This window comes from Acidaminobacter sp. QWL-03, assembly GCF_058683855.1.
In genome coordinates, this window is sequence record NZ_CM178752.1 from 2,533,035 (window position 1) to 2,590,705 (window position 57,671).

Consider the following 57,671-nt stretch of genomic DNA (forward strand, 5'->3'; position numbering starts at 1 on the left):
GCTTCAACTCAATAAAGTGGTCGGACGAAAAGAGGTAGAGCTTGAGGTTGGCATTTCTCAAGCTACAGCGGTAGTAACATTGAGAAATATGCTGAAAAAAGGGTTAATCGAAAAAGTTGGATCAGGCAAGAATATAAAGTACAAAATCAGTCACTGAACTCCCTGTACCTATCCCCTTCCCTGGTATACCCTGCAAAGTTGATGCAGGCGGAAGCGATGCCTGGCACAATTTCGAGACCGCAAACGTTCACGCCCCCGTACCCACGCCCCCGCACGCCCCCGTACCTGGCACGTTTTTCGGAACGACGACGTTCAAATGATTTGAAAAGATTCATGCTGCTGTTTTTCAGCAAAAACATCTTCTTCAACTTCGTTTGCGGTGCCAGGTACAGAAAAAGAAATAAGTGAAATTGATTCACAATTTGATGGCAACTCACACCAAGCGCCTCCGGAGTTCTCTCCAGGGGCGCTTTTCATGTCCCTGGATTTTCTCTTGAAATATTCCATCCATCTGCCATTTCATCATTTCCAATGATACTATCATGCGCCCTTTCACACTCGATAAACGCCTCCTGGTCCTTTGATGTTCATCACCACCATTGCTCTTATAGTTACTTTGTGAGGGTTGGTGGTGAGGTGACCATCGGCGGAATGTCTTAAAAACGGACGGTAAAAAGCCATCACAGCAACTGTGATGGCTATACATAATGATCCCAATCAAAGAAGTTCATCATAATTTCTCTGACTGTATAAAATTCGTCGAATTTCAACTATTTTCTCTGAAATGGAAGATTCGCATTCACCATTAACAGACTCATCTATGACTACATAAAAATCAGTGAATATTTAATATAATCCAGGATCTCAACAAAGTCTTGGTAAAATAACGGTAAATATTGAACAGTATATTTATTTGCCATTAACACGCCTCCGAAGTTGTTTGAAGACGTCATCATGTGAATATCGCTTATCATCCAGAGCAGCTTGTTTATCTGCCTCATCCAGTTTCATTTCAATATCATTTGTTAAATCCGCAAAGGTTTCCAGACTCATCACGACCATGCTGCCATAGCCGTTTTTAGTCAAATAGACCGGTTCACCTTCTTTAACAATTTTCTCTAATTCAGTGAATTTATTTCTCAAATCTGAAATTGGTCTAATTTGAATCATAGGAACCTTCCTCCTATTCGGTGTTGTTTGTCTATCATAATTTTATCTCAACTTTATCATTTGATCAACGATTATCTTTATACATCCACGTACCGCACCCCCGTACCTGGCACGTTTTTCGGAACGATGACGTTAAAGTATTTTGAAAAGATTGATGCTGCTAGTTTTCAGCAAAAACATCTTCTTCAACTTCGTTCGTGGTATCAGGTACAGGTAAAGAAATAAGTGACATTGGTTCACAATTTGATGGCAACTCACACCAAGCGCCTCCGGATCTCACTCCGAGGGGCGCTTTTCCATGCATCTGACGCGAATGAAAAACCATCGGCTAGTACCCTTTTAAAAGCATTTTAAAGCTTTTAGAAAGCTCTGCCGATGGTCTCAAAACACATCATCTCACACAAATTTTACCGTCTACTTCCCACAGCACTTCTTATATTTCTTACCGCTCCCGCATGGGCACGGATCATTCCGTCCAATTTTTGGTTTTTTAGGTGCGATTTCTTGAATCTTAGATGGCTCTGACTTGCTGTCAAAATATTTTCTGAAATTTTCAGTGAAACAGAACCAGTCGTCCATCTCCAAGATCGTGTCATCAATAAATTGTAAATGAATTTTCTGTTTTGAAGCTTCAAGCCTGGCACTTTTTCCAACAAACATGTCCTCTTCAACTGAATCGATGTCAATAATTTGTCTATCATTCAATTTCAGTTTGAAAATTTCCTTAATGTCCTCATACACGTCTTCCGGATAGAGATCACAGCACGTAATGATTAGAAGAGAAAGCAATTCCGGCCTTTTTCGAACACCTGGGTCCAGAAGCAGCTGACGGTAATAAGCCATAACGGACGACCGTTCGAGCTCGCCTTGCAGCACCAGTACAGCTAAGGCCTTGACGGCCTGGATCCTCATAAAATCATCCGCCATGCTGTTTTCCGCCAGAGCTTTGATCAGGCTCAAGTCTCCATGACAAACAGACGCTAGCAACCTGCCGCCGACTTCAGTAATGCCGTCCCCAAATACTTCATGGGACAACTCCCCGGGAAGGCTCATTAATTCCACCAAGATGGGATAGGCTTCTTTAACCCTGAACTGTGCCAATAAATGGGCCGCATACAAATGGGCCATATAGGCTTTCTCCTTGGAATATTTTACTGGTGACTCGTTGACCATTTTCAACACCTTCAGAAGTTCCGGGATCGCCTCCTCTTTTCGACGAATCAGCGTTTCCAGGATATCTCGCGGAAAGTAGCCGTTGTTATAAGCGATTTTTTCCAGCAGGACGCCAATGGGCTCATTGGAATAATCTGACCCGTCGTTAAACTCTACGCCCACACAGCTGTCCTCAACCAAAGCGCTGAGTTTTTTCTCATAGAGCGACTCATCAAATTTCCTGCCTTCGGTCATCACGGAAAACATTTCCTCAATCAGAACCGCAGCCATCCTCTCTTTTGCAGCTTTCTTTGAGATTCCGGCAGCGATCAGCCTGTCAAATGTCCTTTTGACGCATTTAGGATCATTCATTTCTATCTGGTTGTCGATCGCAGAAAGCATTTCGTTTTTCAATCTCTGGTTTTCCATTGTTAAGTTCATCCTTTCGGAGATTTAAAGTTTTGGGAACTATATCGTTTCGGATTACATAGTTCTGAACTGAGAGATCAGGCTCATCATATTTTTTAAATTCTATAATATTTCCAGCACCCATTTCAAGGATTTCTGCCGATGGTCATTTCTCCTCCCCTCTCACCAACCACCACCAAAAGCGTGGATCCGCCAACGAAAAATCTTGTCACAAACCGTGACAAGATTTGTCATTGACAAATGGTTTGGCATCATAGATTCCAGCAGTACAGTTTATTATACTTTTGGCATAAGTCCCTTTTCGATTTTTACTTTAATGCTATACAAGGAGGTCCCGAATGAGACAAAAGCTGATATCATTATTTACACTCTTAGCAATGATCCTGCCATCAATTGCTCTCTCCTCAACTGTGGTATATGCTCAGCCACCTGAATTCACTTGTATGATTGTGGAAAGCGCCGTGGAATACGCCACATTAGACGCAGCCCTAATGGCTGTGACTAACGGACAAACCATTAAACTGCTCGATAACATTATCCATACGAATACCATTGAAGCAAACAATAAAGCTTTGTCTATTGATCTCAACGGCTTCGATCTCACAGTTAAAGACGTTGCCGGCAATGCGCTCCATGCAACGAATAACGGGACCCTTAATATTTCTGATCCCGATGATGATGGTTTGTTGATGGTGACCTCTGCAGGCCCTGAAAAATCAGCCGCCTATGCAACTGATGGCGGTGTAATCAACATTGAAGGAGATTTGCACGCTGTCTATCCCGGCGGCTTAAACAATCAAAATATTTTTGGCGCTTTAGCTACCGGCACCGGAAGTCAAATTAACATCGTTGGAAACTCAACTGGGTACACCGCTGGTGTGTACGCCATAAATTCCGCGACTATAACCGTTTCCGGCAACGTAACCGGTTCATATTATGGCGGATTTTCCGCATATAATGGCTTAATTGATATCACAGGTGATCTTTCAGGTTCCTACGCTTTGACGGTTGAATACGGCGGATTGGCTGATGTTGTCGGTAATATCACTGGCGGAACTGCAGTCTATGTCAGAAACGGCATTGGTCATAACGCACCAGCCGCAACTATAACCGGTAATGTCATCAGCACCGGAGATAGCGCTTTAAGTATTAGCAATAGTTCCGACATCCTCATCAATGGCAATGTTAATGGGAATATCTATCTGGCTGAAGCTGACGTTGAAACACCTTCATTGACCATCAATGGAAATGTCACTGTAACTCATGGCCCTGGCGCCAGCGTCAATTATGGCGGTATGGTGATTATCAACGGTTCAATCATTGGAGCATCTCCATATCTGCAGCTTGACAACAAGGATATTTCAGAAGACGATTATGTTCTTTCCAGCGATTATCGCGTGTATTCAAAATCAACATACGACGAATACACTCCAGTCTATCTGGCCAACACGGTGAAAGTAATGCAAATTGAGCCATCGGCTGAACAAGTTTCAATTACTGGGACTCCATCAGTCGGGGCAGAATTATCAGGAATATACGAATATTCCTCCCCCGCAAATATCGAAGAGGGGGACACCACTTTCAGATGGTTAAGAGTGTCCTCCACGCCTTCACTTCTTGGTGAGGACTATTTGCTGTATTCAACCAACAACACAGGCGGAGTGACAAGTTCTCCAGGTGGCCCAACCACTCCAGCGTCATTTATAGTAACAGATCCAACCTATATTGAAAAAATTAGCAATTATCATTATGCTACTTCAGACACTCCTGGAACAATTTCATTACACGAGTCTGGAGGTGCAGTTTATGGACCTTGGGATGCAGTTCTGGAGGGTTACTGGAGAGTCTATCCAAAAATCACTATCCCTGCTGGAACCTACACTATCATAGATTCAAAGCCTGATTCATGGTCTTATAATAGCGAATCCGGCTATGCCGGCATGACTGAAGTTGTTGGTTACACTGAAATTTCAGGTGCTGTTGAACAAGGCTATACACTTCAACGAAACGATGCCAACAAATCCATTATTTTCGAGGCCACGCCTGTAGACATTAATGGGCATATTGGCCTCCCAGAAATGAGCGACCCTTTTGGATCTGTAGCCTATTTGTCATCCAACAACGCTGATCTTAAGGCTTTATCTATTTCACCCGTTGCTCTTTCACCTGTATTTAACAGCTCTGTCATGGAATACACCGCGACAGTCCCACATTCTACAACATTTGTAACTGTTGATACTTCAGCATCAGATGCTCTGGCGAAAATATTTATTAATTCAGTTGAAAGTAAGAAAAACAACATTGAACTTAACATCGGAATTAATCTAATCTCAATTCTTGTGGCCGCAGAAGATGGATTGACGACAAAAACCTACACCCTTTCCATCACCCGCGAAGCCGCACCTGAGGATCCAGTCGATCCGGTTGATCCTGTCGACCGAGACCGTGATCATAATGATGACAAGCCTGCGACGCCGGTTGTGGTGACTGCGACCATCGGCAAAAGCACTTGGAATACTGTGACGGCGGCGCCAAAAATTGAAGACGGGGTCGACACAGTCTTGATCACGACAGCCATGACCGAGGCGCTGTTGGAAAAAGCGGCGGACACCGAGGGGACGGACGCGCCGGACGTCCTGAATGTGGCGGTGACTTCCGGGACGGCGACTGAGCCATCAGAGCTCGAGGTCAGCCTGTTCCAGAGCAATCTGAAGAAGATCGTCGACCAGAGCGACGCGAGCCTGCAAATCACAGCGCCGTGGATTGCCATGACTTTTGACGCCAAAGCCCTAGAAACCATTCACGCGGCAAATGACGGCGGCGAGATCACCTTTTCTGCCAGTACCATAGATCCGGACCTGTTGAACGCGGCGGACCAAGCGCGCGTTGAGGGACGTCCGGTGTACGACCTGACTGTGAAAAACGGCAGCGAAGTCGTTTCCGAATTCGGCGGCGGCTATGCGACGGTTCGGGTTCCGTATGAACTGAAAGACGGCGAGTCACCGGAAAGCATCGTCATCTTCATCCTAATGGACGACAGCAGCCTTGAAGCCGTTCGCGGCTATTACGAGGCGGCGGAGGGTATGGTGGTGTTCAAGACGCCGCACTTCTCGAAGTTTGTAATCTCCCACAATCCGGTCGCGTTCCGGGATGTGGCCGCCGGCGCCTGGTATCGTGAAGCGGTTTCCTTCATTGCCGCCCGAGGAATCACCTCAGGCATTGCCGATGGTCTCTTCGCCCCACAAGAGTCCCTAACCCGCGCGCAATTTGTGGATATGCTGCTGAAGGCTTACGGGATTGAGGCGGAGGACGCGGCGGAAGCTGGGGCTTCGACTCTAATTGTCAACTTCACAGACGCTGGCAATACTTACTATACGAACGCGCTGTACACCGCGAAGGCGCTTGGCATAGCCAAGGGTATTGGCAGCAATCTCTTCGCGCCAGACAGGAGCATTTCCCGTGAGGAAATGCTGGTGCTGCTTCACAATGCGCTGACAGTTATGAATGAGATGCCAGCGGTTGACGACAGCAGTGCCAGACCGGCTCTGGAGAGCTTCGCAGATGCAGTGTTGGTTTCCGAGTGGGCGAAACCTGGGATTTCAGAGATGATCCGAAACGGTGTCATCTCGGGGGCAGATAACAGGATTATGCCAAAAGATATGACCACCAGGGCTGAGATGGCTCAAGTGCTGTATCAGCTGCTTGGGAGGTAAGATTTAATAGAAGTGGAAGTGGGTGTCTGATTGAAGCAGGTGTCAGACACCCACTTTCACATTTTTGTATCCCAAATACACGAAGATGGCTAATTTTGAAGCCTTCAAGTGTTGCACATCACATAAATAAACAAAATTAATTTCCATTTTTTATTAATTTTTGTTAACATAACGCTATATTTAATTAATAATTGGGTATCTTATGGTTACGTAAATATGTTGCGAAGTGGAATGGTCTCTGACAATCAGCGAGATCAGAGCCGGAACACTTTAATACTTGGTGGACGCGATGAAGACCGGATTCTAATGGACGCAAATAATCCGGCTGGAGCAGAAGGCGTAACCGACCCCAGGAGACTAGGGTCGTTTTTGTTTTTGAGGAGGGTTGCCTATGATGAGGAATCACTGACCTCCAGCGATTGATAAACGTTTAATGAAACATCCAGAGAATATAGAGATCGCCAGGACCGTCCCGCCGGGTCTGCGTGAGGTGGATGAAACCACGGGCATAGCAGGGCCCCTAAAGACTGGACCAGATTCTGACATACATAATAATAATCCCACTGCGAATGCGGCTATGTTTGACAATCCGCTGGATTTCACGCGCGCGTCATCTGCTGAGAAGCCTTTTTCAGCCGATGGTCCGCTGCCAAACTCCATTTTTTGTGATGGACGCGATGAAATCCGGTTACAGTTGGACGCCTTAAACCGGATGGAGCCAGTGGCGTAACCGGCCTTGACTTGGGTCGGTTTTTGTTTTTTACGCGTTATAAGATTGAGGATTAAAAACGTTGAAAATGCGTTTGAATGAACTTACTTCAAATACATTTCACTCAGGGATCTTAAGTCCATTGATGGACAAAGGAGTGAGGAAAATGTTGAAGGGTCCCACCGTGAAGAGAAAGGTGACTAAGTCACTCAATGATCCTAAGTTGTTTATTGAAATGAGAAAAAAACATATTTTCAAAATGTTTCTTTCATTGTTAATGTTACTGACACTGATTATTGCATTACCTGCACAGATGACTTTTGCTGTGGGTGGAAGTTATAGTATTAATTGGTCTGCAGCTGATGCTAAAATAAATAACGCTCCTTATCTTCCGACCTACGAAAAAATTCCACCAGAAGCCATAGATTACGAGGCAATTGGCGGAAGAGCTAATGATCCGCTAAGCAATGCAGTGTTTGGCGACCCAAAAGATGCCGTAGAATCGCTTATGCCAAGCGACATGGCTCTAGGTCAAATTGTCCCATTTGAGGTTTTGATAACTGTTTCTGGGAGTAGTGCTCCTGAAAATGGGATCATTACAATTGAACCCTATTGGTTAACAAAAGTTACAAATGGCGACGATTTTGGTTTTGACCCAAGCTATGGTGTTATAGCTGCGTTTATTGATCATGGTGATGCTGCTACAATAGAATATACAACTGATACAGCAGCATCGTTCACTTGGACAGTTTCAAATGTAGGTACAAGCAATGAACAAATTAATGGCAAAATTACTGTATCAGGCTTGGAAGATGGCGAACAAGTTGTACTAGAAATCTGGGTAGTTCTCAAAGATACTATCGCAGAAGGGGTAGGCGGAAACGTACAGACAGGCCTAACTCGCGCTTACACGGGTACATCTTCAGAGACTGGCGATACCATCAACATCGGTAAACAGACTGTGCCACTTTTACAAGTTGGTACTTTCACTTCAAACGATGCTGACTTATCTATTATTAAAACCGATGCTCCTGATCCAGTTAATCTTGAAGGTACATTAACCTACACATTAACTATTACCAACCACTCCCCTGACATCTATGCAAATGGTATAATCGTTACAGATACGCTGGATACCAATACAACATTTGTGTCAGCAAGTCCTACTGAAACATCAAGAGATGGACAATTGGTAACTTGGAATGTTGGCGCTCTTGCTCCAGGTGCTTCGAAAATTATCGAAGTCACCGTTACAGTCAATGCAACTGCTCCTACAGAGTATCCTGGAGAAGATGCTATTGCCGGCGGTTACAGTTTACTTGAATCTTACGACTTGCTGAATACCACACGAGTTATATCTACAATTAGTGATGATCCTAACACTGCTAACGATACTTATTATCAACCAACGAATGTGTTGTCGGAACCTGAACTCACCCTCGTCAAATCCGCATCTCCTGCCACTTATAATGCGGTTGGCGATATCATCACCTACACTTACACGCTGACCAACTCTGGCAACGTCACGCTGACGGTTCCTTTCAGCGTTACTGATGATAAGGCTACCGTCGCAGTTACACAACCTGCCGATGGTATGTTAAGTCCTTTGGAATACTGTACTGGTACGGCTAGTTACACTATCACACAAGCCGATATCGAATCAGGTTCTGTTATGAACATTGCACAAGGTCATGGCTTCTTTGGGTCAACTGTGGTTGATTCTAACGTTGACGACGAGACCGTAACCGCTGTTCAATCACCGGCTCTGACCATCGTCAAGACGGCAACACCTGCCACTTACGATGCAGTCGGCGATACCATCAGCTACAGCTACGCGGTCACCAACACCGGTAACGTCACGCTTTACAACGTTTCCGTTGTCGATGACAAAGCCACTACCAGCCCTGCTTCCCTCGCTTCCCTCGCTCCTGGCGCTACGGCCGATTTCACGGCCAGCTACACCATCACGCAGGCTGAACTGGACGCAGGTTCCGTTACCAACACCGCTTACGCGACGGATGGCACAACGTCTTCCGAACCGGACAGCGAAACCGTCACGGCTGTTCCAATGCCGGCTCTGACCATCGTCAAGACGGCAACACCTGCCACTTACGATGCAGTCGGCGATACTATCAGCTACAGCTACGCGGTCACCAACACCGGTAACGTCACGCTTTACAACGTTTCCGTTGTCGATGACAAAGCCACTACCAGCCCTGCTTCCCTCGCTTCCCTCGCTCCTGGCGCTACGGCCGATTTCACGGCCAGCTACACCATCACGCAGGCTGACCTGGACGCAGGTTCCGTTACCAACACCGCTTACGCGACGGATGGCACAACGTCTTCCGAACCGGACAGCGAAACCGTCACGGCTGTTCCAATGCCGGCTCTGACCATCGTCAAGACGGCAACACCTGCCACTTACGATGCAGTCGGCGATACTATCAGCTACAGCTACGCGGTCACCAACACCGGTAACGTCACGCTTTACAACGTTTCCGTTGTCGATGACAAAGCCACTACCAGCCCTGCTTCCCTCGCTTCCCTCGCTCCTGGCGCTACGGCCGATTTCACGGCCAGCTACACCATCACGCAGGCTGACCTGGACGCAGGTTCCGTTACCAACACCGCTTACGCGACGGATGGCACAACGTCTTCCGAACCGGACAGCGAAACCGTTACGGCTGTTCCAATGCCGGCTCTGACCATCGTCAAGACGGCAACACCTGCCACTTACGATGCAGTCGGCGATACTATCAGCTACAGCTACGCGGTCACCAACACCGGTAACGTCACGCTTTACAACGTTTCCGTTGTCGATGACAAAGCCACTACCAGCCCTGCTTCCCTCGCTTCCCTCGCTCCTGGCGCTACAGCCGATTTCACGGCCAGCTACACCATCACGCAGGCTGACCTGGACGCAGGTTCCGTTACCAACACCGCTTACGCGACGGATGGCACAACGTCTTCCGAACCGGACAGCGAAACCGTCACGGCTGTTCCAATGCCGGCTCTGACCATCGTCAAGACGGCAACACCTGCCACTTACGATGCAGTCGGCGATACTATCAGCTACAGCTACGCGGTCACCAACACCGGTAACGTCACGCTTTACAACGTTTCCGTTGTCGATGACAAAGCCACTACCAGCCCTGCTTCCCTCGCTTCCCTCGCTCCTGGCGCTACAGCCGATTTCACGGCCAGCTACACCATCACGCAGGCTGAACTGGACGCAGGTTCCGTTACCAACACCGCTTACGCGACGGATGGCACAACGTCTTCCGAACCGGACAGCGAAACCGTCACGGCTGTTCCAATGCCGGCTCTGACCATCGTCAAGACGGCAACACCTGCCACTTACGATGCAGTCGGCGATACTATCAGCTACAGCTACGCGGTCACCAACACCGGTAACGTCACGCTTTACAACGTTTCCGTTGTCGATGACAAAGCCACTACCAGCCCTGCTTCCCTCGCTTCCCTCGCTCCTGGCGCTACGGCCGATTTCACGGCCAGCTACACCATCACGCAGGCTGAACTGGACGCAGGTTCCGTTACCAACACCGCTTACGCGACGGATGGCACAACGTCTTCCGAACCGGACAGCGAAACCGTCACGGCTGTTCCAATGCCGGCTCTGACCATCGTCAAGACGGCAACACCTGCCACTTACGATGCAGTCGGCGATACTATCAGCTACAGCTACGTGGTCACCAACACCGGTAACGTCACGCTTTACAACGTTTCCGTTGTCGATGACAAAGCCACTACCAGCCCTGCTTCCCTCGCTTCCCTCGCTCCTGGCGCTACGGCCGATTTCACGGCCAGCTACACCATCACGCAGGCTGACCTGGACGCAGGTTCCGTTACCAACACCGCTTACGCGACGGATGGCACAACGTCTTCCGAACCGGACAGCGAAACCGTTACGGCTGTTCCAATGCCGGCTCTGACCATCGTCAAGACGGCAACACCTGCCACTTACGATGCAGTCGGCGATACTATCAGCTACAGCTACGTGGTCACCAACACCGGTAACGTCACGCTTTACAACGTTTCCGTTGTCGATGACAAAGCCACTACCAGCCCTGCTTCCCTCGCTTCCCTCGCTCCTGGCGCTACGGCCGATTTCACGGCCAGCTACACCATCACGCAGGCTGACCTGGACGCAGGTTCCGTTACCAACACCGCTTACGCGACGGATGGCACAACGTCTTCCGAACCGGACAGCGAAACCGTCACGGCTGTTCCAATGCCGGCTCTGACCATCGTCAAGACGGCAACACCTGCCACTTACGATGCAGTCGGCGATACTATCAGCTACAGCTACGTGGTCACCAACACCGGTAACGTCACGCTTTACAACGTTTCCGTTGTCGATGACAAAGCCACTACCAGCCCTGCTTCCCTCGCTTCCCTCGCTCCTGGCGCTACGGCCGATTTCACGGCCAGCTACACCATCACGCAGGCTGATTTGGATAATCTCTTTGTCACCAACACAGCATATGCAACTGATGGTAAAACAAAGTCCGAACCTGACGAAGAGACTGTCTATCGCCAAACCGGAGCACTTCTGCCAACTCAAACTACAGTTCGAGATTATGTCAACGGAACCTATACAATGTATGACGCTTTCTACTACAATATTGATAAGAAAACGAAAACAGTCCTTAGTATAGCTCCAGGTGTCATCTTCTACTACAATAGTATTATTGCTCCAAGTGAAGATTTCACCGTTGAAATCAATCAATTTAATGATAATAGTTGGCCTGCTATGACTGTTCAATCATCAGACCAAGCCTATATTTACGATTTTGAATTTAATCGATTAACGGCGCCTCTAGTAACAACTACAGTTGATCCAGTCGCCGGAAAAGTCACATTCGTATTTGAAGGAGCATCAGAAGGTGCGATTTACTATATTGGCATCAAGTACACACCAGACAGTCTAGTTGGCGCACCTATGAGTAGTGCTGATGTTAATTATACCTTCTTTACTGCTATTGATGGTAACGAAGAAATCGGAAGTTACGCATCAATTCCTGTAATTTACAAGAAAAAATAATTCCGCTACCCACCCCCGTACCTGGGAAGGCTCCGAAAAACTACTGCTTGATTGAAAAAAGCTAAATTTCGATCGCTATAAGCGTTGGAATTGCTATGCTCAAAATTTTTAATAATTGCCTATTTCAAAAAATGGTGACTTTTTCGGAGCCTTCCCTGGCACGTTTTTCGGAACGCTGACGTTCAAATGTTTTGAAAAGATTGATGCTGCTAGTTTTCAGCAAAAACAACTTCATGAACTTCACTTTAGGTGACAGGTACAGGAAAAGAAATAAGTTAAATTGATCTACAATTTACTGCAACCAACACCAAGCGCCTCCGTAGCTTTTTCCGGGGGCGCTTTTCCATGTCCTCAGCTTTTCTCTTGTCAAGATTTCATCCATCTGCCATTTCGCCATTTCCTATGGTACCATCATGCGTCAATTCACACTCGAGAAAAGCCTCCTGGTCCTTTGATGTTCATCGCCCCCTATTGCTTTGATGTTTGCCTTGTGTGGTTGAGGGAGGGTGACCATCGGCAGAGGCATTTGAAGGTGCACTTCTAGCAGACCTTTCCGAAACAGTCCAAAAGCAGGTGATTTAGATGACGCATACACCTCGTATAATCAAATTAATCATGTTGGATTATACGAGGTTTTGTGTTATTCTATTTATAAAATTATAGGAGGTGCCCTGTATGGCCTGGATTGAAAGAACGATCACAGATTACCTGGTGAAAACCATCAATACCTTTCCGGCGGTTTTGATCACCGGCCCCCGACAGGTTGGAAAGTCGTCTCTGCTTCAAACCGTTGTTGAAAGCTACGACTACATCACTTTTGACAATCCGCTTCTATTACAGCAGGCGAAAGAGGATCCGGTGCTGTTTTTCATGAACCATTCTGAAAAGATGATACTTGACGAAATCCAGTACGCGCCAGAATTATTTCCATATATGAAAATAAAGATCGACGAGATGAGATTAGCAGCCCTGAAGGGCAATCGATCGGAACAGTGCTTGTTTTTATTATCGGGTTCTCAGGCCTACCACTTAATGCAGAATGTCAGTGAATCCCTGGCCGGCAGATTGGCCATTCTCCCTCTTCAGGGGATTTCTTACCGAGAGCAGAAAAACGTCAAATGCGCACTACCTTTCGTGCCAAATGATGACTATTTGTCGGTTCGAAAAAAAGAGAGCCTCGATACAAGCAATCTCTGGTCTATAATTCATGGAGGTTCCATGCCTGGGCTTGTCGCTTCGCATGAAGATTGGGAGACCTTCTATTCAAGTTATGTCATGACTTATATTGAGCGAGATGTGAATCAACTTACTAAGATTTCGGATCAAGGTGACTTTATGCGCTTCATGGCTGCTGTCGCTGCACGGAGTGGTGAACTCCTGAATTATGACAGTATTGCCAAGGATACAGGGGTTTCCGCGACAACGGTAAAGCGCTGGATTCAAATTCTGGAGAGCTCAGGTCTTATTCTTCAACTGTATCCTTATCACAATAACCATTTGAAACGCATGATCAAGACACCGAAACTTTTCTTTATGGATACAGGTCTGATGGCTTGGCTGACAAGATGGCTAACACCCGAAACCATTCAACATGGCGCGAAAGCCGGTCAATTCTTTGAAACTTGGGTGTTTTCTGAAATCGTCAAGTCCTTTCTCAATGCAGGAAAATCTGTTCGTGATCTTTATTATTACAGAGACGCAGACCAAAGGGAAATCGACTTGGTTATGGAAGTTGGCAGAACGGTTTATCCGATTGAAATCAAAATGACAGGCAAACCTGATAAAAAGATGGCACAAGCATTCCAGCTGCTGGAGCCTATAGCGAAAGCAGGAGATCTGGAGCTTGGGGATGGCGCTATCATAAACCAGTATCCGCATCTGATGTTTCTTGATAAAGGGCTTCGGGCAATTCCGGTTGGGTATTTGTGAAGAACTCATTGCTCACCCCCGTACCTGGCACGTTTTTCGGAACGCCGTACCTGGTACACCCAGCGAAGTTGATGAAGTTGTTTGATGTTGGATATAGTTATTCCAAAGCTTTCAGCGACTGACTTTTGAAAACCGAGCCTTTCGGTACCAGGTACAGAAAAAGAAATAAGTGAAATTGATCTAATATTTACCGCAACCTACAACAAGCGCCTCCGGGGCTCTATCCGGGGGCGCTTTTCCATGTCCTCAGCTTTTCTCTTGTCAACATACCATTCATCTGCCATTCCTCACATTCCAATGCTTACATCATTCGCCCTTTCTCACTCGAGAAAAGCCTCCTGGTCCTTTGATCTTCACCGGCCCCCATTGCTTTGATGTTTACTTTGTGAGGATTGGTGGTGAGGTGACCATCGGTAAAAGTCCTCTTCTCGAAAGCCTTAAAAGACCTTTCAAGGAAGCTCTGCCGATGGTTATCAAATGCAAAACGCAGCATTAAGAGGCACCGTCTTCGTCATGTCCTCAAGCCTTAACTCAGGATCTCCCGCAAAATAGCCTCTATATGCACCTGCGTCGTGTCGATCAGCACCGTGTCGAGATCGCCTTCTTTGATAATAAGGGGCAGCTCCGTGCAGCCCAGGACAAGGGCGTCCGCCTGATGCGCCACGAGCATTTTGTTCGCGATGCCCAGCATGGCCGCCTTTTCTTCCTCCAGGACAATCCCGGCCTCCAGGTTCGGGAAGATGATGTTGTGGATGATCGCCTGATCCTCTTTGCTCGGCACAATGGCCTGGGTGCCGAACTTGGCGCAGGCTTTTTCATACATGCCGCTTTCCATGGTGAACCCTGTCCCGAACACGATCAGCTTGTTCAAGCCCTTGGCGTGGGCGAACTTACAGGTCTCATCGACAATGCCAATGACAGGAATGGGCGAGCCGGCCTGGATTTCATCAAACACAATATGCGCGGTGTTGGCGGCTATGGCGGCAAACTCAGCGCCCGCCCCATGCAGCCTTTGAATAGAGGCAATCAGCCACTCGGACAAGGTGTTCCAGTCTTTGCGCGACACCAGATCGTAGGCGACGGCCAAGTCCAGGCTGTCAATGACCATGGGCGGATTGCTGGCGCAAACGCCGGTCGTCTCTACTTTTTCACGGTATAAGTCGTGGATGCTCTTGTAATACTCAAGGGTGGAGATTGGGCCGAGGCCGCCGACGAGTCCGAACTTTTTCATGGGGACACTCCTTTGTCATTCAAATGATGAAATCTCGAACATGCTTATAATGAATGGTTTCCTTTGTCTGCAACTTCATATTATGCGAATCCTGAGTGGATGTAAAGTCAGGGTGGTTTGGTGTGGGTGGGTGACCATCGGCAGAAGTTTTGCTTTTAGGGCCCTGAAAATGGGTAAATCCTAACCAGCTGCTCACACCTTCTCAATTATGAGATCCAGAGGGTGAGCAGGTCTATGCCAGTGAAATCTTCGCCTGGGGCACGGCGGCAGACATAAAACCAATCTTTTTCAAAACCCGCAAACTTTCCCGGCACCTCGGTCGTCTAAGGTATGTAGCGCTACAATTAAGAAGCAAAGTGAGGACGCCACATTGAACAGTCGACAGATCGCGGATTATGTCACCGAAAACAGAGAACGCCACTACCGGCTTGCCTATAGTTATGTCAAGAACCCTGACGACGCCCTGGATGTGGTCCAGGAGTCGATCTGCAAGGCGATTCACGGCGCCCACACGCTGAAGTCGCCTGAGTTCATCAAGACCTGGTTCTATCGGATCGTGGTCAACACGGCCCTGGACATCCTGCGAAAGCAAAAAAAGCTCGTCCTGGCAGATGATGAGGCCTTCGAAGCTCTCCACACGGTAGTGGACGACCCCATGGAGGATTACGACCTGCAGCAGGCGCTGGAGCGGCTGCCGGGGCATTACCGTACCGTTGTGGTGCTGAGGTTTTTTGAGGACCTGCCTCTGAACGACATTGCCGATGTCACCGGCCTCCCCCTCAGCACGGTTAAAACGCGTCTCTACAAATCCCTAAAAATGCTGCGTCTCGAGCTGGAATCGGAATCAGAATCAGAATCGGAATCGGACGAGAAAGGCGGAAACACCTATGGATCCTAAAATCGAAAAACTTCGGAAAGCATATGACAGCATTCCCATCCCCGACGAGTTGGAAGCTCTGGTAAACCAGACCCTGAGCCATGCTATGGGAGATTCTGGGCGACAAGGGTCATGGGCACGCAAGCGCCGGGTCCTCCTGGTTACCGCGGCTTCATTGGCAGCTGCCTTCGTCCTCTTTGTGGCAGGCATCAATTTGAGCCCCGCTTTCGCAGAAAAAGCAGGACGTCTGCCGATGGTCGGTCAACTAGTCAAGGTTTTCCTATTGAGGGAATACATCCATCAAGCAGACGCTTATGACGCGAGCCTTCAGTCGCCGGGCATCGAAGGGCTCGAAAACCAAGACCTCGAGGCCTTCCTTAATGCCAAATACCTGTCGGAAAATAAAGCCCTCTATGAGACCTTCATGGCGGATATGGCTGCTTTGAAAGAGGCGGGCGGCGGACATCTGGGCGTGGACAGCGGGTACCTGGTTCTGACGGACACAGCGGAGATCCTGTCTATAGGCAGATATGTGGTGAATACGGTGGGCTCGTCATCAACGGTCTTCAAATATGACACCATTGATAAAGTGAATGAGATCCTCATTACCTTGCCGAGCATGTTTAAGGATGACCGCTACATTGACTTCATCAGTGAAGAGATCAAGGGCCAGATGGTGGCCCAGCACCAGGCTGATCCGAACCGTTTCTTCTGGGTGGAGGGGATTGAGCAGACGGTGGACATGCCGCTGTTCGAACGCATTGCCGGTGATCAGAGTTTTTATATCAGCGCGGAGGGCGAACTGGTCATCTCCTTTGACAAGTATGAAGTTGCGCCGGGCTATATGGGGGTTTTGACGTTCACCATACCAACTGAGGTACTGGAGGAGGTGCTGGTGAGCCGGGCGTATTTGAGGTAGGCCCGTACCTGGCACGATTTTCGGAACGCTGACGTTTAATTAATTTGAAAAGACTGCTGTTGCATGTTTTCATCAAAAACAACTTCATGAACTTCAATTATGGTGCCAGGTACAGAAAAGTGAAAAAAGTTATGAAGAAAGAGGCGAGCTATATGAGACTAGGCAAGGCTTTCCCTATGTCCTTTTTAATTCCGACCTTTATTGTTGCCGCGAGTCTGTCGCTGGCGGGTTGTGCCCCATTGTCTGCAGAGGCAGCGACACCACCGGAAAGCGGGTCAAAGGATGTGGATCAGCCCGTTGAAGTGCAGCTTGAGGATCCAGTGAATGAAGATGGCTATGTGCTCGTGACGCAAGTTTATGAAGAGATGGACAAGCGCATTAAAATTGCCTATCCCCAAATTTCGGGGTTTAAAGGCGAGCTGCTCCAGGATTATATGAACCAGAGTCTGAGAGAACCTGTCGAAACCTTGACGTCGGACACCTTTTATACCGACCTTGACTTGGATTACAGGGTTACCCTGAAAACCCAGGAGATGCTCAGTGTTATTCTGATTGGAACTGGCCAGTTAGAGGGCGGGCGTAATTTCAATTATCTGGACAGCGTCACTTTGGATCTGAAGTCTTCAAACGAGATCACCTTTGAGAACTTTATCAAGGACGATCCTGCCTCCAGGGATGCCTTTATGAAGCTTCTTGATCTTAAGGCCAAAGAAGCAGGGTGTCCGGAAGGCGCTGACTATGAAGGACTGAGACTCTTCTTCAGACCTGACGAAGTCGTGTTCTTCTACATGCCTCCTGATGACAGCGCTGAGGCGTTCGTTCAGATCGGCGTGCCAAAGGTTGAGCTTGATGGGCTTGTAGAGGTCGAGTTTGGGGAGAAGCCGGCGAGTTGATCTTGGGCTCAAGACCTTGGGGGTCACCCCTATTCGGGATGATACTTAGCTTGTGTGACAGGTTCACTTGTTAGCAGACTCGAAAAATCTCGTATGACCCACTTTATTAGGTTGGATTGTACGAGATTTTTTAGCAATATCTTTATAGCTAGATCAATATTGAGTAGACACCAAACTCCTCCTTTTATATCTCATTTTTGAAGGTATTGTTTCATTGATGATAAAATGACCATCGGCAATAGCATTTAAGGTTGCACTTTCGTGAATGAAAATTAATGACTTTGACAGAAACACGCACTTAACGTACAATATATTTAACAATATTTCGTACAACTCAAGGAGGTGTTCCTAATGTTGGCAGTCAATTATTCTACTTTGAGAAATCATCTCAAAGACTATTGCGACAAAGTCAGTGACGACTACGAGACAGTTATTGTTACTAGAAAAGACGAGAAAAATGTTGTCATCATAAGTCTTGAAGCCTACAACAATATGGTTGAAAACTTGTTTATAATGAGCAATCAAAAATATTATGACCGGTTGTTAGAGAGCCGTCGTCAAATTGAGCGTGGAGAAACTGTCGAAAAATCTATGACAGAGCTTGAGGCGGCTGAGGATGAATAAAAAATTCTCAAAATATGCTTGGGATGATTTTATGGCATGGACTGTCGAAGATCGTAAAGTTGTGAAAAAAATTAATGTGTTGTTGAAAGATATCGAGAGTAATGGAAATGAAGGCATGGGGAAACCAGAGCCTCTTAAACACGGGCTTAGCGGGTATTGGAGCCGTCGAATCACAGATAGGGACCGCTTAATCTACAGAATTGATGAGGACACCATTTATATCATTGGGTGCAAGGGACACTATGAGTGAGACAGTTATAGGCACTATTGCCTGGAACTGCATTGAAAATAACGAAAAATATAAATGCTTCTAAAACGCCCCCGGACTCACTCCAGGGGCGCTTCTTCGTTTCCGAATCTTTTCCCACATGGTATAATCTAACTAATCAGCCCCACTCTCACCCAACCAATTTCACCTATTGGAGGTCCTCCACCATGAGAAAATCATCCCGGGCTTTGCCCCGACTTCGAACTTTATCCCTGGTCTTAATCTTTGCCCTCCTCTTCACCGCCCTCCCACTTTCTGCGCCGTCCACCGCCGCCACCCGCTTCACGGATGTTCCGAGCGGTCACTGGTCGGAAACCTTTGTCAACAAAGCCAGTGACTACGGTCTGATGAAAGGCATAGGCGATGGCCTCTTCGGTTTTAATCGCAGCATCACCAAAGCGGAATTCGCCACCATCCTCTGCCAGATGTTCGGTTGGGAGCTGTTGAACCCCGCTGTACCAACCTTCACTGACGTCGCTGAATCCCAGTGGTATTACACCTATGTCGAAACTGCCCTGGCCAACAACGTCGTAGATAAGACTGCGACCTTCAGCCCGAATCAGCCCATCCTAAGGGAGGACATGGCCGCCATGCTCGTAAGAGCTTTGGGCTACAATACCCTCGCGGGAAAAGCCGCCCAATATGGCCATCCCTTCAAGGATGTGACGGAGAAAGCCGGCTATATTGCCATTGCTTATGACATTGGCATGATTAAAGGCACCAGCGCCACCACCTTTGCGCCAAAAGCTACAGCTACCCGCGAGGAAGCTGCCACTATGCTGGTGCAAGTCTATGAGAAATACATCAGCGAGATCGACTGGGTTCATGCTTTCTATGCCCTCAAATCCTACAGCCAACTGGGCCTCACCACCCAGATGGACGCCGTCTCCGCAGGCTGGAGCCGCATGAGCTATAGTATGACCACCGGCGTCTACCTGAACACCTCTGGCCAAAACAGCAATGAATGGCAGGTGCCAAGCGGTTATGAGCTGGTCACCGGATTCCTGGACACAAATCGAAAGCCCCTGAACCTCAGCGTCTACCTGGATACCTCCGTCACTTTCACCCAGGCGGATGGTACATCTACCAATACTGCAAGAGCCATTATGCTCGATCCCGTACAGAGAACTCAGGCGGTTCAGGCTATTCTGAATGAGCTGACCCGCACTTACGACCTCCTCGGAAAGAATCCGTATAGTGGCGTGACTATTGATTTTGAAGGCTTCCGGGGTGCTGAGATGAAGGCGGGGCTAAATGCTTTTTTGGAAGAGCTGAATGGGGGACTAGAGACTATCGGCAAAAACCTTTATGTAATGGTGCAGCCGGCGGTGTGGAGTTCTGCCTACTTTGACGGTTACGATTACCGGACTATTGGGCGATTGGCGGACCGGGTGATTTTGATGGCCCACGATTATCAGCCGACAAATCTCAGAGGCTTTGAAGGGACGACGTTTCATAGAAATGCAGCGCTGACGCCGCTGGAGCAGGTGTATTATTCGCTCAGGGCGGTGACAGATCCGGTAACGGGCGTGGCGGTCCAGGACCGGAGCAAGCTGGCGCTGGCCATCAGCTTCACGAATGTGGCCTGGACGACATCCGGTGGACTGCTGTCCAGCCCGACGCCGCTAAAGCCGGAAACGTCGACGGTGTATGCGCGGATGACGTCGCCAAGCGCGGTTATGGGCTACTCTGAAGTTTACCGGAACCCATATCTGACCTATACCACCGAGACCGGCGAGGAGATTTTCCTCTGGTATGAGGATGCCCGCAGCGTGGCGGACAAGCTAGCGCTGGCGAAGCTGTTCGGCATCCGCGGTGTGTCCCTGTGGCGGCTGGGCCAAGTCCCGGCGTATGGGGATGCGGGGCTTGAGTTTGATGTGATGAAGGTACTGCGATAGTTAACAGACGTAGGTGAAACTCGGTGTCTGACACCGAGTTTCTTTGCATGAGGGTGTTGTGGATGGGCGACCATCGGCAGCACCCTCTCTTTATTTTATAAAATATTTTGATTTGGTTTAATTTACAATCGAATTTTTCGATGCCCAACATATTATAAAATGTGGTATTCTGTTACCGTTGCATTCCAATACCACAAGATCAGGAGGAAATTTTACATGTTAAGAAAGCTTTTTGCAGCACTTTTAGTCCTCACCCTTGCCGCAGCGGCGACTGCCTGCTCATCCGGAACCGCAGAAGCACCTGCTCCGGCTCCGGCAGCGGCAGAAACGCCAGCGCCTGCGGCATCTGCGCCGGCGGCTGAGGAGAAAACTTATCAGTACTATACGGCGGACCAGACCAAGGCTGCCATTGAAAACAAAGAGGACATCATCCTTCTTGACATCCAGGTCGAGGACGAGTGGAACGCCCACCACATCGAGGGCGCGGTTCCGACCTATGCTTATCCGGTGAAAACGCCTGAAGATGAGGCGAAGCTCGCGGCAATTCTGCCGGATCTTGCCGGGGAACAACCGATTATCGTCATCTGCCCGGGCGGTGCCGGCGGCGCGACGAGATCCATTGATTATCTCACGGCTCAGGGCGTTGCCCCAGAGCGCCTCTTTATCCTTGAAAATGGTCAGAGCAAGTGGCCTTATGAGGAATTGCTGGCGAAGTAGTTCTTAAAGAGAGTAAGAAGATAAGGATGATGCCGATGGTCGACCATCGGCATTATCTTTTTTTTGCGGAAAGAAGGGGTTGTCAGACACCCTCTTCCACCTTCGCGTGATTGAGAATAGTTATCGCATGCTCTGGCACCGTTTTAAAAGTTGTCCGCGTCACCAAGTTGAAAGTTGTCCGCGTCACCAACCTCAATCGACAATATGACCACAACTCGAACAATATGAGCATTATGTTAACCTTTTGTAACCTCGGGTATAATGGGGACATAATTCACTGTCAAGCCCTACATAGCCCCAAGCGTCACCTGCTTAACCGCGGACCGCGCCTTGGCCAGCTATGCTTTGGTGGTGGCGATGATCCCCGGATTGAACTTTGGACGCCTGTGATCCGGGAAGAGCCAATGGCGTAACCGACCCCATTACGGGGTCTTTTTCATTTTTTGAAAGGCGGAATGCGTATGGGAAAGTTTAATCGCTATTGTAATAGATATCAATCTTCCTCAATACCAATTTGAATCAACACCCACAATTTTGAAAATATTTAAGGAGTGACTTTTATGTCAGAATATTTCACCCCTAAGAGGCAAGTGCTACGCTACCTCTTAGCGTTAATTCTGGTAACGGTCATGGCCTTGACAATGCTGATCCCGTCTGCCTATGCAGGCGTAAACGACCTCACTGCCAATGGCTATGGCATTTCAACCTCAGGTAAAAGCATTTCCGGCGGCTGGACTCCCGGCAACCTGGGCAAAACTTATCAAGAAGGCGAGTGGGTTCCATTTCAGACGGTCGTGACGAATATCGACTGGGCTGTACTTGAAAACTTGGGCGCCGCATTCGATTTCTATGACGATGGGCGCTTCTATGACTTAGTCCGAAATATTTCTGTCAGCACGACACCTCTTACTGATGCCGATGGTTTTGGTTTTCCAAATAGTGAAGGTGAACCATGGGTCATCAGCGATCTTGAGGATCTGGATGACGCACAGCGCGAACCAAACGAATACTACTTTGACGGTTTCGCTCCAATTGTACTGACAGAATCTGAATATATGGCGCAGATCAACAAATCTCTAAGCGGTGGAACCGGCACAGAAACGGACATGGTTCGTGTGTTTTTTGTCACGCGTGATCAACTTCTTGATGCCCTTGGATTTGGTCCTTATAATCCTGCTAATATTGGGGATTATCCTACAGAAGTCGCACTTTATTTTCAACTTCACCTATCCAGAACATTTATCTGGAACAATACTGCAACCTTCGAAAACGTTGGCGAGCTTCCTTTAGCCTATGTCTATACGCAATTTCCTACTGACAAATGGGGCGGCTACGTCTATGATGAAGACTTCCTGAATAGTACTATGTTCGGATCCTATATTTATCCTGGCTCCAGCGGACACTCCTACGCCTACATCAACAACGGTGACGGCGGAGAGAAAACCATCCCAATTCCTGATGTTGATAGAGAAACTGGAAAAATCTCCGGTTATAAATATCGAGATGTAAATGCAAATGGGATCTATGAACCGGCGATTGATACACCACTATCCGGGTGGGATATTTTCCTTAGAACTGATCTTTATGCTATTCCGGATGTCGAATTCAAGGATACAACGGATGTCAATGGCTTCTTTGAATTCACTGATCTGCCTTACAATCTGCTATGGGAACTTAGCGAATCCATGCAGGCTGGTTATAGTCAAACTTATCCAAATGACAGCACGACTGGTGAAAGTGATCTGACTGGCAGCGCTTATACGAACTGGTGGAAACTGCCACTTGATCTAGTTAATGATGCTGATAATTACGACGAGCTGGGTCGTGGTGACTATGGCTGGGAGGTCAAGTTATCGACGACTCACACTACCCAAACAAATGTTAACTTTATGAATACTAATACCGGCGATCTGGAAATCACCAAACTCTTCGATTATGAAGACGTTGAAGGGTTTACGGATGAGATGCTACCTGCGTCCATTGATATCCACATTACCGGACCTTCCTTCTTACCTGACGGTGAAGATTTCAGTCTTCTGAAAACAGAAAATTATGTTCTCCTTCTTGAAGACTTGCTCCCTGGCGATTACAGCATTACGGAAATCAATGTTCCTGAAGGCTGGGATGCGCCGGATGTCCCAATTAATGCTACGGTTATCGCAGGCGACGTCGTTGAAATCGATTTCACGAACGTCTTCCTGACAGGTTCTCTTAAAATCACTAAAGAATTCGACTTCGAAGGCATAGTAGGCTTTGATGAAGAAACCATGCTGCCAAATGTTATTACGGTCGAAGTCACTGGTCCTTCCTATCCTGCAGGGACCGAAGTTGATATTACTATTAACGACGAAGGCATAGGCGAAGTAACGCTCAACAATTTGATTCCTGGCGATTATACGGTGGACGAACTGGCATTTACCGGTTCAGAGTTGTGGGATTCCGACATTGACCCTGAGTCTGTCGAAGTCGTCGGCGGCGCTTCAGAGGCTGTGGTCGTTTCCATCACCAACACCTTTATGCCAGGTGAGCTTCGCATCACTAAAGATTTTGACTTTGCAGGCATCTTCGGATTTGACGGCGCCACCATGCTGCCAGATTCCATCACAGTCAAGGTCACTGGACCTTCTTATCCAAGCGGAACAGAAGTCACAATCAATATTGACGATCTTGGCGATGGCACTACGCTTCTCCAAAATCTCATACCAGGTGACTACACTATTGAAGAGCTTGACTTTACAGGTTCAGACGCTTGGGACTCAGACATTGATCCAGAAATGGTCGAAGTCATTGCTGGCGCTGATCCAGTGGTTGAAGTTATGATTACCAATACCTTCATCCCTGGTGAGCTCCTCATTGCCAAAGTATTCGACTTTGAGGGTATTGAAGGTTTTGATGCTGACACCATGCTGCCAGCTTCTATTTCAGTCAAGGTCACCGGTGCTTCCTATCCACTGGGAACTGTCGTCGACATTGATATTGATGAATTTGGCGAAGGCGAGACACTCCTTGATAATCTGATTCCTGGTGACTACACTGTTGAAGAGCTCACTTTTGAAGGCTCTGAGGCTTGGGATTCGGAAATTTCAGACTCACCTGCAACAGTAGTCGGAGGCGCATTGACGGCTGTTAAGGTTGACATCACGAATACCTTTGAACCTGGCGAGTTAAAAATCACCAAAGAATTTGAATTTGAAGGCGTTGTAGGCTTTGATCCAGCTACAATGCTGCCTGAAGAGATCACTGTCATGGTCACCGGCAATTCCTATCCACTCGGTATGGAAGTAGACATCCCTATTAGCGAACTGGGTGTTGGCGAAGTGACCATCGGCAACCTGATCCCTGGTGACTATACCGTCGACGAGCTCGAATTCACAGGCTCTGACATGTGGTCATCTTTGATCAACGGATCACCTGCTTCTGTAGTGGCTGGCGCAGAACCGATCGTTACAGTTGCAATTACGAACACCTTTATTCCTGGCGACCTCGAGATCACTAAACTCTTTGATTATGAAGGCGTAGTGGGATTTGAGGTATCCATGCTGCCAGACTCTATTGACATTCACATCACCGGACCTTCCTATGATCCGAATGGTTTGGATGTCACACTCTATAAAGCTGACGACTACTACGTGAAGCTTGAAAACCTGATCCCTGGCGACTACAGCATTGACGAAATCAACGTTGGGGACGAATGGGAGGCGCCTGACCTTCCAATTAATAAAGAAGTTTTAGCCGATGGTCTCGTCTCCATCAGCTTCACCAACGTCTACGTCCCTGGTGATCTGGAAATCACCAAACTCTTCGATTACGAAGGCGTTGTGGGATTTGAAGAATCCATGCTTCCAGAGACAATTGACATTCACATTGAAGGACCTTCCTATGATCCGGACGGTCTGGATGTGACACTTGAAAAAGCTGATGGCTACTATGTAAAACTTGAAAATCTCCTTCCTGGCACCTATGAAATCACTGAAGTTAACGTTCCATCCGGTTGGATGGCACCAACCCTTCCAATTGAAATCGAAGTGGAAAACGGCGAAGTGGCATCTGTTGAATTCACGAACGTCTTCATGACGGGTTCGCTGACGATCACTAAGAATTTCATCGGCGGCGATGGGACCTTATGGCCTGAAGAAATCGTCGTAGTCGTGACTGGTCCTTCCTATCTGTTAGGGTTTGCAGCTGTAATTGAGATCGATCAAGTAACCGGATCTGGTTCCGTAACTTTGGACGACTTGATCCCTGGTGAATATACCTTCACAGAGCTGGCATTTGTCGGCAGTGAAAACTTCACCTCCAACATCAGTCCGCAATCTGTGATGGTCGTTGCAGGCGCAGTCTCACCTGCCATGGTGACAATCACTAACACTATGGCATACCACGATGAAACCGCTTGGGCACTAGGTAATAACAAAAACTTGGATTCCGTGAAATCCAACAACTGGGGCTGGAATATTGGTCCTATCACCGATGGATATAGCGAAATCCACGACTTAATCGCTGGCGCTGGCGGCAACATTGTAGAAAATGGCACTTTAGTTGGACATGTTGAAATTGTTTACTCCGGCGGTTACGTCACCGTGACCTACCACATGCTGGACGGCTTTGAATTGATGGACACTCATGTTTGGATTGGCACATCCAATCTTCCAAAACTCAAAAACGGCAAGATGACTGACTCCCCTGGCCAATTCCCATATGAGGATGGTGTCAGTATCGCTGCTACAGGTCCAGTCTACGTCGCAGCTCACGCAGTTGTGAGAATGCCAGGGAACTAATGCGGCACAATGTGGAGATCTGAGTAGTATGTAATAAGCTCTAAGGCGCTCCCGGGGTTTCGGGGGCGCCTTTTGTGACTTGAGGAGGCCATCCTAACAAGCTCTGGCACCAGTTTGAAAGTTGTCCGCGTCACCAACTCTGAATCCGTCCGCGTCACCCAACTTACGCCCCTTTTTTGATCATATTGTTAATGAAAATCATTATCGAAAAACGCTTAAACCCCTTCTGCCAGGGTAACTATGCACTATCAAGAAGCAGTTAAAAATTTTTAAACACCCCGCCACACTACATAGTTTTAGATCCACAGCAAATCTCCCTCTGACCCCTGTAACTGCCTGGCCACACAAAACCTCATTACATACAAGGGCAAACCCGCCGAAAGTCGGGGACGCAAAGCCAGGGCCTAAAGTGCGAGCTATGGTCGACCGGCTGCTATGTACAACCGTTTTGTGTTGTCATGGCAGCTTTTTATTTGCCCTTGAGAGCAAGTGACGCATTTGAGGCGATTACGAATACTAAGAAAGCGAGAGGTGAGAACAATGTTAGGAATGAAAAGAAAAGTTAAGCGGCTTCTGAGTTTGAGCATAATGTTGACCATGGTGCTGATGAGCTTTCCGTCACTGGCGGTGACGGCATACGACTTTGAAGGTACTTTTGATATTACGGCAGGTCAGAATATGGTGATCGGTGAAGCCACCGTGATGATCGATGGCGACCAGTTAACCATCGACGTGAACCTGGATGATGGCCAAAAAGCCAGCGAGTTCCATCTGGACATTTTCGATACCCTGCCAGACTCACGTCCAACACCTGGCCAGGCTGAACACAAAGGAAGCTTTAATCCAGCAAAAGAAGATTTTGACATCGGTCCAATAACCCTTGACCTCGATGATCTCAACCCAGGCCAGTGTCAGGATCTCTATCTCATCCTTCACCTGGCTGTCGGCGGAGAAACCGCTTATGCCGGCACGGTTATTGACTCTGAAGAGAGCAGCGGCGCATGGTTCGGCTACATCCACATTCAAATCTGCGAGCCTGACGAACCAGACCCTGAATTCGGCAGCCTGACTATCTTTAAATTTCACGACATGAACGAGAACGGCGAATTTGACGAGGACGACGAGCATGCCCTCTCCGGCATCGAGTTCGAAATCTATAACGAAGACGACGAGGCACTCGAAGACTCCCCATTCACTACGGATGACGACGGCCTGATCGAGCTCACCAACCTCCCGGTTGGCGAGTACACCATTAAAGAACTGTCCGACTACCAAATCACAGGACAAGTCTTTACCGATGGTCTCCTCTCCATCTCCATCAACAAAGACCAAACCACCCGAGTCGAAATTGGCAACATTATCCCGGATGACACCTTCGACGTTAGAATCGTTAAATTCGAAGACCTCAACCGAGACGGCAAAATGAACGGCAACGACGATTTCCTCGAAGACATTCACTTCATGCTCTTCGAAGATCCTGAAGACGAAAACCCTCTCCAGCACGGTTACACGGATGAGGACGGCGAACTTCTCTTCAGCGGTCTCGAAGCTGGCACCTACTATTTAAAAGAGCACAGCAGCGCGAAAATCACGACACCAGGCTTCGACGATGACGGTTTCATGATGATCGAGGTCGGCGGCGAAGATTTTGAAAATCCGCTTGAAATTGGAATTGGGAACTACTTTAGTGAAGAGGAAGAAGAGTTTGGCGCTATCACCATCTGGAAATTTGTCGATGTAGACAAAGACGGCATTTGGGATAACGGTGAACCTGCCCTTGAAGATATTGAATTCAAACTTTTCATGGAACATGACATGCCATCCACCAGTGAATCAGCCATTTCTCTGATGGAAGTCGCAAGCGGCGAAACAGATGAAGACGGCAAACTGGTCTTCAACAACCTCGAATTTGGCCACTATGTCCTCGAAGAACACAGCACCTTTGAAATCACCGCACCTGAGGATCTCAAAGATGGCAAGATGGACATTCACCTCCATGAAGAGCATACCACTCAAGTGGTTTATGTCGGCAACTTCATTCCTGACGAACCAGAGCCAGAACCTGGTACCATCATCGTCCACAAATTCAACGACACTGACCGCGATGGCGTGAAAGACGAGAACGAATCATGGCTCTCCGACGTCAGTTTTGAACTCTTCAAATCCATGAATGACGATGACCCAATCGCCACCGGAACCACCAACAGCAGCGGCATGATCACCTTCAGCGGCCTCGAGCCTGGCGATTATTTCCTCGATGAGCTCGGTTCCAGAATCATCACCACTTCCGTCAACAGCCAGGGCTTCATTGAAGTCATGGATCTGGACGAAGAAGAAACCCTGCACGTCTACGTTGGCAACTACAGGCAGTCCCCACCGCCGCCACCTCGCGACGATGACGACGATGATGACGATGACCCAGTTGAGTTCGGCACCCTCCGCATCCAGAAGTTCCTGGACTCAGATGAGGATGGTATCTTTGACGCCGACGAATTCGAAATGGTTGGCATTACCTTTGAACTCTATGACGACGAGAAAGATGAAGTCATCAGCACCAAGATGACCGACTCCGAAGGCGTCATCACCTTCCCGAACCTCGAATTCGGCGAGTACTACCTGCGAGAAGTCAGCGACTTCCGAATCACTACCGAAGGCTTTGATGCCGATGGTTTCAGCAGCGAACCAATCGAAATAGATTCCGATGATGTCCTCATCATCACAGTTGGAAACATCAGAGACGTTCTAGAAGTACCCGTCGTTGTTGAACTTCCAGCAGAAATAGAAATTGTGGAAGAGCCTATCCCACTGGCACTCCCAGATACCGGCGAAGTCGGAGCTGAATCCTATTATATTCTCGGCAGTTTGATCATGATTGCTGGGATGTTCCTAAAACGTTTGAGATAACCCCTCTCGCCTCTCTTTGCAGCCAGGCTGCCTCCCGGCGGCCTGGCCTCTTTTTGTATTCAATGCAGGCCCCCGGCGTCCGCTGACGCCAGGGGCCTTTATTTGGAAGCAATGGGTAACTTACACGGGTTGAGAATGGTTTTCACAAGCTTCGGCCCCAAAATTGAAAGTTGTCCGCGCGGCCTGAAGCCTATTGCCCCTGAGTTGAAGTTGGTGACGCGGACTGTAATATTCTCAATGGCACTAAGTTCAAAGATGGACCACACCCTCAAGTGATCAGCCTTACTACATAGTTATTGCAGATCTGTAGCACTTTCAGAGCGTTGATAATACTGGATTTTTGTTAAACTATTGATTATTATATGTCGTTTTTGGGTAACATAATACTGACAGATCATCAATACATACTGAACCAAATCACATACAAGGGCAAACCTGCCGAAAGGCAGGGGCACAAAGCCCTGGGCCTAAAGCAATACCATGGTCGTCCGGCTGCTATGTACAACGTGTTGTTGTCGTGGCAGCTTTTTTATTTGCCGCGAGTCGATAAATAGATATAAAAGGAGGCGGGTTAAAACCGAAGGCGAAAGAAAAGCGAGAGGCAGTTAATTGGGACCATATTTAATTTCTGTTTTATACCTCAAAGGAGGCGAGACTATGCGCACCACATTGAAAACCGGCATCAGTCTGCTGCTGATCCTGATATTAATTTTAGGAATGTCAGTACCGGTGCTGGCACAAACGTCTTATATTGTAACTGAAATTTTTGGCAATGATCCTAATATGGGTGACATGTGCAAAGGATACAAAATTGATAATGTAAACAATATCAAAATGGGTGAGCTTTTTACCCTGAACGAAGATGACTACCATTTCACTATTACCAAGAAATTAATTGACGGAATAGAATATTTTGATTGGACCTCAAATGTTCCTATCACTCACATCTTCGTTAAAGGTGGTCCATATGGCAATCTTTTCACCTATGATCACCCAGTAATGAGTGGAACAAATTTATATCCTCCATTAAATAAAGCTGGTCAAGAACCTCAAATTAGCCATATCACATTCTATGTCTGCGATGAGGAGGATGACCCTTCCATCGACATCGAAAAATACGTCTCTGTCGATGGCGGCGAAACTTGGCATGATGCCGACAGCCCTACCGGCCCAACCGCTTCTTATCCTGGATCTGTCAAATTCAAAGTCGTTGTCACCAACACCGGCAACGTCGCTCTCACTGACATCGTAGTCACGGATTCAGATTTCACCTTCACCGGTGTTGCTTCTTCACTCGCAGCAGGCGCTGTAGATACCAGCGATATCCTGACTGTTCCATCTATTCTTGGGCAGCACAGTAATACCGCTACTGTCAATGCGGAACACGAAGAAGAAGCTATCACACCAGACTCCGATATGGCGCACTACATCACTTATGAAACCCACAGACCATCCATCGACATCGAAAAATACGTCTCTGTCGATGGCGGCGAAACTTGGCATGATGCCGACAGCCCTACCGGCCCAACCGCTTCTTATCCTGGATCTGTCAAATTCAAAGTCGTTGTCACCAACACCGGCAACGTCGCTCTCACTGACATCGTAGTCACGGATTCAGATTTCACCTTCACCGGTGTTGCTTCTTCACTCGCAGCAGGCGCTGTAGATACCAGCGATATCCTGACTGTTCCATCTATTCTTGGGCAGCACAGTAATACCGCTACTGTCAATGCGGAACACGAAGAAGAAGCTATCACACCAGACTCCGATATGGCGCACTACATCACTTATGAAACCCATCGACCTTCCATCGACATCGAAAAATATGTCTCTGTCGATGGCGGCGAAACTTGGCATGATGCCGACAACCCTACCGGACCAACCGCTTCTTATCCTGGATCTGTCAAATTCAAAGTCGTTGTCACCAACACCGGCAACGTCGCTCTCACTGACATCGTCGTCACGGATTCAGATTTCACCTTCACCGGTGTTGCTTCTTCACTCGCAGCAGGCGCTGTAGATACCAGCGATATCCTGACTGTTCCATCTATTCTTGGGCAGCACAGTAATACCGCTACTGTCAATGCGGAACACGAAGAAGAAGCTATCACACCTGACTCCGATATGGCGCACTACATCACTTATGAAACCCACAGACCATCCATCGACATCGAAAAATACGTCTCTGTCGATGGCGGCGAAACTTGGCATGATGCCGACAACCCTACCGGACCAACCATTCGCCTTCCAGGCACTGTCAGATTCAAAGTCATAGTTACAAACACTGGCAATGTTGACCTCACGAACATTGTCGTCACGGACCCCGACTTTGAATTCACAGGCATTGTGACTTCCCTTGAAGCTGGCGACCAAGACGAAAGCAATGTCATCGCAGTCCCTGCCGAAAGGTATCAACACAGCAACACAGCCACAGTTAACGCGAAGTACAATGAAATGGCCGTCACCCCAGACTCCGACATGGCACACTACTATGGCGATTATGAGCGCCGCGACGACAACGACCCAGACATCTCCATCAAAAAATATGTTTCTGTCGATGGCGGCGAAACCTGGGATGATGCAGAAAACGCCCCAGGCCCTCGTGCTTCCTACCCTGGCACCGTCCAATTCAAAGTTGTCGTTAAAAACACTGGCGACTATCGCTTGACCGACATCGAAGTCAACGATACCGACTTCGACTTCACTGGCGTCGCATCCAGCTTGAATGTTGGCGATTCCGACACCAGCGACATCATCACTGTCTCATCAATCGATGGTCAGCACAGCAATACAGCCGATGTCGAAGGCTTCTACGGGTCACAAAAAGTCACCGACTCCGACATGGCCCACTACTTCACCAAAGATGACGACAATGAAAACGGTAAAATTAAAATCCATAAATTCATGGATGAAAACGAAAATGGCACGCAAGATGTTGGTGAGTTCCATATGCAAAACGTCACTTTCGAGCTCTACAATGCAAATAAATCCGAAATGCTCAGCAGCAAACAAACCGACAACGAAGGCAACCTCACCTTCAGCAACCTTGCATTTGGCACTTACTACCTGAAAGAAATGAGCGAATACGACATCACCACGAGCGGCTTTGATGCCGATGGTTTCATGCAAATCACCGTAAACTCCGAAGCTACCATCACCATGATCGTCGGCAATGACATTGACAGAGAACTTGAGTCAGACAATATTGTCATCGAAGAGCCAGTCCCACTCGCACTCCCTCAAACTGGCGAATTACCACCAACCTCATTCTATATTCTCGGTGCGCTTTTAATGCTCGCCGGGATGTTCCTTAAACGCTTCGAATAAATACTCGCCTCTCTTTAACCAGGTCACCTTATCCGTGGCCTGGTCTTTTTGCGCGTAAGGCTAACAGACGTGCATAAATAAATATGCCCCTGTGCGTCAGAGAGCTTGCTCTCTGACGCACAGGGGCATATTTATTTATATAGGGCGCAGCCCGCGACCAGAGCGCAGCATAGCGGGGCAATAGGCGCCAGCCGCTCTGGGGCACGTCTGTAAGCTTGAGGTCGAACTTTCGCAATAGGGCGCAGCCCTAACCGAAGCGCAGCCTTTAACCCTGCGCAACTGGGTTTGAGGCGGAGCGAGGTGCATGCCTGATAGTGTGAGATGCAAATTCAGTCCCCCTGTGCGTCAGAGAGCTTGCTCTCTGACGCATGGGGGCATATTTATTTATATAGGGCGCAGCCCGCGACCAGAGCGCAGCATAGCGGGGCAATAGACGCCAGTCTCTCTGGGACACATCTGATGATGTGGAAATTGATCATAATGTAAACGATTTTCATTATCATTTAACGCATGAACCATAGATCATTGGGTAACTATCCACTATGAAACCACTTGTACATCTCTAACATCCTCATATCACTACCCTCCCATGTTTAAATGATTATTTATTAACATTTTGGGTAACATAATACTGACAGACCAGCAAAACACAATGAACCAAACCGCATACAAGGGCAAACCTGCCGAAAGGCAGGGGCGCAAAGCCCTGGGCCTAAAGTTAAACTATGGTCGTCCGGCTGCTATGTACAACCACTCTGTTGTCATGGCGGTCTTTTTATTTTTCCAGAACCATTTCCTTCGAGTTCACAACACAGAGATAAACAATGCAAAGGAGCGAGGTGAGTTTTATGAAACGTCCATCAAGATTATTGGCAATGCTGTTAGCGGTGATTCTCATCCTACCAACCATGATGTTTCCATCCATCGCTGCGGGCGGCAGTTATTCCGTAAACTGGGCTGCTGCTGATCCTGCACTCAATAACAAAAGTTACGCACCCACCTATCCGAAATGGGAGCCATCTGACGTTGACTATCCAGTCGTCGGCAGGGAGAATGATCCTTTGCCTGATGCAGTGGCCTACGGCCCGACAAATGCAAGTTCTGACTTTGACGCTGTAGAATCGTTGATGCCTAAGAGTCTTGCACTTGGTCAAATTGTCCCATTTGAAGTCGTCATCTCGGTGTCAGGGAGCACCGCCCCGGAAAATGGCACCATCGTCATTGAACCTTACTGGCTCACTAAGACTACCAATGGCGCTGATTTTGGCTTTGACCCTGACTATGGTGTCATTGGCGCCTTTGTAGATTATGGCGATGTCGGCACCACCGATCCAGGCGGGAACGCGACCGTATCTTCCCTGGAATGGAGTGTCACTAACACCGGAACTAACAACGAACAAATAGTAGGCGAAGTTACTATCACAGGACTGGATGACGGTGATAAGGTCGTCGTTGAACTCTGGGTCGTTCTGAAAAAAGATATCCCAGAAAAAGTCAATGGCAATATCCAAACCGGCATGGGAGATGCTTATACCTCAGATTCATCCCTTGAGGTTATTAACACAGGCAACCAAACCGTTCCTCTTCTCCAAGCCGGTGATTTCTTCACAGAGGATGCCGACCTCTCCATCATAAAATCTGACAGCCCTGATCCGGTTGTCGTCGGCAGCGACCTCTCCTACAGTATTACCGTCACAAACAATTCTCCTGATACCGTCGCGAACAGCATCCTCGTTACAGACACTTTGGACGCCAATGTCACCTTCGTCAGCGCTTCCGACAGTGGCATGCATAGCGCAGGCATTGTCACATGGCCTGAGTTCTCATTGGTTCCAGGTGAATCCAAAGTCCTCACTGTTAATGTCACAGTCGACCCAGAAGCACCTGTCAATAACTTCCCAGGAACTTCTGCCGATGGTCGCGGCGGCATCTCCTCTCCACCCGCAGGCAGCTTCGACCTCCTCAACAAAGTTGAGGTCTCCGCGATTACAGACGATCCTGAAGTCAGCAACAATGTTTATTTCGAACCGACCAACGTGCTGATTCAGGAAAATCCATCCCTCAACATTACAAAAACCGCAGACAAATCCAGCTTTTCACAGGTTGGCGAAGTGATTAATTACACGTTTGAAGTTGAAAATACTGGCAATATACCTCTCACCGGCGTGACAGTCACAGATGCCAAAATTGGCACACTGACTGGTCCAATTCTTGACACAGGAGAAGCTGGCAAACTCGACGTTGGTGAAACCTGGACCTACACCGGTTCCTATACAGTCACTCAAGAGGATATTGATGCCGGTTCCGTCTACAACATCGCTTACGCGGATTCTGACCAAACCGACCGCGACAGCGACGACGAAACAGTCCCTTCTTCACAGGGCCCTGCCCTTGATATCACAAAAACTGCTGCAGAGTCCGACTATGACGCCGTTGGTGATGTCATTCATTACACCATCGAAGTTGAAAACATCGGCAACGTCACGCTCACTGGTGTCACAGTATCTGACCCACTCCTGACCGGCACTTTGTCCGGCCCTACCGGAGACATTGGTCAGCAAGGCAAGCTGGACGTAGGTGAAGTTTGGACCTATACCGGCACTTACACCATAACTCAGGCAGATCTGGAATTTGGCCGTGTCGACAACACCGCTACAGCAGACTCTGACCAAACTGGCCCAGATACTGACAGCGAAACTGTCCCTGCAGTTCAAACTCCAGCTCTCAACATCACAAAAACCGCAGCTGAAGCAAACTTTGACGCGGTTGGAGACGTTATTCACTACACCATCACCGTTGATAACACGGGCAACGTCGCTTTAACCGGCATAGTGGTGTCTGACCCACTTCTTGGTACCCTCACCGGACCTACTGGTGATGCGAACCAGAATGGCAAACTCGACGTCGACGAAACCTGGACCTACACTGGTGCCTACACCGTAGATCAGGACGACCTCGACTTCGGCCGAATTGACAACACCGCCACAGCAGACTCCGACCAAACCGGTCCTGACACGGACAGCGAAACTGTTCCGGCAGTTAAAAATCCAGCACTCAACATCACAAAAACCGCAACTGAAAAGAGCTTCAACGCAGTCGGAAATATCATCCACTACACCATCACCGTGGAGAATACCGGCAATGTGACACTCACTGGTGTGACAGTCAGTGATCCTCTTCTCGGCGAACTCACCGGACCTAGCGGTGACGGCGGACAGATGGGTAAGCTCGACGTTGGCGAAACCTGGACTTACACCGGCACTTACACGATCAAACAAATTGATCTTGATAACGGCAAGGTCGACAACACTGCCACCGCGGATTCTGACCAGACCGGACCTGACACTGACAGTGAAACAGTTCCTGCAGTTCAGACTCCAGCCTTAGCAATTGATAAAACGGTAGCAGAGACTAGCTTCAGCAAGGTCGGCGATGTGCTCCACTATACGATCAAGGTAGAAAATACTGGCAACATTACACTGACGGGCGTGACAGTGGTAGATGCGACCATCGGCACACTCTCTGGTCCTACAAGCAATATGGATACTGATAATTTGCTCGAAGTCGGCGAAATCTGGACCTACACCGGCACTTATACCGTAGATCAGGACGACATTGACTTTGGCAGAGTAGACAATACGGCGTATGCGGACTCCAACGAGACTGACAGAGTCAGCGACAGCGAAACTGTACCGTCTGCACAAGGCCCAGCCCTCAACATCATAAAAACTGCTGCCGATGAGAGCTTCAACGCAGTCGGCGACGTGATTGACTACGTTATCACCGTCGAAAACGTTGGCAACGTGACCTTAACGGGCGTCGTCGTCACAGATCCGCTGCTGGGCGCTTTGACCGGCCCAGTCAGCGACACCGGACAACAAGGCAAGCTGGATGTTGGAGAAACCTGGACGTATAATGGTTCCTACACCGTCAAGCAAGCGGATCTCGATGCCGGCAAAGTCGACAACACCGCTTATGCGGATTCCGACCAAACCGGGCAGGACAGCGACGACGCAACTGTTCCCGCTGATCAGAATCCATCCCTCGACATTATCAAGGACGCGGCTGAAACCAGCTTCGATGCTGTAGGCGACATCATTCACTACACCATCACCGTTGAAAATACCGGCAATATCACTCTGACGGGCATTTCCGTTTCTGACCCGCTGCTCGGCACATTGACCGGTCCTACCGGTGACTCGGATGAAGATGGCAAACTGGACGTTGACGAAATCTGGAGTTACACTGGCTCCTACACCATCAAACTTGCTGACCTCGACCGAGGTTATGTGATGAACACCGCCTATGCGGATTCAGATCAGACCGAAACAGATCAAGACACCGAAACCGTACCTGCTGAGGTTAACACCGGCCTCACTATTGACAAGAAAACCAATGGCCTTGACAACGCTGGCCGAATCCTTGTCGGCAGCACCGTCACTTGGACCTACAAAGTCACCAACACAAGCAACGTTACGCTCACTGACATTGTGGTCAGAGACAATAAATTCAGCAGTCCAATTGGCACAATCTCATCTCTTGCTCCAGGTGCCTCTGAAACACTCAGCAAGACCGGCACAGCGACCCTAGGCGATTACACTAATGAGGGCACCGCAACCTTTACCCCAGTGGAAGGCACACCAATTGTCGCTCGCGACACCAGCAGCTACACTGGCTACCGTGAACGCCGCGATCCTGACCCTGATCCGGACTATGGCGACATCCGTATCTTCAAGTTCCTCGATAGTGATAACGATGGGGAATTTGATGAAACCTCACTGACAGAACTCCCAATGAACGGCATGGAATTCGCGCTCTACGATGCGAATAAAGTGTTCATTGAGTCCCTCGAAACTGGCCTGAACGGCACGCTGACCTTCAGAAATCTCGATTTCGGCACCTATTATCTCAGAGAAATGAATCCTGGCTTCACCATCACCTCCGACAATTTTGGCGCCGATGGTTATAGCGATCCAATCCGCGTCAACTCAACCACCACAGTCTTCGTTGAAGTCGGCAACAGACGCAACGTCGCAACACCTGAACCAATTGTCGATGAAGTTGTCGAAGTCATCGAAGAAATCCCTGAGGCAGAAGTCCCACTCGCCCTCCCAGACACCGGTGAAATCCCACCATTCTTTGCGTATGGCTTTGGATCCTTGCTGATGCTGGCAGGCGCTTATCTGAAACGACGCAGCAGATGATTTTAATTAACCGTTTAAAGTTTCAATTAATAGTGTAATATCTCTCACCTATCGGGCCATCCTACGGATGGCCCACTCTTTCACGAAAGCTGACAGATGTGTATAGAGTGAAGAAGAACAATCCCTTCGGGAGCTTGCTCACGAAAAGGTTGTTCTTTTTCATTTCATATGGAGCGCAGCTCGCAATCTAAGCCGAACTCCGGATCATATCTGACTTCAATGCGAAATGAATTATTACAAAGTCATTACCGTCCACCAACTCAAAACCCGTCCGCGTCCCCCACCCCCCAAAATTCCCCGCCATCCGCCCCACATCCCGCCCCCCGCCCTGTTTCAACCCCCTCGTTTTCGGGTAACATAATACCACAGGAATATCAATACACAAAGAAACCTAAACATCCACCCACAAAACGTTAAACCATATAAAGGCAAACCAAAACGAAAGGCTGGGTCGCAAAGCCAAGGCCTAAGGGCAGGACCTCTGCCGATGGTCGACCGGCTGCTATGTACAGCGTCTCGTTGTCATGGCAGTCTTTTTTTATTCAATTGTACACAACCTAATTCAATAGCTCCCGGTGCCGACCACAAGAGAGGTGAGAAAAATGTCAGGCATCAAAAGAAAAGTAAAGACCCTTGTCAGCCTCATGATGATCCTTGCCATGATCATCACGAGCGTCCCCTCCATGGCAGATGAGACCCACGACTTCCAAGGCACCTTCCAGGTCTTTGCCGGCCAGGATCAACCGATCGGCACCGCCAGCGTCATTGTCGACGACGGCATGCTGACCCTCCATGTCACCATGGATCCCGACTGGCCGGCGGATGAATACAGCCTCTACATCTTGGATGAGGAACCCACCAACCGGCTGAATCCCGGTCATGCGCCATTTAAAAACGAAGACCTGGACAAGGCCACCGACTTCACCATAGGTCCAATCGACCTGGCCCTTCCGGAGCTCGCCCCCGGCCAATGCCTGACGAGGTACTTGGTCCTCCACTTGGTCTCCGGCACCGAAACCGCCTACCCGGGTGACATCATAAAACCGGACAAAGGCCCATGGTACGGCTTTATCACCTTCACCCTCTGCGAACCAAAAACCACCCCGACCGGCTCAATCACTATACAAAAAATCGTTGAAAACTCAGAGGGCGAACCACTCACAACAGACAGCACCCCATTCATCATCACCATCACACATCCAGACAGCACCAAGACTGTTACCCCGGCCATGATCAACGGCAATGGCACCGCCCCACCATTCACCGACCTGTCCCTTGGCACCTACACGATTTCCGAGGCCGCTCCAACCGACTACACCCTTAAAGGCATCACCTCCGGCACACTGACCGCCACCAACGATCTGCAGATCACTATTAGCGAAGATGATCTCGATCACCACGTGACCGTCACCAACCAAAAAGATGCCACGGTTATCACAAAAATCTGGAGCCTCCGCCTCACAAAAAAAGTCGTCGACACCGATAATAAAACCATCAGCACCAACGACACCTTTGAAATTGAGATCAAATACCCGGACAATTCTACACACACCCACGTCTTAAAAGGCGACGGCACTCCCGTCACCTTAAACAACCTTTCTCCTGGTATCTACAAGATCACCGAGGATGCTCCGAAAGGTTACACCCTGAAAAGCATCCAGTCCGGCGACACGACCACCGACGGCGCGCTGACGATTACACTTAGCGAAAGTAATCCGAAAACGACAATCGAGGTCACCGTCACCAACAAGCGTGATCCAGATCCAGACCCACCAGGTGACCCAGATCCACCGTCAAACCCACAGGATAAAAAAGGTGAAATCCGCGTCCACAAGTTCCTGGATACCAATCAGAACAACCTCCAGGACCCTTCCGAGTTCGATATGCAAAACATCACCTTCGAACTCTACGCCGCGGACAAGACCACCCTGCTGCACACCAAGAAGTCCAGCGCCGCGGGCGACCTCACCTTCGCCAACCTGAGGTATGGCACCTACTATCTGCGGGAAGTCAGCGATTACACCATCACTTCCCCATCCTTTTCCGCCGATGGTTTCTCCCCGCCAATCTCCATCAACTCCACTCAGGCCTTGACCTTCAACGTGGGCAACTACAGGGACACTACGACGGAAGACGTTCCGCCGGAGCCTAATCCACCACTGGGTCCGCCTGATGAACCACCTGATACGGAAATCGTTGAGGAAGATCCGCCGCCATTAGGCGCTCCCCCTTGGGAGCCGCCAAATGAACTCCCACCAACCGGTGAAGCACAGATTGGCATGCTCAATCTCCTCGGCACCCTGCTCCTCCTCGCAGGAGCATTCCTGAAATACCAGTATTGAAAAGAAAACCCCAAAACCGGATCGTCCTTGGATGGTCCGGTTTTTGTCTGCCCATTAATCCACCTCTCCAACCTGATTTACCCCCCCTCCTTTCACCCCCTCCCCGCCGATGGTCCTGTAACATCCTCCCAAAATAGTTTCAAAAAGATTTCAAAATATTCTGAACGACCCCAAAATTTTCATTCACAAGGACGAAAGTAGTAAATACCATAGTTTTTCAACTTCATAAGCGTCACAGCACTTTGTTATCAACACAAATTTAAATTTATTATTTTTTATATTTGATGCATGAGATTTTGAGAAAAGGGTATTTAATCAGTGGAACCATTGGAAATGCTTATGTTGGTTAACATAATATAATATCAAACCTTAAATGGCTGAACTAATAAGAAAAATAAGGAGGGGGTTGCACAATAATTTCTGCTGAAAACACAGAATTCATTACTCCGAACCGCATACCAAGGGCAAACCCGTCGAAAGACGGGGACGCAAAGCCAGGAGTCTAAGGGATAGACTACGATCGTCCGGCTGCTATGCACAACGAACCTGTTGCTGTCATGGCAGTCTTTTTGTTTACAGAAATTCAAGAAGACTGACCATTCCACTTCGACCCAATCGGAAATATAGAGAGGAACCATCCAGAGAGAGATTTAAGGCATTTCAAATTATTTAGAGAGGTGAGAGAAATGAGTAAAAAAAGTAGATTTTTGTCAATACTTCTAATTTTACTACTAACTTTACCAACCTTTACAGCGTATCCTTCAACCTGGGCTCTATCTAATTATGATTTAACAACAGATAGACCGATACTTAAACCAGAAACCATTAATAATGCAATATGGGAAATGTTTCAATCAAACGCTGCAGCAGGTAGTGGCACATTTTCTTCATTTTTGCGTACTAATTCAAATAAGAGTATTGAAAAGGGTTATAATAGCGACTTAAGAAAGGTTCAATTTGATGAAGATAACTCTCCACAGTTCAATAGATCTTTTTTGCTCAGTAATGTGCCACTAATTGTATATGAAGAGAAGTTATATAGAGAGTTTCAATTAGATCTTAACGAACCGGGGAGTGGTCCAGAATGGTATATCAGCCTTGATAAGTTTCAAGTTTGGTTGACTGATGTACCAAATATCACGAATTATGACGATGAAGAATATACTTTTACCACAGACGCCAGTATTGTTTATGATCTAGGCGATAACTCAATAAAAATGGACTATAGAGCAAATACAGGTAGTGGTAAAAGAGACTATAGAGTCTTAATACCAGAAACATTGTTTGAAAACAAAGATGGTAAATATGTTGTGCTATTTACAGAGTTTGGAAGACAATTTGCAAACGACTCTGGTTTTGAAGAATGGGGTGTTAGAGTCTTTGAACCGACTCCTGCAATTGATATTGAGAAATTCACTAACGGAGAAGATGCAGACACTACTACTGGACCTATGATACCAGTTGGAGATGTGGTTACATGGACCTACGAAGTGACAAATATAGGTAATGTAACTATTGAAAACATTAAGGTTACTGATGATCAAGGAGTTGAAGTAACTCTTCCAAAAACCTCACTCACACCAGGCGAATCTATGATTGGTATTGCAACAGGTATAGCTACTGCAGGTCAATATGTGAATATCGGTAAGGTAACTGGCGATCCGACTACAGGCAAACAAGTTACCGACTCCGATCCAAGTCACTATTTCGGCATCTACCTTCCTCAAATAGAAATCACTAAAACAGCTTCCCCAACTTCAGTCCCAGAGACTGGAGCTTATGTTGATTTCACATTCCAAGTCACCAACACAGGCGAAAACAAAGTAAAAATCACTACTGTTGTTGATGATAAACTGGGCACAATATATGAATGGGCAACAGGCGCCGATGAAATTTGGCTCGAAAAAGGTGAGTCCCACACATTTATGCTTAATGATCAGCTCATTTCAGGCAACTTCGGCAATGATCACATTAACGTAGTAACCGCTACTGCATACGATGAATATCGCAACTTTGATATTGCGATAGATCAAGAATCTGTTACTTTTGAAGATGTTCTGCCTGACATTTCATTAGAAAAAACTGCTAGCCGTACTAGCGTTCTCGAATCCGGTGAGTATGTTGACTTTACTTTCACAGTGACAAATAATGGAGACGAATCGGTTAAAATCACCTCTGTTAACGATGATAAATTAGGTACAATTTATAGCTGGTCAACAGGTGATGAAGAAATTTGGCTGACGGAAGGTCAATCACACACATTTACTGCAAATAACAAATTAATATTAGGCAGTGCTGGTGCAGATCATATCAACACCGCTACAGCTATTGCCTATGATGATGATGGCAACTATGATACTGCATCTGACACAGCAACAATTCAAATCACGAACACTCCGCCTACCACAGGAGAAATCAAAATAACAAAAAATATCACAGCTATTGAAAATGCTGATCTTTCTAACCTCACTTTTTTGTTCAAGATTAAATTAACCGGCATCTCTGAAGGTGCATCTTATCCAAATGGTCTAACAAAAGATTTTACTGCAGATGATCAAGAGTTAACATGGGATAATCTGCTCCCAGGAAAATATGTGATATCCGAAGAAGATCCAGGATCACGTTGGAATGTATCCTATTCTCAAAATGAAATAACAATTACAGCTGGTGACAGTAAATCAGCTACTGTTACCAACACTTACAACTACATCCCTCCGGTATTGAACCCACAACTTAGCCTCACAAAAACCGGTACTTTCAACTCTGGAAACGACGATTTTGCCGACCCTGGTGAGTTTATTACCTACGTGTTTGAAATCATGAACATAGGTAATGTCACGCTCACTGGAATTACACTAAATGATCCAATGCTTGGCGGTTCAATCACGCTCCCTTTAAGTACACTACAAGTAGGCGAATCTTTAACTGTCACAGCTAAATACGCTGTCACTCAAGCCGACATTGATGCTGGAAAGGTTGATAACACCGCTACAGCGGATTCTATTGAATCTATTTCAGACACTGATAAAGAAACTGTAACCCTTCCTCAAAAACCAGTTCTCGAACTTATCAAATCAGGTACATGGGTTGACGCTAATGAGGACGGAAAAGCTGATCCAGGCGAAATGATCAACTTCAGTTTTACTGTAACAAACAAAGGCAACGTAACACTAACCAATGTTATGGTTTCCGAATTAGTTGAAGGTATCACTGTAATAGGCGGACCTATCAGCCTTGACGTCAACGAGTCAGATGCGACAACATTTACCGCTTCTTACACGTTGAAGCAATCTGATATTGAAAAAGGCAACGTTTACAATAACGCCTCAGCAGATTCATCACAAACTGATCCGGTGACTGATGATGTTACAGTCCCACTTGTGAAACGTGCAGCGTTATCCATTGTAAAAAACGGCACATGGGTTGACTCAAACAACAATGGCTATGCTAATGTAGGTGAACCAATAAACTACACTTTCACAGTAACAAACACAGGAAATGTTAAATTAACTAATGTTCATGTTACTGATCCAAAAGTAACCGTTTCTGGTAACCCAGTTGTGCTTGAAGTTGGTGATGATCCAGTCGTTTTCACTGGTATTTATACACTAACTGAAAATGATCTGAAAGCTAAAGAGGTATACAATGAGGCGACAGCACATTCAGATCAAACAACTGATATAAAAGATGATCACACCATTAGCTTGCGAGTTTACACACCATCAACTACCACAACAACCACAAGTCGCACCCCTGACCCAGGCCGCATCGAAATCTTCAAATTCCTCGATGTAGACAATTCTAAAACTTTCAACACTGGTGACCTTCCATTCTCCAACATCCTCTTCCAACTCTTTGGCGAGGATGACAAACTAGTAGGTACCGCCACCACCAACAGCCAAGGCAACGCAGTCTTCTCGAATCTCGATGAAGGCACCTACTTCATCAAAGAAGTTCGTGGTGATTACACCATTACAACACCAACACTCAACGCAGACGGTATGATCGAAGTAGAAGTCGTACAAGATGAGACCACAGAAGTATCCATCGGCAACTACCGCGAAGTCATCCCTCCACAAGAACCACCTCTCGGCCCTCCACCAGTCATTGAAGAAGTTATCGAAGATAAAGTCCCACAAGGCCCTCCAGCACTTCCTAAAACCGGCGAAATTCCGCCTTACTTCGCTTATGGCTTCGGATCACTTCTGGTTCTTGCAGGACTGTTCATGAAACGCAAGTTTTAACTTTCAGTAAGTTCAACAAGCAATAGAGTGTCCTCAAGGGGCGGCCTGATGAATAACCATCGGCTAAAGCCTTAAGACCATAGACTGAGAAACCTTTCTCAACCTCCCGTCCGGGTCATCTAAATGGTGGCCCGGATATTTTTTTTAAAACAGGGTATCAAATCTATAATTTCAACGTCTAATACGTTATAGTGAAAAAGAGGTGACACCCCCATGAAAAAACTATCGACGCTTCTGATCATCGCAGGCTTGCTGATTATTCTCTATCCTTCCGCGGTCCGCGCTTATGATGACTATCAAATGAATAAGCTGTTGTCCTCCTTTGAGGAGGACATCTCGGCGCTGGAGGAAATTGATGATGCGCAGGTCGTGGATCTCGACTATGCGGATGACTACGAAGCCATGCTCACTGAACAGCGAGAGGCTGCCACAAACGACGGTACCGGGACTGAGGGTCAGACTGAAACTCCAACCGACACTCCTGCTACTGTCGAACCCGCTCCATCCCCTTCCCAACCCGCGGCCACCCAACCGGCACCAAAACCCGTCGTCAAAAAACCTAAGACGGATACCTTTATCAAAATCCCGGCCATTGATCTGCTTATGCCGGTTCTGAAAGGCATGACCAACGACAACCTGCGCTACGCTGCCGCCACTTTTGACAATGGCGTCGTCCCGGGCGGCTCTGGAAACTATTCTCTCGCCGGCCACCGCAGCTATACCTACGGCCGCATGTTCAACCGCCTCAACGAGCTGGCCCCGGGCCACCTGATCGAAATCACCGTGAAACAGGAGACCTTCACCTACCGAGTCACTGAATCCTTCGTTGTCAATCCGGAGGACACCTGGGTGCTGAAGAGCGACAAGAGCAAGAATGAGATTACCCTGGTGACCTGTACCCCAATCCGGACCGCAACTCAGCGCCTGATTATCAAGGGCGAATTAGTCCAGTGAGAAACCACAAGAGGTTTGCCTATGGCAGACCATCGGCAAACCTCTTGAAATGAAACTGGGTGTCTGACACCCGGTTTCGCATCCCATGAAACTCGGTGTCTGACACCCAGTTTCTCCCCTTTATTACAACACCATGACATTTGACGAATATTAATGTACCTACTTGAAATTTTTAGAAAATTGTGCTAGACTGAACTCACAAATTAATAGGTGGGTTAGATTACTTTCCACCGATAAAGGCAAACCAGTCGAAAGGCTGGGACGCAAAGCTAAAGGGCCTGTAAAATGGCAGCCAGCTACCGAAAGGAGAGTTTTTTGTGTTTAAAAAACTTTTGTCTACGATCGTGGCAGCGGCTGTCTTGGCCGCACCGGCAGCTTCCTTTGCCGCTCCATCTGACTGGACTGTAAATAGTGCCAAAGCAGCAGACGGCGTCGTTGAACTTAAAGTCAACGTCAACACGACTGCTAAGTTGAAAGTCCTCGTTCAAAAGGGCGACACCAAGTACTACTATGATGTGCAGTCCCTCGCGGATGAATCCATCCCGCTTCAGATGGGCGACGGCACCTATACCATCGCACTGCTCAAGAACGTTTCAGGCACCAGCTACACCCGTCTTGATGCGACAACCATTGAAGCCAAGGGGATCCAAAGCTTCGAGCCGTATATAACTGCTAACCCAATTGTCGATTTTGCCGCGGATGACAACGTCGTCGCTCTGGCAAAGAAACTGACCCTCACCGCAAAAACAGACGACGAGAAGATCAAAGCGATCTATACCTACGTCACCAAAAACTTCAAATACGACTACAACCGTGCGAAAACGGTCCAAAGCGGCTACGTGCCTGATGTGGACGCGGTCCTCGCAGCGAATGCCGGCATTTGCTACGACTACGCCGCTGTCATGGCTGCCATGCTGAGAAGCGTTGGCGTTCCTGCCAAGGTCAATATGGGCTACAGCAAGCACATCGCGGAATACCACGCTTGGAACGAAGTCTACATAAAGTCCACTGACAAGTGGATCACGCTGGACACCACTTTTGACAGCGCTTACCTCAAAGCAGGCAAAACCGTCAGCATGATCAAGAGCGCGGCTGACTTTACGACACTGAAGAGCTACTAATCTTGTCATCTGGTTGAAGAGAGGCGAGTCTTATACAGAGGGACTGGCGCTGCAGCACCATCGCGACCCCCCAGCAGCAAAAGGCAGCCGTCAGTCCCAGCAATAGCGCCTTCCGGTTGAAGCGCACAACGCACATCAAGCGACACGCAATTCATAACACGCAGCACCCCAATGTGGCAATCTGGATGTTTCCTTTTTATATTTTCGCAGCGCCTGTGAGCGCTGCATTTTTTTTACTCAATATTAAAATTGAAGTTGAATATTGCCTGACATTAAGAGACACTTAACCTAAGAAAGTAAATTCAATGGTTCATTGGAAGTCCAACCCTCCAACGAGGGTCCTATTCCTCAAGTCCGTAGATGAGTTGGACTACCCCGGAAGCATACGCCCTGGATTCAATTAATTTCAAATTCACCCGCTGTTTGATCTCTGCAAATAAAGGTTTTCCTTCGCCCAAAATGACCGGGTGAACGGAAAGTCTAAATTCGTCAACGACACCCAAATTCAACAGTGTTGTGATCATGCTCGATCCGCCATACAGCCAGATGTCTTTGCCTGGTTTAAGCTTCAGTGCGTTAATCTCTTCAAAGATATTGTCGCTTATAAATTTGGCACCCTGATCCGTCCCAGTCTGCGTTTTGGAAAAAACGATTTTCTCCATGCCGAGGATTAAGTCCCAGATTTCTTTATCATCGGCAGAAGCATAGGTATCTGGGATATATTGGCCCCACAAGTCATAGCTTTTTCTGCCATACAGGATCGTGTCTATTCGATTTAGGAAATCCGTGAATTTCATGTCCGGTTCCATGATGCACCAGTCAATTTCTCCATGCTTGCCTTCAATAAATCCGTCTAAGGTCACCGCGAGGTCCAATAGAATTTTTCTCTGCTTTTGGGGATTTGACATTTCAACGCCTCCTAACCTTAATCTTACCCTTTCATTTTACCCTGTTTTCCTGCACTCCATGCTGAACAATTCCAAAATCGAGGTGATCCCATGAAGCTTTGGATCGATGGCGATGCCTGCCCCGTCGTCGACGCGATTGTCCGCGTCGGGAAGGCCAGACAGCTGCCAATCATTCTTGTGAAAAACATCCATCACCACTACGACCGAACCGACCTGGAGATCCAAACGGTTTCAGGAGGCCCGGACAGCGTGGACTTTCATATCATTAACCAGCTCCAGCCCGGGGACGTGGTGATCACCCAGGATACCGGCCTCGCGGCACTGGTCATGGCCAGGAAGGCCTTCGCCATCCACCCCATGGGCCGGGAGTTTACGGAGGATAACATTGATCTCCTCATGGACCGCCGCTTCACTGGCCAGCTGCTCAGACGCAAGCACGGCATTTATCCCAAAGGCCACAAGGCGAAGAAAGCGCCTGAGTCCGTCTTCGAAACCGCTCTGGAGGAGATGCTGGACAGGATTTTGTCTGATTCTGAAAGTAAGTCTGCCGATGGTCACCCAAAGGAACATCCTCATGAGTGACGGCAGGCGTTGGAATGGACGAGGTATGGGTCATTTTGACCACGTGCATAATAAATAATTAAAATAGGCGCTTTGAAGTTAGAATCTGCGGCTTATCGCCCCTATCCCCATAAGGAAGAGACACGTCCTCTATTCACTTTCATGAACAGAGAACGTGTCTTTGTCGTTTTTTGAAGGCAGAAATTGGTGTCAGCGGCCTGCAGTTTATTGACCCCGGTTTGCGGAAGTTGGTGTCAGACACCTACTTCCGCATTGACCGCAAATTCCATGAGTGGTCTGCAGCCCACCAAAGCCTCTTACTCCAAATCTCTACAGAACCGTGACAACCTCGTCATACCCGCGGCGCTTGGCGCGGGCGTGGAGTGTCTTGGACTCATCCCGGTACCCCAGGGAGATGAGGATGGCGGGCTCTTTACCATCGCCTATTTCAAAGGCTTCTTTGACGGCGGCGAAGTCCATGCCGCTCATAGGGTGGGAGTCCACACCGTAGTATTTCGCGGCGTACAGGATGGACATGGCGATCAAGCCAGCGTTGCTTTCGGCAAACTTGATGCTGCGCTCTTCTGTGGAGCCGTAAAGTCTGGCCGCGGCTTCCATGGCGCCTTTGACCTTGGAAGGGTCGCCGCCCGCCGCGTCAATTTTGTCCTGCCAGACCGGGTTTGAAGCCTCGAAGCCCTTACGGTTGCCCACAATAATCAGCGTCACCGGCGCGTCCAGAATCTTTGGCTGTTTATTGGCGGCGGCGTGGAGTTTTGCCTTCGCTTCTTCTGATTTCACCGCGATGATCTCCCAAGGCTGCAGGTTGAATGCCGATGGTGCCAGTACCGCCATATCCACAATATTTTTCAGCGTCGCTTCAGCGAGGGGCTTCTCTTTATCAAAGAAATTTACTGCTCTGCGGCTGTCATAAACTTGATCTAAGGTCATGGTTTTTTCTCCTTTTGGTGTGTAATGACCCCATTAAATTTTTTTGGGGTTAAGGTTCAAATCCTATTTGTCTTATTCTCCGAGTCTGCTGAGTTTTTTCATCAAAGCGATCAGCGTTCGCTTCTCTTCGTCGCTGAGGGCGCTGAAAATCTCGACGATATTTTCAAGGTGAAGTGGAAACATGGCTTCCATTTTTTCCTGCCCTTTTTCTGTCAATGAAATGATGGAAGAACGGGCGTCCTCCGGATCCGGCTGGCGCTGGGCCAAGCCTTCACGTACGAGGTTGTCAATGACGACGGTCATATTGCCGCCGCTGGAAAGGGTCTTTTCAATGATGGCGCGAATGTTCAGCGGGCCTTTGTGATAGAGGATCTCCAAAACGGCGAACTGTGATACCGTCAGGCCACCCTCCTTGATGGTCCGGTATTCTCGCCTGTGCATGGAAGTGGATCCCCTCGACAGTGCCACGAGCGCCCTGAGGCTCAGAGTTTCCTGGGGGCTGTAGGTTCTAGGTTGTTTTTCTTGGTTGTCCATGATTTCATTTTATTACTAATTAGTACAATTGTCAATGGGGTTGTGTGTCAAATTTATTTATAAGAGGAGGCGAAGCCAGCGCACCGGAGCCAGCCCTTCTGAGGGGGCGGTTGGGTGACCATCGGCTAAAATCTCTCTTTTATCTTTGCTGGCTTCCCTCCTATTTAAAAAACCGAAAAGAGGGGGACTCCGCCGCCCCCCTCTTTTCGGTTCTCACACTACTTACACCCTTGGATTCGCTTCAATGATGGCTTCGAGCACCGCTGCGCCTTGAATAATCAAGTCCGTGCAGCCGGCCTGCTCATCTCGGTAGACGGCTTTCAAATCGACGCATTGGGAAGTGACAAAGGTCTCTTTGAACTGACTGACAAAGGCCTTTGAGACCGCCACCATCTGATCGCTGTCGTGGGCGACGTGATTGGTGTAAAGCAGGCCAATCACGGCCAGTCCACCGGTCAGAATGCCGCAGACGTCTTCGGTCAGCAGGCCGCCGCTGAAGGGAGCCATAACTCTGAGTACCTCTGGCGGCAAATTGAGATCGTAGGCCTTGTTGGCTGCTGCCACCATGGTCTCCGAGCAGCTGTAGTCATAGTTGGATTTATCTCTGAAGTGCCGGACGGCGTCGATGTAGGTCATTAGTCACTTGCCTCGCTTTCAGTAGTTTGGTTATTTTTTGTTTCCCACTCCCAGAAACCATTCCTGATGCTCGAATAGTGCCGGCGAACCACCGGTATGGATAAACAAGACTTTGTCCTCTGGTTTGAAGAAGCCGCTTCGTATCAGTGAGATGAGTCCTGCGAAGGCCTTGCCGGTGTAGGTGGGATCCAGAAGGATGCCTTCCTTTTCAGCGAGGAGCTTGACGGCTTCTATCATTTCATCTGTGGGAAGGGCGTAACCGGGACCGAGACCATCGTCAAAGCACTTGACGTCTTCCTGAGAGGCGCCGCGGCCAACCTGATAAACCCCAGCGATTTCTTGAACCAGCCTCCAGATCCGCGGTTCTTGAGTCACTTTCTTCATGAGGACGTTCATCCCCAGGACTTTCGCTCTGCTTCCGGTCTCTCGCAGCCCGGCGATTAAACCTGCTGCGGTGCCGCCGCTGCCAACCGGCACAACAATATAGTCGAATTCTTCTTTGCTTGAAATTTCATGTGCGGCAATCTCCAGGGCGCAGTCCACATAGCCCAGACAGCCCAAGACGCTGGAGCCGCCAAGGGTGATGGCGTAAGGCTCAAGGCCCGCTTCCGCGCAGGCAGAAACCTCTTCATCCAGAGCGTGAAAAAGGTCTGTATCTTTAGGCTTCAGGATTAGTTTGTCTGCCCCCATCAAGCGGTCGAGAAACAGATTGCCGCTGGCCTCTTCATTCGAGCGGCTGTGGCCGGTGGGGTCAGAAAGTACCAAGTGGCATTTCAGTCCTTCTTTCCTCGCCGCTGCCAAGGTTAAACGGGCATGGTTGGATTGGTAAGCCCCGCAGGTCACGAGGGTCTTTGCGCCTTTTAGCATAGCATCAGCGACGAGATATTCCAGTTTTCTGGATTTGTTGCCGCCGCCGGCGAGCAGAGAAAGGTCGTCCCTTTTTATGTAGAGCTGAGGTCCGCCGAGGACCTCCGATGTTCTTTTCAACGCTTCAATAGGGGTTGTACCCTGCATATATTTTCTCTTAATTGGTTTTTTGAAAGTCACTTCTCCGTGCCTCCTTCAGGTGGCTCCAGCATCAGGCTGACTGCTTCTGTTTTGCCGCTGGCGGCGTCATAATACAGCCTGAGAACGAGGTCCACATATTCATAATCCTTATACCCTGAACCCGGGTGATTGTCAACGACCTTTTCAAAGGCATCCCCGAAGGCCTGCTCACTGTCGCCAATCCTGGCGCCATTGAAGTCGACGTCTTTGGACAAAATCATGACATGTACCGCACGACCATTAACCTCATCAAACCAGATTCTTATGCCTGAGTGCTTAAACTCTATGCCTGAGTCATTGATGTCTTCTGGCGTTTCATCAAACATAGCCTCAATCCTCGACTGCTTCAGGCCAATCAACACCCTGTATTTGTCAACATTCTCTGACATGGAAGAAAAAAGCGCAGCGGTTTCACTTGCCGGCTGGGGCGCAGGTGCATTGGTCTCCGGCACTTCCGAGGCACAGGCAGATACGATCACAGCTGACAAGACCGCTGCAATTACAAGTTTTAATCCACCCTTCAACTCAGGACTCATACCAGCACCACCTGTCAGAAAAAACTAAAACCGTCGCTTTTTTGTCTTCAATATATACCCAATACCCCGATCCAATTACCCCCTCAATTGGTATGAATGATGCAAAATCGCATAAATAATTGCAAAAAGACCGCTGCTGTAAATGAGAATAGGGACAGGTACAAAGTTTCTTATTGTACCTGTCCCCCTATTTATGTCGGTGTCTGACACCAAGTTCATCTCAGTGCCTGTTAATGAGAATGGGGACAGGTACAAAGTTTCTTTTTGTACTTGTCACCATATTTATGTCGGTGTCTGACACCGAGTTTGACTCAGTACCTGTCACCGAGTTCATCTCAGTACCTGTCACCAAGTTCATTTCAGTACCTGTCACCGAGTTCATCTCAGTGCCAGAGCTTCAAACAATTCACTACAATTCCAGTTGATCTACTTCACCGACTGTACAATCCCAAGCACTAATCTCGCCGTATTGACCAGATCTTCAATGCACAGATGCTCTTCCAGGGTATGAGGCTTGCGCTCGCCAATACCCAGATTGACCGCTTTGATGCCGTTGGCATTGAACACATTGGTGTCGCTGCCGCCGCCGGTGGAGCCCGTGAATGCCTTCAACCCTATCATGCTGCAAGCTTCCCGAACAATTTCAACGACCTCATCGTTTTCAGAAATCACAAACGGGTCGTACATGCGCTCGACCTCAACCTCAGCGACAGCCCCAAATTTCTCCGCCGCGCGCTTAAAGCAATCCACCATATGCTGAGACTGGGCCGCCAACTTTTCCTTGCTGAGGCTTCGCGCCTCCGCCTTGATCAGGACCTCCGGGCAGACAATATTCGTGGCGACGCCGCCTTCAATATTGCCAATATTGGCCGTGGTCTCCTCGTCAATGCGAAGAAGCTTCATCTCATTGATGGCCGCCGCCGCCACCTGAATGGCGCTGATGCCCTCTTCCGGGCTGACACCGGCGTGGGCAGGCTTGCCAATAATCTTCGCCGTGATTTTATCCTGCGCCGGTCCCTGAATGATGATCTGCCCCGGGTCTCCGCCGCTGTCCAGTACAAAGCCAATCTTGGAATTCAGCTTCGAATAATCCAGATACTTCGCCCCAAAGAGGCCGCCTTCCTCATAAATGCTGAAGGACACCTCAATGTCGCCGTGAGCCACACCCTCTTCCTTGAGAACGCGCACCGCTTCAATCACCGCCGCGATCCCGGCTTTGTTGTCGCCGCCGAGAATGGTCGTGCCATCGCTGAAAATGACCCCGTCCCGAATGACCGGCTTGATGCCCACGCCCGGCGACACCGTATCCATATGGCAGCTGAACAGTACCGGTTGCACCGGCCTCACGCCTTTTAAAACACCAATGACGTTGCCCGTATCCGACCCGGCCTTTTCGCCGGCATCATCCACAGTGACCTCGAAGCCCAGGCCTCTGAGCTCCTCCGCGATAAACGCCGCGAATTGCCCCTCACTTTTGGTCGGGCTGTCAATTCTAACATAGTCCAAAAAAGCATTGACGATACGATCCTGATTGATCCCCACTGGATTGCCTCCTTCTGCATGCTTCAAAGGGAAGGCGGTGCCTGACACCGACTTCCGCTTCCGCTGATTCCAAATGGAAAATGGCGCGAAGCCCATTTTCCTTCCTTGTTCTTTGATCTTATCCTAACTCTTTTTCCATTATACAAAAACTCACCAATGATTACCATTGGCGAGGTTTGGGTGGGGTGACCATCGGCAGAGACATCTTTTAAGCCTTTAAAGGCCTTTAAAAACTCTTAAACCCTTTGCCGATGGTCATTCTTCCCAACAACTAATTCTACTTCATGAAGATAAACGCGTCCGGACCAATTGGCCAGCCTGCGACGTACCAGACGATCATAAGCACCGTCCAGAAGAAGAGGAACGCCAGTGAATACGGGAGCATGGTGGAGATGATGGTGCCAATGCCCATTTTCTTGTCATACTTCTCCGCGAAAGCGACAATGACTGCGAAGTAGGACATCAAAGGCGAGATGATGTTGGTGGAAGAGTCTCCGATTCGGTACGCGACCTGGGTGAACTCAGGCGTGAAGCCGAGGGCCATGAACATCGGGACAAAGACCGGCGCCATGATGGCCCACTTCGCTGATGCGGAGCCAATGAACAGGTTGATGAACGCGGACACCAGGATGAAGCCCAGGATCAGCGGAAGGCCGACCATGCCGGTGGACTCGAGGAACGCCGCGCCTTTGACGGCGAGGATGGTGCCGAGGTTGGTGTAGCTGAAGTAAGCGACGAACTGCGCCGCGACGAAAGCCAGGACCAAGTAGCCGCCCATGGTGCTCATCGCTTTGCCCATGGCGTGGGCGACGTCTTTGTCATTTTTGATGGACTTTGCGCCGAGGCCGTACGCGAGACCCGGCAGGAAGAAGAAGAGGGCGATAACCAGGACGATGCTGTTCATGAACGGCGAGTGTCCGAGGATTTCGCCAGTAGTCTGGTCCCGGAGGATGCCCGTCGCTGGCGCGATCATGGCTGCCATGCCGGCGATGAAGAGCACCATAGCGATGCCTGCGAAGCGGAGGCCGCGTTTTTCGTCATCGTTGATGTCGTGGAGGTCGGCTTTTTCGCTGCCTTTGTAGTCACCGAGGCGCGGCTCGACAATGCGCTCGGTGACCCAGGCGCCTACGAGCATGATGACAAAGGTGGAGACGATCATAAAGTACCAGTTTGCAGTGGCTGAAACGGTGTAGGTCGGGTCGAGGAGCTTCGCCGCTTCGGTGCTGATGCCGCCGAGAAGCGGGTCAATGGTGCCGATGAGAAGATTGGCGCTGAAACCACCGGAAACGCCGGCGAACGCTGCCGCAAGACCTGCCAGCGGATGGCGGCCAAAGCTGAGGAAGACGATTGCGCCGAGCGGAACGAGGACAACATAGCCCGCGTCTGAAGCGACGTTGGACATGACGCCCGCGAAGACGACGACTAAGGTGATCAGACGCTTAGGGGTGCTGATGACGAGCTTGCGGAGGAGCGCCTGGATCAGGCCCGTGCCCTCTGCGACGCCGACGCCCAGCATGGCGACGAGCACTGTGCCCAGGGGCGCGAAGCCCGTGAAGTTTTTCACCGCGCTCTCGAACATGAACCGGATGCCGTCCGGGCTGAGCAGGCTGACTGCGGTGACGGTGGTCAGAGCGGATTCAAAAGTCTTGTTGTCGATTTTCATGAATTCGACTGAGATGCCCGCGTTTGCTGCCAGTGATGATGCCACGACGACCAATGCGCTAAAAATCAGAAAAATGGTGACAGGGTGTGGAAGTTTGTTGCCAATGACTTCGACAACATCGAGAAACTTCATAAAAAGTCCCTTTTTGTTGTTGTCTTGTGATTTCGATTTTTGTTTCATACTAAGTTCTGCGCTCATGATTGCCTCCTATGATTTTAATGAGGTAAATGAAAGACACTCTCATCTTAACCAGCACTTTATAGGGCGTCAACGGCAGTGGAGAAATTGGTCGAATTCTTAAAAATTGAGTGATTGCAAGGGTTTCGAGTTATTACGACTTTTTCATAATCCCTATGGATTTCCAAATTGATTTGAGTGTTTGTTTATTTCGTTGAAAATTGGTTATAACTTAGGATGTGAGTGGTTTTGTTCATTTTTATAAAATGGACTTTAGGGGTGGTTGCCAGAATATTATGTCAACATCTGTTACATTTCCGTAAAAAAAAGCACCTTGAGCGCCGGTTATTTCGGTGCCAAGATGCGATTTTATGTCATTTTTTCTTAATACTTAGTTCTTTTTAGTGGTATTGTCTGAATATTGTAGCGTTTTTAACTATTGAAACCCTAGGATTTTCCCCCTTCAATTCCGCCCGATGGCATCGTAATCCGACAGCCGCTCCATATCTTTGATAACCAGGTGCTTGTTGTCCTTGAAATAGAGGATGCCGGCGCTGGCGAACTGCCCCAGTTTGCGGCTGATGGTCTCCCGGGTGAGCCCAATGTGTCTCGCCATATCTTCGCGGCTGATGGTCAGGGTGACTTCGATCCCCTCGGCCGTTTCCTTGCCGGAGGAATCCGCCAGAGAAATCAGCAGCGCAGCCAGACGCGCCTCAGCGTCGTTGGTGGTCAGGGTCTGGATCAGCTCTTCCAGGTCCACGATTCGGTCATGAGCATAAGCCAGGAGCTTGATGGCGATCTCCGGCCGCTCCAGGATCAGACGGTCGAAGTCTTTTTTATGGATAATGCAGAGATGGGTATCCTCCAGAGCCATGGCTTCATAGTCGAAGGTCCCGGTTTTCAGGAGGTGGACGTCCCCCAGAAATTCGCCTTCTTTTAAAAAGTAGAGAATCTGCTCCCGACCTTCCCGGCTCAGGACATAGACCTTCAGACTGCCGCTGTTGACAATATACAGGCTTTCAGAGGGGTCACCTATGGAGAAGACGGTTTCGCCCTTTGCCACACGGCGCCTGGAGACCAGGCTCACGACCTGATCCAGGTCGTCCTCGCTGAGGTTGGCGAACAGGGAAACCTTCTTGGCGCAGTGCTTGTGGCCGCAGGTCAGGCATTGGTTTTGGCTGATGATGAATTTGGGATCCATGGGGTCACCTCGTGTTTTTGGTCGAATTTCGGGGTAAATGAAGAAACTTCGGGTCAATAGGCCAAAGGCCGCTGACAGAGTAACTCGGGGTCGATAGGCCAAAGGCCGCTGACACCCAGTTTCGTTTGAATAGTAGAGTAACTCGGTGTCAGACACCCAGTTTCACCTTTTTTATTTTTCTTTTTCATTCTATCAAAATTTGATTCAAATCACATTCTTATTTCTCATCCTGTCGTATGATGGAGTCACAGAAAACAAAACAACGCTTGCTGCCGAGTGGTGGTGGGCGTGATGAATGGATGCGGGATGGGTGACCATCGGCCATCCAAAAAACCATCAACCAATATGACAGGAGGATATACTCATGAATACTCAATTCAAATTAACAGATAGCCTTGGTGACATTGTCACTCGTTTCCCGCTTGCTGCGGATACCTTCATTACCAATCAGATCGATTTCTGCTGCGGCGGCGACCGTTCCCTGGAGGCCGGCATCCTGGAGGCAGGCGCGGACCCGCAAACTATTTTGGCTGCGCTGGAAGCTTCCTATAAGGAAAGTCAGGAGCGCGACGCCGCTTGGACAGACTGGGTCAAGGAGTCTCCGGTCAAACTGGTGAACCATATTGTCCTTACCCACCACCGCTTCCTCAAGGAGACGCTGCCTACGATCTCCGAGCTGATGTTCAAGATCCTGAGAGTACACGGCGTGCACCATCCGGAGCTCTTCGAGGTTCACAGAAAGTTCAGCCTGCTGAGAATGGAGCTCGAAGGCCACCTGGTCAAAGAAGAAGAGATCCTCTTCCCTGCCATCAAGAGCGCGGAAAGCTACGAAGCCCTGGGCCAGGAGAAGTATAAGGCTCTGATCACAGAGCTCGAGGCTGAGCATGACGGTGCCGGCGACCTCCTCAAGGCCCTCAGGGAAATCACCGACCACTACTCAGTTCCGGCGGACGGCTGCACGACCTTCGGGGTCACTTATAAGAAACTCGCGGAGCTCGAAATTGATACCTTCCACCACGTACACCTGGAAAACAATATCCTCTTTAAACACGCACGCCAGTAATTTACAATTTTCGCAGGTTGGTGACGCGGACAGTTTCGGATTGAGTGCCTGTCACCAACTTGAATTTGGTGCCAGAGCTTCACACAATTTGGACACAATTTGGGTGCTGTCACCATCGGCAGCCCCTCACTTAATCTTTAAGCTTTAATCTTTAAGCTTTAATCTTTAAGCTTTAATCTTTAAGCTTTAATCTTTAAGCTTTAATCTTTAAGCTTTAATCTTTAAGCTTTAATCATTAATCATCAATCTTTTGTCTTTCAACTGCAACAACAACAACAACAACAAAATTTCGAAAGGAGCGTCTTTATGTCATTCAAAGTCACAGATCTCGTCACCTGGGTAGGAAAAATCGACTGGGAACTCAGGAAATTCCACGGTGAGGAATAC

34 protein-coding genes, 2 pseudogenes and 7 riboswitches (2 of these 43 cut by a window edge) are annotated in these 57,671 nt (G+C 48.5%); of the genes and pseudogenes, 22 read left to right on the forward strand and 14 right to left on the reverse strand.

From position 1 onward, the window contains the following. Positions 1–157 carry the 3' portion of an RNA-binding domain-containing protein gene (locus AC4PHM_RS11930; protein ID WP_492017983.1) on the forward strand. It extends 1,151 nt beyond the left edge of the window, so only the last 157 of its 1,308 coding nucleotides appear in the window; its start codon lies off the left edge, out of view; the stop codon is at positions 155–157. Between the two features lie 155 nt (positions 158–312). Here the strand turns inward: AC4PHM_RS11930 and AC4PHM_RS11935 are convergent, their stop codons facing one another. The 4 genes and pseudogenes from AC4PHM_RS11935 to AC4PHM_RS11950 form a co-directional block, all read right to left on the reverse strand. Next, the gene (locus AC4PHM_RS11935) at positions 313–507 is read right to left on the reverse strand and encodes a hypothetical protein (RefSeq protein ID WP_492017985.1); all 195 of its coding nucleotides are present in this window, start codon (positions 505–507) and stop codon (positions 313–315) included. Between the two features lie 402 nt (positions 508–909). Continuing rightward, a complete protein-coding gene (locus tag AC4PHM_RS11940) occupies positions 910–1,170 on the reverse strand; it encodes a type II toxin-antitoxin system prevent-host-death family antitoxin (protein ID WP_492017986.1) in 261 nt (86 codons plus the stop codon). 414 nt (positions 1,171–1,584) lie between these two features. Then, positions 1,585–1,662: pseudogene (locus AC4PHM_RS11945) on the reverse strand (SEC-C metal-binding domain-containing protein); the annotation flags it as partial. A 78-nt stretch (positions 1,663–1,740) separates the two neighbouring features. Continuing rightward, positions 1,741–2,763 (reverse strand): annotated as a pseudogene (locus AC4PHM_RS11950) (DUF1186 domain-containing protein); the annotation flags it as partial. 326 nt (positions 2,764–3,089) lie between these two features. Between AC4PHM_RS11950 and AC4PHM_RS11955 the strand changes: the two are divergent. The 3 genes from AC4PHM_RS11955 (at position 3,090) to AC4PHM_RS11965 (ending at position 14,167) form a co-directional block, all read left to right on the forward strand. Next, entirely contained in the window at positions 3,090–6,464 is a 3,375-nt protein-coding gene (locus AC4PHM_RS11955; protein WP_492017987.1) for an S-layer homology domain-containing protein, read from the forward strand. A 661-nt stretch (positions 6,465–7,125) separates the two neighbouring features. After that, a riboswitch (cyclic di-GMP riboswitch) is annotated at positions 7,126–7,209 on the forward strand. Positions 7,210–7,339: 130 nt separating this feature from the next. Then, positions 7,340–12,238 carry a beta strand repeat-containing protein gene (locus AC4PHM_RS11960; protein WP_492017988.1) on the forward strand — a complete coding sequence of 1,633 codons (4,899 nt, stop codon included), beginning with the start codon at positions 7,340–7,342 and terminating at the stop codon, positions 12,236–12,238. A 675-nt stretch (positions 12,239–12,913) separates the two neighbouring features. Next, on the forward strand, positions 12,914–14,167 hold the full coding sequence (locus tag AC4PHM_RS11965; RefSeq protein ID WP_492017989.1) for an ATP-binding protein: 1,254 nt from the start codon (positions 12,914–12,916) through the stop codon (positions 14,165–14,167). Between the two features lie 526 nt (positions 14,168–14,693). On the opposite strand, the gene AC4PHM_RS11970 is transcribed toward AC4PHM_RS11965, so the two are convergent. After that, positions 14,694–15,398, reverse strand: a complete 705-nt coding sequence (locus AC4PHM_RS11970; RefSeq protein WP_492017991.1) for an aspartate/glutamate racemase family protein — start codon at positions 15,396–15,398, stop codon at positions 14,694–14,696. Between the two features lie 370 nt (positions 15,399–15,768). On the opposite strand from AC4PHM_RS11970, the gene sigV reads away from it, so the two are divergent. The 15 genes from sigV (at position 15,769) to AC4PHM_RS12045 (ending at position 46,468) form a co-directional block, all read left to right on the forward strand. Next, positions 15,769–16,296, forward strand: coding sequence for an RNA polymerase sigma factor SigV (sigV, locus tag AC4PHM_RS11975; RefSeq protein WP_492017992.1), 528 nt, complete (start codon positions 15,769–15,771; stop codon positions 16,294–16,296). Then, positions 16,286–17,194 carry an anti-sigma-V factor RsiV gene (gene rsiV, locus AC4PHM_RS11980; protein WP_492017993.1) on the forward strand — a complete coding sequence of 303 codons (909 nt, stop codon included), beginning with the start codon at positions 16,286–16,288 and terminating at the stop codon, positions 17,192–17,194. Before sigV ends, rsiV begins: the two co-directional genes overlap by 11 nt. Positions 17,195–17,346: 152 nt before the next feature. Continuing rightward, on the forward strand, positions 17,347–18,087 hold the full coding sequence (locus AC4PHM_RS11985; protein WP_492017994.1) for a hypothetical protein: 741 nt from the start codon (positions 17,347–17,349) through the stop codon (positions 18,085–18,087). Positions 18,088–18,438: 351 nt separating this feature from the next. After that, complete coding sequence (locus AC4PHM_RS11990) at positions 18,439–18,711, forward strand: type II toxin-antitoxin system Phd/YefM family antitoxin (RefSeq protein WP_291404845.1); 273 nt, start codon at positions 18,439–18,441, stop codon at positions 18,709–18,711. Continuing rightward, on the forward strand, positions 18,704–18,961 hold the full coding sequence (locus tag AC4PHM_RS11995) for a Txe/YoeB family addiction module toxin (protein ID WP_492017995.1): 258 nt from the start codon (positions 18,704–18,706) through the stop codon (positions 18,959–18,961). The genes AC4PHM_RS11990 and AC4PHM_RS11995 overlap by 8 nt, the downstream gene beginning before the upstream one ends. 185 nt (positions 18,962–19,146) lie before the next feature. Then, positions 19,147–20,877 carry an S-layer homology domain-containing protein gene (locus AC4PHM_RS12000; protein WP_492017996.1) on the forward strand — a complete coding sequence of 577 codons (1,731 nt, stop codon included), beginning with the start codon at positions 19,147–19,149 and terminating at the stop codon, positions 20,875–20,877. Positions 20,878–21,093: 216 nt separating this feature from the next. Then, positions 21,094–21,594, forward strand: coding sequence for a rhodanese-like domain-containing protein (locus tag AC4PHM_RS12005; protein ID WP_492017997.1), 501 nt, complete (start codon positions 21,094–21,096; stop codon positions 21,592–21,594). Positions 21,595–22,154: 560 nt separating this feature from the next. Then, the gene (locus AC4PHM_RS12010; protein ID WP_492017998.1) at positions 22,155–26,372 is read left to right on the forward strand and encodes an MSCRAMM family protein; all 4,218 of its coding nucleotides are present in this window, start codon (positions 22,155–22,157) and stop codon (positions 26,370–26,372) included. Positions 26,373–26,728: 356 nt separating this feature from the next. Further along, positions 26,729–26,810: riboswitch (cyclic di-GMP riboswitch) on the forward strand. A 102-nt stretch (positions 26,811–26,912) separates the two neighbouring features. Then, the gene (locus AC4PHM_RS12015) at positions 26,913–29,276 is read left to right on the forward strand and encodes a SpaA isopeptide-forming pilin-related protein (protein ID WP_492017999.1); all 2,364 of its coding nucleotides are present in this window, start codon (positions 26,913–26,915) and stop codon (positions 29,274–29,276) included. A 418-nt stretch (positions 29,277–29,694) separates the two neighbouring features. Then, a riboswitch (cyclic di-GMP riboswitch) is annotated at positions 29,695–29,776 on the forward strand. A gap of 157 nt (positions 29,777–29,933) precedes the next feature. After that, on the forward strand, positions 29,934–32,603 hold the full coding sequence (locus AC4PHM_RS12020) for an SdrD B-like domain-containing protein (protein WP_492018000.1): 2,670 nt from the start codon (positions 29,934–29,936) through the stop codon (positions 32,601–32,603). A gap of 663 nt (positions 32,604–33,266) precedes the next feature. Then, positions 33,267–33,348, forward strand: a riboswitch (cyclic di-GMP riboswitch). 103 nt (positions 33,349–33,451) lie between these two features. Further along, positions 33,452–37,807 (forward strand): DUF7507 domain-containing protein, encoded by a 4,356-nt coding sequence (locus tag AC4PHM_RS12025; RefSeq protein WP_492018002.1) that lies wholly within the window; start codon positions 33,452–33,454, stop codon positions 37,805–37,807. A gap of 417 nt (positions 37,808–38,224) precedes the next feature. Continuing rightward, positions 38,225–38,314, forward strand: a riboswitch (cyclic di-GMP riboswitch). A gap of 95 nt (positions 38,315–38,409) precedes the next feature. Continuing rightward, complete coding sequence (locus AC4PHM_RS12030) at positions 38,410–40,149, forward strand: MSCRAMM family protein (RefSeq protein ID WP_492018003.1); 1,740 nt, start codon at positions 38,410–38,412, stop codon at positions 40,147–40,149. A 453-nt stretch (positions 40,150–40,602) separates the two neighbouring features. After that, positions 40,603–40,685: riboswitch (cyclic di-GMP riboswitch) on the forward strand. A 150-nt stretch (positions 40,686–40,835) separates the two neighbouring features. After that, positions 40,836–44,393, forward strand: a complete 3,558-nt coding sequence (locus AC4PHM_RS12035; protein WP_492018004.1) for a DUF7507 domain-containing protein — start codon at positions 40,836–40,838, stop codon at positions 44,391–44,393. Between the two features lie 213 nt (positions 44,394–44,606). Continuing rightward, positions 44,607–45,347 carry a class D sortase gene (locus tag AC4PHM_RS12040; protein WP_492018005.1) on the forward strand — a complete coding sequence of 247 codons (741 nt, stop codon included), beginning with the start codon at positions 44,607–44,609 and terminating at the stop codon, positions 45,345–45,347. A 228-nt stretch (positions 45,348–45,575) separates the two neighbouring features. Beyond that, a riboswitch (cyclic di-GMP riboswitch) is annotated at positions 45,576–45,651 on the forward strand. A 13-nt stretch (positions 45,652–45,664) separates the two neighbouring features. Further along, positions 45,665–46,468, forward strand: a complete 804-nt coding sequence (locus AC4PHM_RS12045; RefSeq protein WP_492018006.1) for a transglutaminase-like domain-containing protein — start codon at positions 45,665–45,667, stop codon at positions 46,466–46,468. A gap of 341 nt (positions 46,469–46,809) precedes the next feature. Here AC4PHM_RS12045 and AC4PHM_RS12050 read toward each other — a convergent pair whose 3' ends face one another. Beyond that, entirely contained in the window at positions 46,810–47,376 is a 567-nt protein-coding gene (locus tag AC4PHM_RS12050; RefSeq protein WP_492018007.1) for a dihydrofolate reductase family protein, read from the reverse strand. A 90-nt stretch (positions 47,377–47,466) separates the two neighbouring features. Here AC4PHM_RS12050 and AC4PHM_RS12055 point away from each other — a divergent pair, with 90 nt between their 5' ends. Beyond that, positions 47,467–47,958, forward strand: a complete 492-nt coding sequence (locus tag AC4PHM_RS12055; RefSeq protein ID WP_492018008.1) for a YaiI/YqxD family protein — start codon at positions 47,467–47,469, stop codon at positions 47,956–47,958. Between the two features lie 309 nt (positions 47,959–48,267). Here AC4PHM_RS12055 and AC4PHM_RS12060 read toward each other — a convergent pair whose 3' ends face one another. The 8 genes from AC4PHM_RS12060 to AC4PHM_RS12095 form a co-directional block, all read right to left on the reverse strand. Then, positions 48,268–48,885: a nitroreductase family protein gene (locus AC4PHM_RS12060; RefSeq protein WP_492018009.1), complete on the reverse strand. Its 618-nt coding sequence runs from the start codon at positions 48,883–48,885 to the stop codon at positions 48,268–48,270. A 72-nt stretch (positions 48,886–48,957) separates the two neighbouring features. Continuing rightward, entirely contained in the window at positions 48,958–49,326 is a 369-nt protein-coding gene (locus tag AC4PHM_RS12065) for a MarR family winged helix-turn-helix transcriptional regulator (protein ID WP_492018010.1), read from the reverse strand. A 315-nt stretch (positions 49,327–49,641) separates the two neighbouring features. Further along, entirely contained in the window at positions 49,642–50,055 is a 414-nt protein-coding gene (locus AC4PHM_RS12070) for a C-GCAxxG-C-C family (seleno)protein (RefSeq protein ID WP_492018011.1), read from the reverse strand. A gap of 30 nt (positions 50,056–50,085) precedes the next feature. Continuing rightward, on the reverse strand, positions 50,086–51,102 hold the full coding sequence (locus tag AC4PHM_RS12075) for a D-cysteine desulfhydrase family protein (RefSeq protein WP_492018012.1): 1,017 nt from the start codon (positions 51,100–51,102) through the stop codon (positions 50,086–50,088). Beyond that, positions 51,099–51,638 (reverse strand): hypothetical protein, encoded by a 540-nt coding sequence (locus AC4PHM_RS12080; protein WP_492018013.1) that lies wholly within the window; start codon positions 51,636–51,638, stop codon positions 51,099–51,101. The genes AC4PHM_RS12075 and AC4PHM_RS12080 overlap by 4 nt, the downstream gene beginning before the upstream one ends. Positions 51,639–52,064: 426 nt before the next feature. After that, a complete protein-coding gene (locus AC4PHM_RS12085; RefSeq protein WP_492018014.1) occupies positions 52,065–53,180 on the reverse strand; it encodes a M20/M25/M40 family metallo-hydrolase in 1,116 nt (371 codons plus the stop codon). 277 nt (positions 53,181–53,457) lie between these two features. Beyond that, the gene (locus AC4PHM_RS12090; RefSeq protein ID WP_492018015.1) at positions 53,458–55,041 is read right to left on the reverse strand and encodes an AbgT family transporter; all 1,584 of its coding nucleotides are present in this window, start codon (positions 55,039–55,041) and stop codon (positions 53,458–53,460) included. A gap of 442 nt (positions 55,042–55,483) precedes the next feature. Next, positions 55,484–56,221, reverse strand: a complete 738-nt coding sequence (locus tag AC4PHM_RS12095; RefSeq protein WP_492018016.1) for a Crp/Fnr family transcriptional regulator — start codon at positions 56,219–56,221, stop codon at positions 55,484–55,486. Between the two features lie 364 nt (positions 56,222–56,585). On the opposite strand from AC4PHM_RS12095, the gene ric reads away from it, so the two are divergent. Next, positions 56,586–57,284, forward strand: a complete 699-nt coding sequence (gene ric, locus AC4PHM_RS12100; RefSeq protein ID WP_492018017.1) for an iron-sulfur cluster repair di-iron protein — start codon at positions 56,586–56,588, stop codon at positions 57,282–57,284. Positions 57,285–57,590: 306 nt separating this feature from the next. Then, positions 57,591–57,671: the 5' end (the start) of an anaerobic nitric oxide reductase flavorubredoxin gene (locus AC4PHM_RS12105; protein WP_492018018.1), read on the forward strand. It continues 1,104 nt past the right edge of the window; only the first 81 of its 1,185 coding nucleotides appear in the window; its start codon is at positions 57,591–57,593; its stop codon lies beyond the right edge, outside the window.

What these genes read in the sequence shown, in the direction of transcription:
- AC4PHM_RS11965 (WP_492017989.1), top strand. Translation starts at nt 12,914, where the DNA reads ATGGCCTGGATTGAAAGAACGATCACAGATTACCTGGTGAAAACCATC.
- AC4PHM_RS12015 (WP_492017999.1), top strand. Translation starts at nt 26,913, where the DNA reads ATGTTAGGAATGAAAAGAAAAGTTAAGCGGCTTCTGAGTTTGAGCATA.
- AC4PHM_RS11955 (WP_492017987.1), top strand. Translation starts at nt 3,090, where the DNA reads ATGAGACAAAAGCTGATATCATTATTTACACTCTTAGCAATGATCCTG.
- AC4PHM_RS11985 (WP_492017994.1), top strand. Translation starts at nt 17,347, where the DNA reads ATGAGACTAGGCAAGGCTTTCCCTATGTCCTTTTTAATTCCGACCTTT.
- AC4PHM_RS11935 (WP_492017985.1), bottom strand. Translation starts at nt 507, where the DNA reads ATGGAATATTTCAAGAGAAAATCCAGGGACATGAAAAGCGCCCCTGGA.
- AC4PHM_RS12090 (WP_492018015.1), bottom strand. Translation starts at nt 55,041, where the DNA reads ATGAGCGCAGAACTTAGTATGAAACAAAAATCGAAATCACAAGACAAC.
- AC4PHM_RS12060 (WP_492018009.1), bottom strand. Translation starts at nt 48,885, where the DNA reads ATGACCTTAGATCAAGTTTATGACAGCCGCAGAGCAGTAAATTTCTTT.
- AC4PHM_RS12010 (WP_492017998.1), top strand. Translation starts at nt 22,155, where the DNA reads ATGTCAGAATATTTCACCCCTAAGAGGCAAGTGCTACGCTACCTCTTA.
- AC4PHM_RS12050 (WP_492018007.1), bottom strand. Translation starts at nt 47,376, where the DNA reads ATGTCAAATCCCCAAAAGCAGAGAAAAATTCTATTGGACCTCGCGGTG.
- AC4PHM_RS12025 (WP_492018002.1), top strand. Translation starts at nt 33,452, where the DNA reads ATGAAACGTCCATCAAGATTATTGGCAATGCTGTTAGCGGTGATTCTC.
- AC4PHM_RS12065 (WP_492018010.1), bottom strand. Translation starts at nt 49,326, where the DNA reads ATGCACAGGCGAGAATACCGGACCATCAAGGAGGGTGGCCTGACGGTA.
- ric (WP_492018017.1), top strand. Translation starts at nt 56,586, where the DNA reads ATGAATACTCAATTCAAATTAACAGATAGCCTTGGTGACATTGTCACT.
- AC4PHM_RS12035 (WP_492018004.1), top strand. Translation starts at nt 40,836, where the DNA reads ATGAGTAAAAAAAGTAGATTTTTGTCAATACTTCTAATTTTACTACTA.
- AC4PHM_RS12030 (WP_492018003.1), top strand. Translation starts at nt 38,410, where the DNA reads ATGTCAGGCATCAAAAGAAAAGTAAAGACCCTTGTCAGCCTCATGATG.
- AC4PHM_RS12080 (WP_492018013.1), bottom strand. Translation starts at nt 51,638, where the DNA reads ATGAGTCCTGAGTTGAAGGGTGGATTAAAACTTGTAATTGCAGCGGTC.
- AC4PHM_RS12005 (WP_492017997.1), top strand. Translation starts at nt 21,094, where the DNA reads ATGTTAAGAAAGCTTTTTGCAGCACTTTTAGTCCTCACCCTTGCCGCA.
- AC4PHM_RS11960 (WP_492017988.1), top strand. Translation starts at nt 7,340, where the DNA reads ATGTTGAAGGGTCCCACCGTGAAGAGAAAGGTGACTAAGTCACTCAAT.
- AC4PHM_RS11990 (WP_291404845.1), top strand. Translation starts at nt 18,439, where the DNA reads ATGTTGGCAGTCAATTATTCTACTTTGAGAAATCATCTCAAAGACTAT.
- AC4PHM_RS12055 (WP_492018008.1), top strand. Translation starts at nt 47,467, where the DNA reads ATGAAGCTTTGGATCGATGGCGATGCCTGCCCCGTCGTCGACGCGATT.
- AC4PHM_RS12000 (WP_492017996.1), top strand. Translation starts at nt 19,147, where the DNA reads ATGAGAAAATCATCCCGGGCTTTGCCCCGACTTCGAACTTTATCCCTG.
- AC4PHM_RS11970 (WP_492017991.1), bottom strand. Translation starts at nt 15,398, where the DNA reads ATGAAAAAGTTCGGACTCGTCGGCGGCCTCGGCCCAATCTCCACCCTT.
- AC4PHM_RS12070 (WP_492018011.1), bottom strand. Translation starts at nt 50,055, where the DNA reads ATGACCTACATCGACGCCGTCCGGCACTTCAGAGATAAATCCAACTAT.
- AC4PHM_RS12095 (WP_492018016.1), bottom strand. Translation starts at nt 56,221, where the DNA reads ATGGATCCCAAATTCATCATCAGCCAAAACCAATGCCTGACCTGCGGC.
- AC4PHM_RS12020 (WP_492018000.1), top strand. Translation starts at nt 29,934, where the DNA reads ATGCGCACCACATTGAAAACCGGCATCAGTCTGCTGCTGATCCTGATA.
- rsiV (WP_492017993.1), top strand. Translation starts at nt 16,286, where the DNA reads ATGGATCCTAAAATCGAAAAACTTCGGAAAGCATATGACAGCATTCCC.
- AC4PHM_RS12040 (WP_492018005.1), top strand. Translation starts at nt 44,607, where the DNA reads ATGAAAAAACTATCGACGCTTCTGATCATCGCAGGCTTGCTGATTATT.
- AC4PHM_RS11940 (WP_492017986.1), bottom strand. Translation starts at nt 1,170, where the DNA reads ATGATTCAAATTAGACCAATTTCAGATTTGAGAAATAAATTCACTGAA.
- AC4PHM_RS11995 (WP_492017995.1), top strand. Translation starts at nt 18,704, where the DNA reads ATGAATAAAAAATTCTCAAAATATGCTTGGGATGATTTTATGGCATGG.